At 58.2% G+C, this 56219-nt stretch carries 58 protein-coding genes and 1 tRNA gene (2 of these 59 cut by a window edge); 10 read left to right on the forward strand and 49 right to left on the reverse strand.

Annotated elements, in window-relative coordinates; translation table 11 throughout:
* Positions 1–40, reverse strand: partial view of a PTS lactose transporter subunit IIBC gene (locus NBH09_RS04950; protein ID WP_250787240.1) — the 5' portion only. It extends 1655 nt beyond the left edge of the window; 40 of the gene's 1695 nt are visible here — the first part of the coding sequence; the start codon lies at positions 38–40; its stop codon lies beyond the left edge, outside the window.
* A 356-nt stretch (positions 41–396) separates the two neighbouring features.
* Between NBH09_RS04950 and NBH09_RS04955 the strand changes: the two genes are divergently transcribed.
* Positions 397–1317, forward strand: coding sequence for a DUF7916 family protein (locus NBH09_RS04955; RefSeq protein WP_250787241.1), 921 nt, complete (start codon positions 397–399; stop codon positions 1315–1317).
* A gap of 54 nt (positions 1318–1371) precedes the next feature.
* A complete protein-coding gene (locus NBH09_RS04960; RefSeq protein WP_250787243.1) occupies positions 1372–2109 on the forward strand; it encodes a GntR family transcriptional regulator in 738 nt (245 codons plus the stop codon).
* Positions 2110–2541: 432 nt separating this feature from the next.
* Here the strand turns inward: NBH09_RS04960 and NBH09_RS04965 are convergent, their stop codons facing one another.
* The gene (locus tag NBH09_RS04965) at positions 2542–3306 is read right to left on the reverse strand and encodes a DeoR/GlpR family DNA-binding transcription regulator (protein WP_250787244.1); all 765 of its coding nucleotides are present in this window, start codon (positions 3304–3306) and stop codon (positions 2542–2544) included.
* A gap of 205 nt (positions 3307–3511) precedes the next feature.
* Between NBH09_RS04965 and NBH09_RS04970 the strand changes: the two genes are divergently transcribed.
* Complete coding sequence (locus NBH09_RS04970) at positions 3512–4564, forward strand: aldose epimerase family protein (RefSeq protein WP_250787245.1); 1053 nt, start codon at positions 3512–3514, stop codon at positions 4562–4564.
* A gap of 83 nt (positions 4565–4647) precedes the next feature.
* On the opposite strand, the gene NBH09_RS04975 is transcribed toward NBH09_RS04970, so the two are convergent.
* A complete protein-coding gene (locus NBH09_RS04975) occupies positions 4648–5127 on the reverse strand; it encodes a PTS sugar transporter subunit IIB (protein ID WP_250787246.1) in 480 nt (159 codons plus the stop codon).
* Positions 5128–5334: 207 nt separating this feature from the next.
* On the opposite strand from NBH09_RS04975, the gene NBH09_RS04980 reads away from it, so the two are divergent.
* Positions 5335–5410: transfer RNA gene (locus NBH09_RS04980), tRNA-Thr, on the forward strand.
* A gap of 271 nt (positions 5411–5681) precedes the next feature.
* On the opposite strand, the gene NBH09_RS04985 is transcribed toward NBH09_RS04980, so the two are convergent.
* Both NBH09_RS04985 and NBH09_RS04990 read right to left on the reverse strand, forming a co-directional pair.
* A complete protein-coding gene (locus NBH09_RS04985; protein WP_250787247.1) occupies positions 5682–6209 on the reverse strand; it encodes a hypothetical protein in 528 nt (175 codons plus the stop codon).
* 24 nt (positions 6210–6233) lie between these two features.
* Positions 6234–6641, reverse strand: a complete 408-nt coding sequence (locus NBH09_RS04990) for a hypothetical protein (protein ID WP_250787248.1) — start codon at positions 6639–6641, stop codon at positions 6234–6236.
* A 296-nt stretch (positions 6642–6937) separates the two neighbouring features.
* On the opposite strand from NBH09_RS04990, the gene NBH09_RS04995 reads away from it, so the two are divergent.
* Positions 6938–7186: a hypothetical protein gene (locus tag NBH09_RS04995; protein ID WP_250787249.1), complete on the forward strand. Its 249-nt coding sequence runs from the start codon at positions 6938–6940 to the stop codon at positions 7184–7186.
* A gap of 36 nt (positions 7187–7222) precedes the next feature.
* On the opposite strand, the gene NBH09_RS05000 is transcribed toward NBH09_RS04995, so the two are convergent.
* From NBH09_RS05000 to NBH09_RS05020, 5 genes are all read right to left on the reverse strand, one after another.
* Positions 7223–8860: an ATP-binding cassette domain-containing protein gene (locus NBH09_RS05000; protein WP_250787250.1), complete on the reverse strand. Its 1638-nt coding sequence runs from the start codon at positions 8858–8860 to the stop codon at positions 7223–7225.
* Positions 8861–9132: 272 nt separating this feature from the next.
* Complete coding sequence (locus NBH09_RS05005) at positions 9133–9474, reverse strand: hypothetical protein (protein ID WP_217108213.1); 342 nt, start codon at positions 9472–9474, stop codon at positions 9133–9135.
* On the reverse strand, positions 9471–9674 hold the full coding sequence (locus tag NBH09_RS05010) for a hypothetical protein (protein WP_195404844.1): 204 nt from the start codon (positions 9672–9674) through the stop codon (positions 9471–9473). Before NBH09_RS05010 ends, NBH09_RS05005 begins: the two co-directional genes overlap by 4 nt.
* The gene (locus NBH09_RS05015) at positions 9675–10763 is read right to left on the reverse strand and encodes a radical SAM protein (protein ID WP_250787251.1); all 1089 of its coding nucleotides are present in this window, start codon (positions 10761–10763) and stop codon (positions 9675–9677) included.
* Between the two features lie 8 nt (positions 10764–10771).
* Positions 10772–11632: a PqqD family protein gene (locus NBH09_RS05020; RefSeq protein WP_195404846.1), complete on the reverse strand. Its 861-nt coding sequence runs from the start codon at positions 11630–11632 to the stop codon at positions 10772–10774.
* 345 nt (positions 11633–11977) lie between these two features.
* Here NBH09_RS05020 and istB point away from each other — a divergent pair, with 345 nt between their 5' ends.
* Entirely contained in the window at positions 11978–12763 is a 786-nt protein-coding gene (gene istB, locus NBH09_RS05025) for an IS21-like element helper ATPase IstB (protein ID WP_250787252.1), read from the forward strand.
* Positions 12764–13259: 496 nt separating this feature from the next.
* Here istB and NBH09_RS05030 read toward each other — a convergent pair whose 3' ends face one another.
* From NBH09_RS05030 to NBH09_RS05055, 6 genes are all read right to left on the reverse strand, one after another.
* Positions 13260–14195: a relaxase/mobilization nuclease domain-containing protein gene (locus NBH09_RS05030; RefSeq protein WP_225093920.1), complete on the reverse strand. Its 936-nt coding sequence runs from the start codon at positions 14193–14195 to the stop codon at positions 13260–13262.
* 26 nt (positions 14196–14221) lie between these two features.
* Positions 14222–16126, reverse strand: a complete 1905-nt coding sequence (locus NBH09_RS05035) for a type IV secretory system conjugative DNA transfer family protein (protein ID WP_250787253.1) — start codon at positions 16124–16126, stop codon at positions 14222–14224.
* Between the two features lie 9 nt (positions 16127–16135).
* Positions 16136–16474 carry a plasmid mobilization protein gene (locus NBH09_RS05040; protein ID WP_250787254.1) on the reverse strand — a complete coding sequence of 113 codons (339 nt, stop codon included), beginning with the start codon at positions 16472–16474 and terminating at the stop codon, positions 16136–16138.
* Between the two features lie 149 nt (positions 16475–16623).
* Positions 16624–17082 (reverse strand): IS200/IS605 family transposase, encoded by a 459-nt coding sequence (gene tnpA / locus NBH09_RS05045; protein ID WP_055287554.1) that lies wholly within the window; start codon positions 17080–17082, stop codon positions 16624–16626.
* Positions 17083–17546: 464 nt separating this feature from the next.
* Complete coding sequence (locus tag NBH09_RS05050) at positions 17547–18413, reverse strand: DnaB-like helicase C-terminal domain-containing protein (RefSeq protein ID WP_225093923.1); 867 nt, start codon at positions 18411–18413, stop codon at positions 17547–17549.
* Positions 18401–18655 (reverse strand): MerR family transcriptional regulator, encoded by a 255-nt coding sequence (locus NBH09_RS05055; RefSeq protein ID WP_225093924.1) that lies wholly within the window; start codon positions 18653–18655, stop codon positions 18401–18403. The genes NBH09_RS05050 and NBH09_RS05055 overlap by 13 nt, the downstream gene beginning before the upstream one ends.
* 292 nt (positions 18656–18947) lie before the next feature.
* On the opposite strand from NBH09_RS05055, the gene NBH09_RS05060 reads away from it, so the two are divergent.
* Positions 18948–19682: a hypothetical protein gene (locus tag NBH09_RS05060; RefSeq protein ID WP_250787255.1), complete on the forward strand. Its 735-nt coding sequence runs from the start codon at positions 18948–18950 to the stop codon at positions 19680–19682.
* Between the two features lie 37 nt (positions 19683–19719).
* Here NBH09_RS05060 and NBH09_RS05065 read toward each other — a convergent pair whose 3' ends face one another.
* From NBH09_RS05065 to NBH09_RS05080, 4 genes are all read right to left on the reverse strand, one after another.
* Positions 19720–20703, reverse strand: a complete 984-nt coding sequence (locus NBH09_RS05065; RefSeq protein WP_250787256.1) for a site-specific integrase — start codon at positions 20701–20703, stop codon at positions 19720–19722.
* A gap of 778 nt (positions 20704–21481) precedes the next feature.
* The gene (locus NBH09_RS05070) at positions 21482–21955 is read right to left on the reverse strand and encodes a NanQ anomerase/TabA/YiaL family protein (RefSeq protein WP_117629886.1); all 474 of its coding nucleotides are present in this window, start codon (positions 21953–21955) and stop codon (positions 21482–21484) included.
* Between the two features lie 197 nt (positions 21956–22152).
* The gene (locus NBH09_RS05075; protein WP_055251199.1) at positions 22153–23088 is read right to left on the reverse strand and encodes a hexose kinase; all 936 of its coding nucleotides are present in this window, start codon (positions 23086–23088) and stop codon (positions 22153–22155) included.
* Positions 23089–23147: 59 nt separating this feature from the next.
* Positions 23148–24029: an aldose 1-epimerase family protein gene (locus tag NBH09_RS05080; protein ID WP_250787257.1), complete on the reverse strand. Its 882-nt coding sequence runs from the start codon at positions 24027–24029 to the stop codon at positions 23148–23150.
* 156 nt (positions 24030–24185) lie between these two features.
* Here NBH09_RS05080 and NBH09_RS05085 point away from each other — a divergent pair, with 156 nt between their 5' ends.
* The gene (locus NBH09_RS05085; RefSeq protein WP_195246910.1) at positions 24186–24770 is read left to right on the forward strand and encodes a flavodoxin domain-containing protein; all 585 of its coding nucleotides are present in this window, start codon (positions 24186–24188) and stop codon (positions 24768–24770) included.
* Positions 24771–24845: 75 nt separating this feature from the next.
* Here the strand turns inward: NBH09_RS05085 and nagA are convergent, their stop codons facing one another.
* The 21 genes from nagA to tmk form a co-directional block, all read right to left on the reverse strand.
* Positions 24846–26015, reverse strand: a complete 1170-nt coding sequence (gene nagA, locus NBH09_RS05090; RefSeq protein ID WP_022094606.1) for an N-acetylglucosamine-6-phosphate deacetylase — start codon at positions 26013–26015, stop codon at positions 24846–24848.
* Positions 26016–26133: 118 nt separating this feature from the next.
* Positions 26134–27300 (reverse strand): AgaS family sugar isomerase, encoded by a 1167-nt coding sequence (locus NBH09_RS05095; protein ID WP_250787258.1) that lies wholly within the window; start codon positions 27298–27300, stop codon positions 26134–26136.
* 114 nt (positions 27301–27414) lie between these two features.
* Positions 27415–28146 (reverse strand): GntR family transcriptional regulator, encoded by a 732-nt coding sequence (locus NBH09_RS05100; protein ID WP_022094608.1) that lies wholly within the window; start codon positions 28144–28146, stop codon positions 27415–27417.
* A gap of 185 nt (positions 28147–28331) precedes the next feature.
* Positions 28332–29414, reverse strand: a complete 1083-nt coding sequence (locus NBH09_RS05105; RefSeq protein WP_055251210.1) for a PTS system mannose/fructose/sorbose family transporter subunit IID — start codon at positions 29412–29414, stop codon at positions 28332–28334.
* Complete coding sequence (locus tag NBH09_RS05110; protein WP_022094610.1) at positions 29404–30204, reverse strand: PTS mannose/fructose/sorbose/N-acetylgalactosamine transporter subunit IIC; 801 nt, start codon at positions 30202–30204, stop codon at positions 29404–29406. The genes NBH09_RS05105 and NBH09_RS05110 overlap by 11 nt, the downstream gene beginning before the upstream one ends.
* A gap of 90 nt (positions 30205–30294) precedes the next feature.
* Entirely contained in the window at positions 30295–30777 is a 483-nt protein-coding gene (agaV, locus tag NBH09_RS05115; RefSeq protein WP_022094611.1) for a PTS N-acetylgalactosamine transporter subunit IIB, read from the reverse strand.
* Positions 30778–30813: 36 nt separating this feature from the next.
* Positions 30814–31095, reverse strand: coding sequence for a preprotein translocase subunit YajC (yajC, locus tag NBH09_RS05120; RefSeq protein ID WP_250787259.1), 282 nt, complete (start codon positions 31093–31095; stop codon positions 30814–30816).
* Positions 31095–31538: a PTS sugar transporter subunit IIA gene (locus NBH09_RS05125; protein ID WP_035137680.1), complete on the reverse strand. Its 444-nt coding sequence runs from the start codon at positions 31536–31538 to the stop codon at positions 31095–31097. The genes yajC and NBH09_RS05125 overlap by 1 nt, the downstream gene beginning before the upstream one ends.
* Before the next feature lie 630 nt (positions 31539–32168).
* The gene (locus NBH09_RS05130) at positions 32169–33254 is read right to left on the reverse strand and encodes a hypothetical protein (RefSeq protein ID WP_250787260.1); all 1086 of its coding nucleotides are present in this window, start codon (positions 33252–33254) and stop codon (positions 32169–32171) included.
* Between the two features lie 126 nt (positions 33255–33380).
* Positions 33381–34466: an isocitrate/isopropylmalate dehydrogenase family protein gene (locus tag NBH09_RS05135; protein WP_250787261.1), complete on the reverse strand. Its 1086-nt coding sequence runs from the start codon at positions 34464–34466 to the stop codon at positions 33381–33383.
* Between the two features lie 6 nt (positions 34467–34472).
* Positions 34473–35171: a HEAT repeat domain-containing protein gene (locus NBH09_RS05140; protein WP_250787262.1), complete on the reverse strand. Its 699-nt coding sequence runs from the start codon at positions 35169–35171 to the stop codon at positions 34473–34475.
* A gap of 15 nt (positions 35172–35186) precedes the next feature.
* Positions 35187–35615: a hypothetical protein gene (locus NBH09_RS05145; RefSeq protein ID WP_055310425.1), complete on the reverse strand. Its 429-nt coding sequence runs from the start codon at positions 35613–35615 to the stop codon at positions 35187–35189.
* A 5-nt stretch (positions 35616–35620) separates the two neighbouring features.
* Positions 35621–36700, reverse strand: coding sequence for an NAD(P)-dependent oxidoreductase (locus tag NBH09_RS05150; protein WP_138340216.1), 1080 nt, complete (start codon positions 36698–36700; stop codon positions 35621–35623).
* A gap of 98 nt (positions 36701–36798) precedes the next feature.
* Positions 36799–37752: a DegV family protein gene (locus tag NBH09_RS05155; protein WP_250787263.1), complete on the reverse strand. Its 954-nt coding sequence runs from the start codon at positions 37750–37752 to the stop codon at positions 36799–36801.
* Between the two features lie 79 nt (positions 37753–37831).
* The gene (gene hpf / locus NBH09_RS05160; RefSeq protein ID WP_055310422.1) at positions 37832–38416 is read right to left on the reverse strand and encodes a ribosome hibernation-promoting factor, HPF/YfiA family; all 585 of its coding nucleotides are present in this window, start codon (positions 38414–38416) and stop codon (positions 37832–37834) included.
* Positions 38417–38733: 317 nt separating this feature from the next.
* On the reverse strand, positions 38734–39744 hold the full coding sequence (locus NBH09_RS05165; RefSeq protein ID WP_250787277.1) for a substrate-binding periplasmic protein: 1011 nt from the start codon (positions 39742–39744) through the stop codon (positions 38734–38736).
* A gap of 732 nt (positions 39745–40476) precedes the next feature.
* Positions 40477–41589: a hypothetical protein gene (locus NBH09_RS05170; RefSeq protein ID WP_250787264.1), complete on the reverse strand. Its 1113-nt coding sequence runs from the start codon at positions 41587–41589 to the stop codon at positions 40477–40479.
* Between the two features lie 11 nt (positions 41590–41600).
* A complete protein-coding gene (locus tag NBH09_RS05175) occupies positions 41601–42407 on the reverse strand; it encodes a ComFC family protein (protein WP_250787265.1) in 807 nt (268 codons plus the stop codon).
* Between the two features lie 101 nt (positions 42408–42508).
* Positions 42509–44203, reverse strand: a complete 1695-nt coding sequence (locus NBH09_RS05180) for a PSP1 domain-containing protein (RefSeq protein WP_250787266.1) — start codon at positions 44201–44203, stop codon at positions 42509–42511.
* A complete protein-coding gene (locus NBH09_RS05185) occupies positions 44194–45321 on the reverse strand; it encodes a DNA polymerase III subunit (protein WP_250787267.1) in 1128 nt (375 codons plus the stop codon). The genes NBH09_RS05180 and NBH09_RS05185 overlap by 10 nt, the downstream gene beginning before the upstream one ends.
* 1 nt (position 45322) lies before the next feature.
* Complete coding sequence (gene tmk, locus NBH09_RS05190; protein WP_055310417.1) at positions 45323–46006, reverse strand: dTMP kinase; 684 nt, start codon at positions 46004–46006, stop codon at positions 45323–45325.
* Positions 46007–46245: 239 nt separating this feature from the next.
* On the opposite strand from tmk, the gene NBH09_RS05195 reads away from it, so the two are divergent.
* The gene (locus NBH09_RS05195) at positions 46246–47229 is read left to right on the forward strand and encodes a zinc-ribbon domain-containing protein (RefSeq protein ID WP_250787268.1); all 984 of its coding nucleotides are present in this window, start codon (positions 46246–46248) and stop codon (positions 47227–47229) included.
* 151 nt (positions 47230–47380) lie between these two features.
* On the opposite strand, the gene NBH09_RS05200 is transcribed toward NBH09_RS05195, so the two are convergent.
* The 7 genes from NBH09_RS05200 to NBH09_RS05230 all read right to left on the reverse strand — a co-directional run bounded on the left by NBH09_RS05200 (position 47381) and on the right by NBH09_RS05230 (position 54346).
* Positions 47381–49972: a DNA topoisomerase I gene (locus NBH09_RS05200; protein WP_250787269.1), complete on the reverse strand. Its 2592-nt coding sequence runs from the start codon at positions 49970–49972 to the stop codon at positions 47381–47383.
* Between the two features lie 54 nt (positions 49973–50026).
* Positions 50027–50710 carry a hydrogenase nickel incorporation protein HypB gene (gene hypB, locus NBH09_RS05205; protein ID WP_250787270.1) on the reverse strand — a complete coding sequence of 228 codons (684 nt, stop codon included), beginning with the start codon at positions 50708–50710 and terminating at the stop codon, positions 50027–50029.
* Positions 50711–50765: 55 nt separating this feature from the next.
* The gene (gene hypA, locus NBH09_RS05210; RefSeq protein WP_022093859.1) at positions 50766–51122 is read right to left on the reverse strand and encodes a hydrogenase maturation nickel metallochaperone HypA; all 357 of its coding nucleotides are present in this window, start codon (positions 51120–51122) and stop codon (positions 50766–50768) included.
* 6 nt (positions 51123–51128) lie between these two features.
* Entirely contained in the window at positions 51129–51923 is a 795-nt protein-coding gene (gene tatC / locus NBH09_RS05215) for a twin-arginine translocase subunit TatC (RefSeq protein ID WP_250787271.1), read from the reverse strand.
* Positions 51923–52522 carry a twin-arginine translocase TatA/TatE family subunit gene (locus NBH09_RS05220; RefSeq protein WP_250787272.1) on the reverse strand — a complete coding sequence of 200 codons (600 nt, stop codon included), beginning with the start codon at positions 52520–52522 and terminating at the stop codon, positions 51923–51925. The genes tatC and NBH09_RS05220 overlap by 1 nt, the downstream gene beginning before the upstream one ends.
* Before the next feature lie 153 nt (positions 52523–52675).
* Positions 52676–52990: an STAS domain-containing protein gene (locus NBH09_RS05225; RefSeq protein WP_055285529.1), complete on the reverse strand. Its 315-nt coding sequence runs from the start codon at positions 52988–52990 to the stop codon at positions 52676–52678.
* 51 nt (positions 52991–53041) lie between these two features.
* Positions 53042–54346 carry an aspartate aminotransferase type Ic gene (locus NBH09_RS05230; protein ID WP_250787273.1) on the reverse strand — a complete coding sequence of 435 codons (1305 nt, stop codon included), beginning with the start codon at positions 54344–54346 and terminating at the stop codon, positions 53042–53044.
* Positions 54347–54495: 149 nt separating this feature from the next.
* Between NBH09_RS05230 and NBH09_RS05235 the strand changes: the two genes are divergently transcribed.
* The gene (locus NBH09_RS05235; RefSeq protein ID WP_022093864.1) at positions 54496–54750 is read left to right on the forward strand and encodes a hypothetical protein; all 255 of its coding nucleotides are present in this window, start codon (positions 54496–54498) and stop codon (positions 54748–54750) included.
* A 527-nt stretch (positions 54751–55277) separates the two neighbouring features.
* Here NBH09_RS05235 and nhaA read toward each other — a convergent pair.
* Positions 55278–56219, reverse strand: partial view of a Na+/H+ antiporter NhaA gene (nhaA, locus tag NBH09_RS05240; protein ID WP_250787274.1) — the 3' portion only. The gene runs 417 nt beyond the window's last position; 942 of the gene's 1359 nt are visible here — the last part of the coding sequence; the start codon falls outside the window, past its right edge; it ends in the stop codon at positions 55278–55280.

Raw genomic sequence — 56219 nt, forward strand, 5'->3', positions numbered from 1 at the left:
GGGGCTGGTGTTTTTCAAGGAATTTGACGATAGCGTCCATAACACATCCTTTCATGATTCCCGGGCACGTAACGATTTATCCGGACTCAACCGTCGTCGTCCCCGTTTGTATCCACTTATGTAAGTGAATACGTTCTTGTGCGAAATGTAATATCATTTGCGCGATTTGTCATAACCAATTCTTTTTCCGCTTTGTCGATATGTCAAGAATTCAAATACTTATTCGGTGAACGGTAGCTGATTACTATAAGGTTTTCCCAGCTAAAGAGTATTTTCCCTGAGCAGTACTATAAGTTTGCAACCGTTCACCGATTGGATATAACATATTGAATATATTGTTGTAACAATATTAGAGACAATGTCACAAGTCTGTCGTTCTAGTCAAAGGAAGTAACAATGCCCAAACGATTACTGAACATGTCCGCATCCGATTTTGCCGCCACGTCACCCATGGATCTGAAACAGGCAATTCTGGCTTCTGAGGGACGTACCATCATGGCGGAAAACGTACCCTCTTCCCAATTTCTCGGCGGCGTTACTAATGCAGAAATCGAACGTGCCGCAGGTGCCGACCTGCTTCTGTTTAACGCGCTCGATGTGTTCGATCCAGTTATTGCCGGTATTCCAGATGATCTCAATGAAAACCCGGTCACTTGGGTGAAGCGAGCATGCGGAAGGCCCATTGGCGTCAATCTGGAGCCAGTTGATAACGAGGCAGAGATGTCTGAAACCCGAACGGAAATCCCCATGGGTCGTCGCGTCTCTCCCAAGACCTTAGAAAAGGCTAACGAACTCGGATTTGATTTTATCTGCCTGACGGGCAACCCTGGAACCGGCGTCTCCAACGATGCAATCGCCCATTCGATTAAACTCTCCAAAGAGCATTTCAATGGCCTGGTCATAGCCGGAAAAATGCATGGAGCGGGCGTTGCGGAACCTGTCATGACGCTCGAAATTGCGCGCAAGTTTGTTGACCTCGGCGTCGATATCCTTCTCGTGCCAGCCCCCTACACCGTCCCTTGCTTCCAAGAAGCAGACCTGCGCGCCATCGTAGACTTTGTACGATCCCACAACGTAGGCAAGTCAATTGAAGAGAAGGTTCTCGTCATGGCGGCGAACGGGACGAGTCAAGACTCCTGCGACAGCGAGACCATTAAGAAAATAGGCCTTGCAGCAAAAGCAGCCGGCGCTGACCTCCAACATATCGGGGACTCCATGAACGGTATTTGCCTGCCCCAGAATATCTTCACGCTCGGACAAGCCCTTCGTGGATACAGGCATCAGATCGTCATGCTGAGCCGCTCTGTGATACGTTAAGGTTACCTTGCCCACGTTACATCCCGACTGAGGCAATCATCAGGTATAACCAACATGCAAACTGAGGCTCTAATGCTCGATACACACGAAAAACGGCCACTCTATTTACAGCTCACCGACGCGCTGCTCAAGCAGATCGTCGATGAATATCAAGCAGACGATAAACTTCCAACAGAAATGGAACTCTGCGACGAATACGCCGTAAGCAGAACAACCGTCCGACTTGCCATGAGTGAGCTGGAGCGTCGTGGAAGTATCTATCGAATCCAAGGTAAGGGATCGTTTGTTGCACCGAAACGCGTTAGCGAGCTCAATTCACTTTTAGACTTTGACTTTGCAAGCCATTGCGATGGCGTTGATCCGGATGCCATCACCAAACATTTCGGCGGCCTCACATCAGGTCGTCCAATTTCCGTAATGATGCTCCAACAATTTGGATGTCAAAGTCGCGATGAAATTCAGCGTCTTGAATTGACCTACGAACTTGAAGGCAGCTTCATAGGCGCTGATACGTTCTTCATTTCAAAGTCGCGCGTTCCGAATAACCAGTTAGATTTTCAGGCATTTAGCAGAATCATGGACGACTTGTCCAAGTCTATCCAATCTGTTAGGGAAAGCTATAGAGCACGTCAGCTTAGCGATTCCGAAGCCAGTAATTATGGTGTTGCAAAACTTCCGGTCATCGAACTGACTCATTATGCTTACGACTCCGGAGGCAAACTAATCTCAATTGTCTGCCGCACCGTCTTAACTGGGCGGGTCCCTTATCAAAACTTTATTTTCAAGTCCTAATGTTCTTTTTCTTTTGTCTCGATCTGTAACACGTAGCCGAGTTTTTAAGTCCTAACCGTTACAGATCGAGACAAACAAGGTAGACCCCGCCGAATTGTCTCAATCTGTAACACTAAGACCGGTTTTGGACGTCTAGATGTTACAGATTGAGATGAATGCACAGGTCAATCCTCTCAATCTCAATCTGTAACAACTAGCTGAATTTTTCGGTCCTAGCTGTTACAGATCGAGACAAACGGAATAGGCCGAGCCAAAAATCTCGATCTGTAACATTTGACTCGCTTTTGGCCGCCTAGATATCACAGGTTGAGACGATTTGATAGTGGAGTCCTCATTTGCGCGTCATATCGCGTAGCTCTGACGCGCTGGTTTCCACAATGACAGGAGGTAAAAGTCCTCCCGCATCGCCTGTTGGGAATCCCGTAGCGTTAGCTAGCAAATGACCTGCGTATGCTCCTCGATGGCGGCACGATCTTCGGCGGCGATGCCCGGCTCGCACACCACGGCGTCCAGGCTGTCCAAGCGGCAGAAGGTGTAGAAGTCGCGCTTGCCGATCTTGCTGGAGTCGGCGATCAGATAGCGCGAGTCGGCCTTGCTAAAGGCGAGCTGCTGGATGCGGCCCTCTTCCATGTTGGATGTGGACACGTCGCCGTCCAGAATGCCGTTTGCGCCGATAAAGGCTGCGTCGATCCCCAGTGCGCGCAAGGTGTCCTCGGCCGTAGGGCCCACAAAGGCGGCGGTGCGGCGGCGGTACACGCCGCCCACCAGGCACAGTTCGCAGTCTTCGCGCGCCTCGAGCAGGTTAAACACCGAAAGCGAATTGGTCACAATGCGCAGGCGAAACGCCGGCAGCATCGAGGCCATCTGCTCAACCGTGGTGCCCGTGCCCAAAAAGATGGTCGAGCCTTCCTCGATAAGCTCCACAGAACGGCGCGCAATCTGCAACTTTTCCTCGGCATGCTTCGTGCGCTTTTCGCTGTGCGAATACTCATGGCGCAGCATAGCGTGTGGACGGCCCTGCGCACTGCGGGCTCCGCCGTGCACGCGCTCGATCTCGCCCAGGCTCGCAAGCTCCTCAAGATCACGGCGGATCGTCATATCCGAGACACCTAACGCATCCGAAATCTCCTTGACCGAGACCGTTCCCTGTTCCTCGAGCAGCTGCCGAACCTTATCCTGTCGCTCCGCTTTAATCACGATGAGTCCTCGCTGTTCCACGCTCACGTCAATTCAAACAATAACGAACAAATTGTATCAGACTCGCGCGCGTCAGAAATGAACGCCCGCACAGCTCCAATCATCACTTTTTTGAGAAAAATACCCCCTGCTTTAGTGGGGTGTAGTGATAATCTCACCTGTTCGCGCTACAGTTTGTACGAAATACCTCGATGTTAGGAACCAAATGATCACTTCCGAGCTTTTCGGCACCGCGCCGTGCGGCACCTCCGTTCATCGTTATACCCTCAACGGGCCCGAGATCTGCGTTCGCATTATGGACTATGGCGCCACCGTGCTGGGTATCGATGTGCCCGATATTCCCGGCAACGTGCGCGATGTGGTGCTGGGCTTCGATAAGCTCGAGGATTACTTTGACAACCCCGCCTGCTTTGGCGCGACCATCGGCCCCGTGGCAAACCGCACCGCGGGCGCCACGATCACCATCGACGGCACGGACTGGCACATGCCGGCCAACGAAGGCGTCAACAACCTGCACAGCGATCTTGAGCATGGTCTGCACAAGCGCGTATGGGACGTTGAGCTCGACGAGACTCACAACGCCGTGCGCATGACCACCTCGCTTGAGGACGGTGAGCTGGGCCTGCCCGGCAACCGCACCTTTACGGCCGTGTTTACCGTGACGCGCACCGGCCGCTTCCGTATCGAATATGGCTGCGAGAGCGACCGCGCCACCTACGTGTCCATGACCAACCACACGTACTTTAACCTTGCCGGCCATAACGCCGGCATGGACTGCGAGCACTTCTTTGTTGCCAACGCTGCCCACTACCTGCCCATTAACGAGCAGAATATCCCCACCGGTGAAATCGTTCCGGTCGAGGGTACGCCGTTTGACTTCCGTGAGCTGCGCCCCGTCGCGCCTGGCATGGAGGCCGACGATCCCCAGATTAAGCAGGCACGCGGCTACGACCACTGCCTGTGCATCGATGGCTATCAGTACGGCCGTAATCTGCGCCGCGCCCTGCACGTCGAGGAGATGTGGACCGGTCGTGAGCTGGACTACTACACCACCGCCCCGGGCGTGCAGCTCTACACCGGCAACTGGCTGGGCGACGAGCACGCCAAGGACGATGCCAACTATGGCTGGGGCGCCGGCTTTGCCCTCGAGGCAGAGATGTTCCCCGACACGCCGCACCAGCCGCTGTTCCCGCAGGGCATCGTGGGCCCGGATCACCCCTACAGCAATGTGATCGAGTACCACTTTATGAGGCACTAAGCCCACAACGCAACATATCGCACAGCAGCGCCCGCCGGCACACCGCCGACGGGCGTTTTGCTACCTAGTCATTGGGGACGTTCTTAAATGACTAGTTGGATGGGGTCGGGATTGGAGCTAGGGAGATAGCGGATTTCCAGCTCTACTCCGAGCTTTTGTAGCTCTCTGAGAGCAGCGACGTCCGCATCGTCTATGGCGACCGCGGGCGTTACAGAGCGTTTGCCCTCCCCTGCCTGCATATGGCCGATGCTGATCTTGGTTATTGGCACGCGGCCCTTAACCAGCACGAGTGCATCGGCGGGTGAGGCCACCATGATCAGAATCAATTGGCGCGGCGTTGCGGTATGAACGATGTCGACGGTCCTTTGCACCGAGAAAAAGCGCGTCCAAACGCCTTCTGGCGTCGCCACCCTCATAGGGGCCCACTTGTGAGCGTCCGCCGCGATCTCATCGTTGACGATTAAGACAAGGTTGGAACCCACGGCTTCGTTCCACAGCTCAACGTCTTGCCCGTAAATGAAACGGTCATCGATACGCGTGAGAAGGATCTTGGGCTGAGCCATGGCTGCCCCATTCTGTTTGAGACCCATACGAACAGGACGACGGCAGCCAACTCGACAGCAGGTCAAGCGCTAAATGGACGCCGCAGACATCACGTCTCCAATCTTAGTGCATTTAAAGTGAGAAAAGCCGTCAGAACACTTGCGCGGATTTGCGATGTCCCGTATCATAGACAGCCGTTGACGCCTCAGTTGCGTCATCACATGGTCGCCAGCGTAGCTCAGTTGGTAGAGCACCGCTCTCGTAAAGCGGGGGTCACCGGTTCGAGCCCGGTCGCTGGCTCCATTGCATTAGTGCAGCTCAGAAGCGTAATTGCTTCTGAGCTTTTTTGTTTGCGCGTCTCTTTCCTCCTTCTCCGAGGAGTGAAAAAGGGGTGAAAAACTTTTTTAACTGTTTTCCATAAATAGTTAGCATCATCCAACGTTCACATTAGATCGAACAACAATCCTGTTACGCATAGCCTAATTCCGCTGAGTATCAGAGAAGAACGTCCGGATTATATGCATCCAGCTTCGCTTCTCCAGTCGCCAGTGACTCCTCCAGCCGGTCAGCATATTCAACAATAGAGCCGTAGAATATGGGAGTAAAATCCGAACTTTTCGATAAAGAGGGGTTCCGCTACGTCAATCCTCTTCTTGGCAACCGCGGCCTCATCCTTTTCATAGTACCCAGTGCCAGGAATCCGCTCGTTTGCCTGCGGCAAGCACTTAAGCTGCCTACACAAGCGCGCCGACCCCTTTGAAAGACCCATAAAGGTGATAGCACCAGAGATTACGCCACCGACGCCCACAACAACCTTGCCAGCGGCATCCCCCACCGTCTGCTTTGTTATCTTGATACCCATGAAGCTCAAGAGCTTCTTCAGGATCGGATACCAACTGGTCTTGGTTAGCGACTGGCGAGCGACCTTTTTCGCGACCGCCTCTTGGGCGTTTTTGGCGATTACGGTTAGCATCGAATTCGCGCTGCCTACACCCATCATCACACCGAGCAACACTGCCATTTCGTAGAGAGTCTCATCATCAACGTCGTCACATTCTTCAAAAATGGTCTGCCAGCCATACAGGTATGCCAGTTTCTGCATAATCCTGAATGCGTGCACGTAGTATTACGTAATATCGGCAGGAATGGTGCCCACCATCGCGACACCTCCGGGAAGACCCGCTGCAAAGGAAAAGGCGGTTGACTTCTTTGCCTCATAATCAATTACTTCTCTAGCAATTCTATCGATCAGGCCCACATCGATTCCGGCGGTAACGGGGGTCGTTTCCACGGCAAACTCGCCGACATCTTTATGGACACCCTTCCTCCTCAGCTCCGAGCGGAGGAAATGGGGCCGATCAATTCTCACTCCCTTTAGCCGAGCAACTTTTTTCATAAAGTCAATCAAAAATCTCTGGGCCTCCGCCAACTGCTCATCGCTCTTGTCTTTTAACTCTGCAAAAGCCGAATCAACGAGAACAGCGACCCCAAGGCCCTCGCCCTCGTTTTTCTTTCCAAGCAGCCTGACGTCCATACAGCCTTCCAATCAATGCGCCGCGCGGGCTATCGCGTTCTGCGACAGGCCGGACGCACGGAGCCTGAGGGCCTCCCTGGCCCTTATCCTTCTCGCCATGCTGTACCTCCTTGGTCTCGGCTGCATGGACAGCCGGAACGTACCAGGGGGACGGTGCCGACGGGAATATCGGCGGTGCCGAACGGCAATATTCGGGATGTGAGCGGACGGTGTGTAAGCGCAATATCGCCGGTGTCAAAGAGGACAATTACTCAAACAGGTGAAGGAGGGCATCGAGGAGGATAAGGAGATTTACGGTGGCAATTAAGAAGCCAACTCGCCGCGTCATGCCCGTTGGAGAGGCGAGCATGACCCTCATGGGTAATCAAGACACACGAAACAAAGGGGATTCGACAAGTCGCAAGAAAGGGGAGTGCATCACCTTTTGGGTTACGGAAGAGCAGAAGCAAGAGATGAGCACCTACGCGGCGGAACACAACACCACGGTATCAAGGATCATCATCAAAGGCCTTGAGATACGCATGGGTAAAGGGCAATCATTATAGCTTAGCCTTCTGCAATTGCTGCGACTCGATGCGGTCCTATCGATTTGCGCAACGGTGTGACGCGTTATCTAGACTGACGATCGTTTCCGCTGCATTTGCCAGCTCATTATCATGTGAAACAATGATAATGAGCTGTTTCAATTTGTTGTTTCTGACATACGAAGCGAGTTCGGCTCGGCTTGTTTCATCCAATCCAGTTGTAGGCTCATCGAGCACCAAGACTGATGGATTACGGGAAATTGCCGACCACAAGTATACACGGCGCAGCTCACCACCCGAAAGTTCAGGACAACGTTTCTCAAGCAAGCCCTCTATGCTGGTTGTCAACGACGGTAGCTCATTCATATGCTGGTGCTTTGTAAAAAATGGGGTGTTGAAATAATCCAACAGGTCCCGAACCGTCTCATCTGGAGCGAAGCACGGTTGGGGGCAGCACGATATCGTGTCTGAACGTATGTAATCCAAATTGCATTTTTCAATCGGCATGTCGTTGTATGTTACTTTGCCTGCCGATGGATACAGCCCAAGGAGCAGGTAAAGGAGCGACGTTTTTCCTCTTCCATTTTCTCCGGTTATGCAGTATGTTCCAGGGCCGGAGAAATCGAAGGAAAATCCGTCAAGAACCTTTCGGGGAGATCCGTCTGGAAGGGGTACCGTAAAATCCAACTTGGAAACAGAAATGCGATTTATTGTGTCAATCTTGACTAAACCTGTCTGATCTTGCTCTGGTTCCGGTCCTACCTTTCCCATGGCGCTCATCCTGTCCCACGAAGCCTTGGCATCCTGATAGGACTTGAACAGGTTCATCGTGTTTTTCAAGGTTTTAAATAGGACGGCAAAATATGCACCGACGATGGTGTATTCGCCTATCGTCATGGTTCCATTGATGATTCGCACTCCGGATACGATGAGTATTATCGCTTGAAACACGGCAGCAAAAAGGCTGTCAATCGATGTTAGTGAGAATGAGAGCTTTCCCGAGTGCAAGACCTTTGGAAAATACTTTTCAAATCCGGTGTCAAGTGCTAGCTCGCTTTTATTGTATGAAGACGTTAACTGAATGTTGAGAATCTGATTCAACTGCGATGCTATTACGGCATAGAAAGCGCTATCTGCCTCCTTCTTCTCGTACATGACTTTATATAGAAGCTTTCGCAATCCGGTAATAACGAAGAGATATGCCACAAGAAGGAGGATGGAGAATAGTGCGAGGAGTGGATCAACCGACCATATGACGAGCAACACGAAAGGAATGGCGACAACAGACAGGGGAGCGCTGATAAAGTTTGTTAGAACGAAAGAAGAAACAACACCTGAGTCAGTGAAAATCCTTTGCGTCGTATAGGCTGAGTCGGTTGTTCGGTTCGTCAGAAAATTAACTCGCTCAAAGCGCAAGACGGTTTCCCTGAGTAGGTCAAAAGAAAGCTTTGTGGATATACGGATAGATAACGTTCCTGCAAAATATGAAAATAAGGCAGAAAAGACCCCTATTGAAGCTACGAAGAGCGCAAAAAGCACAGCATCCTTCTCGCTGCGATTGGCAAGAAGGAAATCTAAGAACTTTCCGTTCACATATGGTGCGGCATAGGAAAGGGCGATTCCAATCGTCGTGATGGCAATGAACGTGAAAGCACCCTTTGTTTTACTAAACTTCGATAAGACGTACCGAATCAAGAATGGCCCCAATCTATCAGGTATGAAATACCAACTGATGACACCTTACACCGCGGTTCGGTGGAAACGAAGCGGCGACTAATCGGCACGAGCGCTTCCATAGAGAGTCTTTGCGAGCTGGATCCTCATAGAAACGGGAATTTTATGTTCGATCAATAGGCCGCGCACGGCAGTCGGACGGCTGAAAAATAAAACAGCCGTCCGACTAAAGCTGTAAATTTTTTCATTGTTTGTTGGGCATGCGCCTGAAGTTTCATGCAATAGGAAATCCATTATGACCATGGTCGAAATGTGAACACTACGATCGTTAGCAAGGAGACGCCAAGACCGGCAAAGATTATGATGAGCGGCAGAATGAAAGCCGCCGATGCCGATAATGGGATTTGGGACGCAAAGGCAATGATGCCCGCGAGAACGAGACCGGCTCCCGTCAACGCTATTCCGAGTCCGACCAATCTGGCAACAAGAGGAATCTTCTCGCTTGGAATATGAGCGATATGGTAACTGTGAATCAGGCCGGGATTGCCGGTCTTTACCATTAACACCCCGACAACGAGAAAGCAGATTCCTCCTACCATGCCGCCAATGGATGATCTTAGCGCTTCAGGACTCATTGCTCGTCTTGGCCACCTTGCTCGCTGAGGGGAAGTGCTGCGGCAAAAGTGATGAGGACCAGTTCATAGGCTCCAACTGCGGTGACTCCGACCGCCACATTTGCTCCCCACACGATGTAATACATGTCGAACCAAGTTTCCGTTCCAAGAGTCGATGCTCTGGTCGGATTCATGTTGTCTACTACGGGCTTCTCGTACATTTAACCCAACATCTCCTTCAACGATGAGTTCAACAGTTCATCCGCGGTATCATCAATCAGGTCAACGTGTAGATCACCTCCCATATCTATATCGCAAATTGTGTCGGACATACGCTCCATGTCGTCAATGGTCCACATGTGGTTACAGAGGTCTTGAACCAGTTTTGTGGACCAAATTGAGCTAAGTCCGTTGTTCCAGTAATCCTCAAGAGGGTGGTTTCTGATGTTGCCAACCACTAACGGGATATACGGAGAAACGACGATGTCGCCGTTTGCGTGCACTGAAACCTGATCTAATAGATATCGGTTATCAGAGAAGCGAATTAGATGGTCGACGGGGTCGCCCCATTGCGGTCGGACATTCGGGTGCTTCCGAAGGAAGTCGTCCTCTTGAATGGCGTGAATCAACGTACGGTATTGGGAATAGTCCGGTCTAATAAATGTGTTCTTTCGCGCACGGCCCAAAACCATGAGGGGTTGGACACGTAGTTCGATAAAGTCACCCGGCGTCCTCTTCGGCCTGTTAGATTTGGTGAAAATCTCATCTAATAGTGAGATGACATCGGGAAACTGTTCGGTGTTGAACGACGTGGGCGTAAATGCGATAGCAAGGTGCAAATCGGAATGGTTGAGTACGGTGGCAACTGCTTCTTCGACGATTTCGAAGGCTCCCTCATGTCCCCTCAGCCTATCGTGAGCTGACCCAATGCCGTCTAGGCTAAATTGGATGCTTTTGAGTCCGGAATCTTCTAAATCTCGGAGAAGGGATTCCGTGAGGAGAAGCCCGTTGGTTACCAGGCTCGCTGCAACATTCCCATCTCGCAATATGGGAAGGCAGCGCAAGATATCTTTACTGCGCAACAAGGTTTCTCCTCCACAGAAACACATGCTGTAAAGCGACATGTCTGCCATTTCCCTTGCGAAAACAAAAAGTTCATCTGAGGTCAACTCGTCGTGCATGACCTCATTCTCGCCGCTGCTGTTATAGCAGTGCAGACATCTCAAGTTGCACTTGTTTGTTATGTCAAGGGCGACGTGATGTGGCGCTCTGAGAACGTTGGTGTACTTGTTTTCCGAAACTCGTCCCATGGTTCCTCTTAACAGACTTCTGAAAAACAGTATACATTCATGCAGTCGCCGTCGCTGCACTCACCTGGAAAAGTGCCAGCGCAAGTGAATTCTGGCTCATTGATAAGATTTCGAATTCCTTCGTTTGATGCAATTTCCTTGCTGGTTAGGTTCAGGTGGAAAAAATTGGGAACATCGCAAAATTCTTGACGATAGAAGCTGGCCGCAGCGGCAATACATTGAACGGCGATGCTTGCGGGGCACAAAAGAAGACAGATGTCTGCGTATCTGAGTAAGGGATTGCTGGAGGGGGCGAGGCCGAGTAGACCGGTTGGTCTCCCTGACTCATATACAATGAAAAATTCCTTGCTCAGATTGAACAATCCGTTTCGCACCTCTAGCGGTCGTTCATACTGCTCGACGGAAAGAGGCCAACCGTAGACAATTGTGGGACTTTCTGGTTCTGATGAGCTCGCCTGGCTTGCCAGGGAGCAAATCAGGCGAATATCGTTTTCTTGGGCAAGCCGTATATGGGTCCCATTGTCCACGCAAATCTCATCGGCAATGGGTGTGCCATTTTCGGTCGGAGTTTTGACCCATCCTATTAGTCTCGATACGCTGAAACCTCTCATTGCCGAGGCTAAGTCAGATTTGAGCATGTCCGGATTGGCGTCTGGAAACTTGTCGCACATCCGATTAAGGATTGTTTCGACGGTGTTTTTACCATCGCACAGAGAGACGATGTAGCTCCCGCTTCCGTTCAACATGATATAGTTCAGCTCATCGCGTCCGGTTAGAACAGAGCGGTACCCGTTCTTTTCCTCTCTTGAGTATGGGAGAGAAATCGATTTCGGGATAAATCCCCTTATTTCGTCAAAGCTCCATTCCATAATTAATCCCTCCTTGTGTCTGTTTGAATATGAGCCGATTTTAGGCTCTTCGGTAGTTTCTGTGGGCGAGACATCAATTTTTCCGCAGGTGGATGCAAAAAAGTTCCGCATATAAGGGAAACGGCCCCGAGAGGGGGCCGTTTCCGCGCCGGGCAGGGTAGGATTTCGCTTGCTACATCAACCTACCGGAAAGGCCCTGACGCATGAACAGGATACTAAGCCGCGCGCTCGCGCTGGTCCACACCGTGATCGAGTACGCCAGCATCGACGGCGGCAGGATAATCGTCGGCGTCAGGCCGTGGACGAGTTTCGGGCTGCGGTGCCCCGTCTGCGGGAGGGCAGCGAATGCTACGACAGGTCGCCAAGGCCGCGGCTGTGGCGCGCGATGGACCTGGCGAGGTCGACCTCTCCGCGCTCGGGCTGCACGAGATGGCGGCGTCCCTGCCCGACTACGTGAGGATGGTCGCCGCGGGCGAGCGGGGCTTCGCCTCCGCCCTCGAGGAGATGACGCGCGTCGAGGTCGCCGCCCGGGAGGTCAGGATCACCAACCAGCGCATTCGGTCGTCGGGGTTCCCCTACGTCAAGGGGCTGGCGGACTTCGACTGGGACTTCCAGCCGTCGGTCCCGCGCGCAGAGATCGAGGAGCTCGCGACCCTCAGGTTCGTCGAGCGGGCCGAGAACGTCCTGCTCGTGGGGAGCCCCGGCGTGGGCAAGACGCACCTCGCCGTCGCGCTGGGCATCGAGGCCGTCAGGGCGGGGCGCGAGGTCAGGTTCGTGGACTGCGCCCGGCTCGTCGAGGACCTGGAGGACGCCTCGTCGCGCGGCATCCTCAAGAAGAGGCTCAAGTACTACGCCCACTCGAGGCTGCTGATCATCGACGAGCTCGGCTACCTCGACGTCGGCAGCGCGGGCGCGGACCTGCTGTTCCAGCTGATATCGACGCGCTACGAGCAGCGCTCGACGATCATCACCGCCGACGTGGGGATCGGCGGCTGGGGCAGGGTGTTCGGGGACGACGTGGCGGCGAGCGCGATCGCGGACAGGGTGTGCCACCACTGCCACCTGGTCAAGATAGCCGGCAGGTCCTACAGGCTGAAGGACCTGCCGAGGGACGGCCCCGTCAAGCCGTGACCGGAATCGGTGAAAATACGTTAGCGCAACCGGTGAAGCCGCCTTTGCGCGAACGGCGCGTTTGATTAGTGAAACTGGTGAAAATTAGATTGACGCTAACAGGGGCGTGCCCGTCGCGGCGTTTCACGGGGATGTCTCGCGCCATCCCCGGACCCCTTCGCGCCAAAGGGACGAGTCCCCTTGGAACCCCGGGCCGCCGCCGGCGGGCCGTGAACGGCGGGACAATCACTCGGCTTCAACTCGCGATCGCCCCGCCGGCTCTCGCTCCGGCTCCGTTCGATGGCTCCCCTGGGTCGCCATCACTGCGCCTCCGCTCACCTGTCCCGTTGCACTCCGGTCGATTCGGCCTACGCTTCTCGGGGCATGCAAGATATGTATTCCGTGCAACGGAATATCTTGCCCGGCCGAAGCCGGGATGTGCGAACCGCTCCAAAGTCGCTCCCGCAGAACCGTGCAACAGGCTTACCGGCTGTTGCACGGACCTCAGATATGAAAGTCAGTCCCGGCCTCTTTCGTCATCCACACCCTCGCGAGCCAGCTCCCACGCGGCCCGTATGGCAAGGTCGATTCCCCTTGCCGTGAACCTCATAATCCGCCCGGTCGAGCGGTTGACGGCGTAGCCGAGCCTCGCGCCGTTGATCTTCCTCGTCTTGCCGAGGGACTCCGAGTGATAGCGGTATTGCAGCGCCCCCCGCTTGGATCGGGCGATCTCGATCCCATCCGATTCCAACCGCCTTGCAAACTCTCCGAAGCGGTCGGGGCAGCTCTTGAGCCTCCCGACCTCCTCTGCCCTCTGGGCGACAATCGCTCGGACCCTTGCGTTCTCGGATTTGTCGGATCTACCCTTCTTTGCCATCTCGCGCTCCTCGCGACCGGGCTGGCGCGCGTGCACCTTCGAGTTCGAGAGGCCCCTTTCGAGCTGGCTCAGGCCGTACTTCGTATCGAGCTCCTTCACCGTTCTCACGCGGGATTTCGCCGCCGCCCTCGCCGGCCCGTCGTTCAGACGCCGCCCAGTCTCGAGGTCCGTCCTATTGATGGCGAGGTGAGCGGCGAATCGGGCCGATCCATCCGACCTGCACCTCTCCTCATGCAGCACAATCACGATCTCCTGGTTGGGATAGCGCTTGGCGATGTAGTCCCTCGCGTACTCCATGCAACGCGAGGGCGTCATCGGCCCGCCGTTGCAGGAGCACTCGTCCGGGTTGAAGCCGATCACCTGATGCTGCATGTACGTGCACCTTGCGCCCTGCTTCCCGGGCCGGTTGTGCCCGGCCGCCTCCCGGGTGGCGTCCATTTCCTCGAACCATCGATCCTCATCGATGATGTGCTGGGTATCGTGGTCCAGGACTTTCTCCCTGTCCCAATCGAAATACCGCTTGAGGTTTTGGAGGTGCTCCCCGCTCATGACGCTCGCCTGCTTGATTGCGGTCATTTTCCAACTCCCTTCAAAAACCGCCGTCAGTCGACGAAGAGGCCGGACCATCCGTCGGCAACAGGCGGCTCCGCGGCCTCTTCCTCGAATTCGGGAGTCCAGAGATCGACGCCGTCCTCACGACCCATTTGCCTTGATATCAGCCTGGCCTGGTATTCCATCCTCTTGGCCGCCTCGTGCTCGCGCGTCCCCAGATCGAAGTGCTCCTTCGTCGGCATCCGCGTGCAATCGCAGACAGGGGCCCGGAAGCACCCCGCATGTTCCCTGCCCACGCCGTTCTCCGCGGTCTTCACCACGATGACGCCGTCCTTGTCGGGGGACATCTCCGTCCACTCCCAAGGATGAATCAGGTCGTCGGCGTGCTCGCTGTAGGATGTCGACCCCGTACCGCCCGAAGGCCCCCTGCTCGAGCTGGTTCCCATGGTGTGCCGCGTCGTCTTCCCGACTAGCTCGGTGAAATACTGGCGGTCCTCGGCCTCGCCCAGTTTCATGGCGACCTTGACGCCGCAGTTTGCCAGGATCTTCTTCCGTCCGTCGCGCTCGCCGTACTTGTTCAGCTGAGAGATGTTCTGGACTGCGCCCATCCAGAACAGGTCGTACGAGCGCCCAAGGCTGAGAAGGCTAGGCAGGCACTCGACCTTCGGCAGGTTCCCCCATTCGTCGCCGAGGATGGACACCGGCCGCGGCAGCTTTCCACCAGCTGCGTCCGCGATGGAATACACGGCAGCGTAGAGCTGCTCGAACAGGACCGCCGCGATCGCGTTGTAGGGGGAGCCCTCGTCCATCACGTGGAGGAACAGCGCGGTCTTCTCGCTCAGGATTCTACTCGGATCGATATCATCGCCCGAGACCATTCGCGCAATCGGCGCCGAAGCGTAGATCCTCAGGTTGACCTTTAGCGTGGAAACGATGCTCCTCAGCTCGTTGCCGCCGCTCGAGATGAACTGTGAGGCACGCGAGCGGGCCGGATGCCCCTGCGGCAGGGAACGGAACAGGCCCTTCAGCGGCTCACACGGATCCTCGCCGGCCCCCTCCGTCCCCAGGCACATGATGTGGTAGACCGTCGCGAGGTGCTTGCAGCCCCGCGGGCAGCCCTCGTCCAGCACGACCAGAAGGATCGTCGCGGCGAGCAGCGACCGCGCGGATTCCGTCCAGTGGCTCGCCTTCGCATCGCCCTCCCCGGCGATGAGCGTACGGGCGACGGTATCCGCGGCCTGCTCAGCCCCCGGCAGATTCCCCCCGTTCGCGAGCCTATCGACCATTTCCAGTGGATTGAACGTGTCGCTCTTCTCGGGATGCTGGGCGTCCAGCAGAAGCACCCGGTACCCGCGACGCTCCAGCTCGTCGCCCGTCAACTCGATGAGCTCACTCTTCACATCGGACACGATAATGGTCTGCGGCCTCGATTCCCCGTCATCCGCCCCATACGTCAGCAGATCAATTGTCGGGATCAGCAGCGATCTTGATTTTCCGGCACCCGTTGAGCCGTCGAGGAACATGTGCCGCCTCGGTTCGAACAGATACTTGGAGCCGAACAGCGTCTTCTCAAACCCGTACACGAATCCTCTGCTTTTCGGCTGTCCGTGCCCGTCCCAAATCTCCGAGCCCCGGATGGTCTCCGGCCCCGTTTTCACCCGCGCCTCCCCAAGTACACCTCCGTCGGCGGCTCGCTCCTTCGAGGAAGCCGATAGCTGCATGAGCACGAATACCGACAGGAACAGCGCGAACGAGGCGAGACAGCCAGGGACGCAATGAGGCCCCACGTTAATCCACCACCAAATGGTGTTATCCACGCTCAGGGTGAATCCGATCGAGCTCAGCTCGATTGGAAATCCGAGGATCATGCAATCGAGGGGAATGGCGATAAGTGGCGCAAACCCCGCGGTAAGCAGCGCTGCGAAAACCAGCGCCATGACCACCTTCTCCTTCACGAGAACCACCTACTCTCTCGCACGGGCGAGTAGGTCGTTGACCCAGCCCACCGCCGTCGAGACGATTGATGTCGCCCGGTTGAGATTATTGAGGACGACCGGATCGGACCCGTAGGTGTTGAGGGCGCGGACCGCCTGGTTGAGGTTCGTGCCGATCTTCTTCAACTCAGTCCTGATACCGGCAAGTTCCCCCGCGTCGGCGACCCTGACCGGCTTCTCGCCGCAGAGCAGGGCGGCATCGCGCATGAAGGAGGACGCCGGCATGTTCATGGCCGCCGCCTTCTCCTCGATAGCCTTACGCTGCGACTCACTCATCCGTACGTTGATATGCGTATTCATGGAAGTCATAACCATCCAATCAGAACCACCCTTAAAAAGGGTGGTTTGCTCTTAGGGTATAACCCACGGGCCCCGGGCTCGCGTCTAAAGGCGCGGGCCCGGACTTCGTCCAGGCCTAGTGCATCTTGACCCGTGGCGCGCCGGTCGAACCGGCAGCATCACCCCCTCTTGAAGGGGTCCTCGTACTCCTTCACGCTCAGCTTGTCCAGCGCGATGTCGTGGGACTCCTGCTCCCTGATGTACTTGGCGATCGTCGCCTCGTTCAGGCCGACGGTGGACACGTAGTAGCCCTCCGCCCAGAACTTCCTGTTGCCGAACTTGTACTTGAGGTTGGCGTGCCTGTCGAATATCATCAGCGAGCTCTTCCCCTTCAGGTAGCCCATGACGCTCGCGACGCTGTACTTCGGCGGGATCGCCAGCAGCACGTGCACGTGGTCGGGCATCAGGTGCCCCTCGATTATCTCGATCCCCTTGTACTCGCACAGCTTCCTGAGGATCTCCCCTATGTCGCTCCTGATTTGGTTGTAGATCACTTTGCGCCTATACTTCGGCGTGAACACGATGTGGTACTTGCACATCCACTTCGTGTGGGAAAGGCTGTAGGCCTTCTGGGCCATGGCGACCACCCCTTCGACTCGAATTCTTGACGGCCTGAACAATCGTCAATATCGGTCGGAGGGGTGGCTTTGTAAAGCCGTTTGTCTCCACCCGCGTAGCGGGTGGTTTAAAGCTGGCCGCTGCGCGGCCAGCGGACTAAAGTCTTGAATCCGAGCGGGGCCGACGCATCGGCCCCGCCCCTTTTATTAAGTTGAAATTGTTTGGAGCATCTGACCGATGCGCCCAATCCTCACCCTCGCCCAGACATCGAAGGGGACTCCCGGCAAGCTGCCGAGATATATACGGTATGGTCGCCATTGTTCTCTATAGATATCGAGAGCATCGAGCAGGCGCTTCCATTCCCAAATGAGCTCATCGGCCGAGAGCAGAGGAAGATCCCTGTTCTCGGCGCGCGCGAGCTCATCGGACGACAAGCATGGATTGGGAGCCCGGTATCCACCAATGTAGGGTCCGGGCTCCATAATTAGCCGATTTCGGTAAACATCGCTGCTGGTGCGTTGAACTCAAACTCGACAATACCGCAGGAACCGTAACGGTTCTTTGTGATTGAAGCAATGACGGGCCGTTTTTTAAGCAACATATTGGCATTACGCTCTTCGGGCTTATCGCCCTTAATAGAAAGCGACATAACGAGATCTGCCGAATACTCGAACATGTTGCACCCGCCTATCGCCTGAAGCCCGGTGGTCTGCTTGTCGTAATTAACGCGGTTAATTGATGAGATAGCGAAGAGCGGACAATGGGCCTCATCCACGATTCGGCGGAGCTCGGAAGCGACGAGCTTGAGACCGATACGCTCGTCGGCAATGCGCAGTTCCTGCGGCAAAGAGACGATTTGCGCGTAATCAACAATAACCAGTGGCGGTTCGCCATGTTTATCGGCAACCTCTTCGATTGCCTTTCGCATCCCGGCATATTTAATTTCACCAGGAATGATATACATTCGCTCGGCGATGCTGCGGGCGTAAATGTCGAGAACCTTCTCGAAGAGCCCGCGTTTGTCCTCAGACATGCCATCGCCGTTCATATCATCGTGCGTGAGCTCGCCGCCCGAGATGCGGGTGAGGCTCTTCGCGAGCATGCTGTCTCGCCCGAGCTCGCCCTCAAAGATGACCACCGGATGGCCAGCAATGGCCCATCCGTCGGCGATTTGCTGCATAAACGTTGTTTTACCCGTACCGGGTCCGCCGGGGACGATGCACAGGTATTGACGAAGACCTCCGAGGATAGTATCCAGCGCACCGTGTTCGATATGCCCAAGCGGCCTATTCTTTAAGATACGCAAGGCGGTCTCGTCGAGGCCGACGCTCATGGGATTTAAAGCCGGCACGGTTCGCTCGCCTCCAATTCATGGAGGTATGCAAAGAAGCTCGATTCAAGGATGTAAATGCGGCGGTGCAACGCAATCGCGCGCCCGCTCTCCTTCATCATCTTCGAGGCCGTAACCGGACTCAAGCCGGTTATCTTGCACACTTCAGCGATGCCAAGAAGGCGCTCGTGGCCCAAGTTGGAATCAGAAGAAACCGCAGTTGATGCTTGTACGGCAGCGTACGGTTCAGGCTCTACAATCATGGTAGAATCCTTTCAGGCTAGCTCGCCCCTCCCCCTTCGTCGCCAAACTTAGATAGGGAAGGGCGGGCGGCTTTTTAATCAATGACCGAAAATAAAATAACTCCTTTCAAACAAGCTGGTCAGGCGCTTACTGTTTATATTGTAACACTGTCTGTTGCACAATCATATCTAGTTACAGTTCTAATTTCTAATTCACTTTCTGACTGTATAGACTTTATTGTCTGACTGATTTAATATATATACAACGATGATTGGAGTGGTTATGGGACGTTTACCATTATCCGGAAGTAAGATGCGGAAAATTAAGTTCGGAACAACTGTTCAGGCGACGACCCCGGAGAAAATCGAAGAGCTACGCCTCAAGAACCCCGAATCAGTCAGAAGCACCGGCGAGGCTATCGACTATCTATGCAACCTGCTCACGGGGTTGCAGCCGAGGGTCGCCAGGGCCCTCGATGAGGCGTGCCTCAGGGAAGCTCGGCAAATCACCAATGAAATGAAGGCCCTTCCCGTTGACGGATCAGAAGAAATGAGTTTTAGTCAATTGGAACTTTATCGAGAGCAATTCCAGAGGCTCCACGACCATTTCTCTTTATATTGCGAGAAAGAGGAGAGGCCCCAGGGAATGAGACGGGTCGATCTCCTCGGCGGCGATTACGCTGTCCTCCCCTCCTCTTGGACTTTATTGGAAACAGAGGAATGCGCGAAGTCTTGCAGCCAGGTCGGAATTATCGAAATTCGCGGCGGCGCAAAATACGATGCGCCTCATTTTGCCTTCTTCCATAACGGAGAGTACAGTCAAAAGGACAAATTGCAGCGCGCAACCAAACTCTGGCCCCGCATGACCGACGTGATGCGCGACGAGGTCAAACTGGTCACAGATGATGATGGACATTACCTAAATATGGACGAGCACCTAGCCGCCCCCATCATTTGTTATTTCAACCTTCTAGATGCCAGCTACTATCAGTCTATGGAGCTGGAGCCGCCATATGGCGCAATGATCTACCGAAACAATGTCGCTTAAAAAAGAGGCCCCAAAGGGGCCTCTTTTTTAGCCCTTTTTAGCCCTTCAGCAGATCATCCAGCACTGATGCTGCCTTCTGGTCATTTGCCTCGATAAAGTGGCTATAGATAGACAGCGTCGTCGATGGGCTAGCATGGCCCAAACGCGCCTGGATCGTCTTAATGTCCGCATTGGCACCAACGAGCAAAGTCGCTTGCGTATGTCTAAGCTCATGAGGCTTCAGCCCGCTATAACCCGTATAGCGGGTACGTTTGACGCCGTCACTCCCAATGACTTCCCTGCTCTCCTTAAAAGTACCGAAGCCGTTTTTCGCCGCAAACAGCCTAAACGCCCTTGAATAGTTATGTCCATCCATCCGGGTCACAAGAGCCCGTTTGCCGTTGGCGGCGTCAACGATCCCAATGGAATGGACAATGGGCGTTTCTCCAGTCTGCCCCACTGCAAAGGAATCGAACTCACTCCGCTGAATGGCTTTCCACCTGTCCAGATAGTCGGCAAGTTCATTTCCAACCGAAATCTTACGCCTGCTCATCTTTGATTTAGGCGGCCTCAATGTCCTGTCGTTCGTATATTGCTTTACTATCCTCAGAGTCTTGGCGTCGGGGTCATAATCCTCCCATGAGAGACCAAGGGCCTCCCCCTTCCTCAAACCGCAGAGAAGTAGAAGCATTGTGCATGTGATAAAGGAAGATGGCTTCTCCTCCAAAAGGACCGCAAGAAGCCTTGCCGCCTCATCGGCGCTCAGCGCCTTACGAGCCTCGACATTCTGCTTGGGCAGTTTCACTCCCCTACAAGGGTTTTTGCCCACGAGGTCGTTATCGACGGCATCCTCCATTACCTGTTTGAGCTTGATGTGGATGCGGCGAATTTCACTTTCGCTGAATCGGCCTTCTTTTCTAGCCTTGGCATAAGCAGTGCGAACGTCATCCGATTTAAGCCGAGTGAGATCGGGATTGCCGAACAGCTCGCGTATGTGACGAATGTCCAAACCTTCACGCTCATAAGCAAGAGGTGATCCCATGGTCGACTCCCTGTTCGCGTGAAACCTGTCCGCATAATCTGATAGGCCCAGAGGACCATTGCCACGGTTGGAAGCGCCCTCAAGTTCAGCTCTATAGGCCTCCAGCGCCTTGGCGACTTCACTCGGCCAGTTTTTCGGGTTCTTGCTTCTGCAGTGAACCCTGCGTGACGGACTACGGCGGTACCGTCCTGTCTCCGGATCTTTTCCCAGGGAAAAATAAATCCGATAGACGCCTTTGCTCTTATCGATGCATTCCGATGTGCCGCGAGCGGTCTTTTTTATCAATCCCTGCAATCATATCCCTCGTTAGATTTTCGATTAGGCTTGCTGGCAAAGCCTTTAAAGCTTTGCCAGCAAGCCTAATCGAAACTTTTCACACTTTTAAGTCTCTCTAAGTGTGAAAATAGTGGGAAATATGATTCTAATAGCTAGCTCAATAATTGTTAATTACCTATTTCTACCTGCGCTTCCTTTTAATTCAGTGAAATTGGCCTCATCTCGTCAAATGCCGAATTCACGTACTCGTAAAGCGGGGGTCACCGGTTCGAGCCCGGTCGCTGGCTCCATTACACAAGACAGCCGCCTTCGGGCGGCTTTTTTGTTGCCGATTTCGGGCGCACATCCGCCAATCCAGGCACAACGCCGCCGGAAACTCCCCTACTCAACAAAAAGCCCCGCCAACCGTGATTCCCCTAGGGAAAACACGGTTGGCGGGGTCGCAGCGTGATTCCCCTAGGGAAATCACGCCAGCGCACGAACAGCTCAGCCGAGCAGCGCGTTACTCCTCCCAGTAAGCGTCTGCAAGCAGCTTAAAGCAGATCTTCTTGACCGGCTGCGCGCCATCGCCCGGGAACTCGAGCGTGGGCATGTGAGGCTCGCCGGCAACAAACAGCGCAAACTTGTCGTCAGCAAGATCGCCGGCGATCGAGGCGTCGGAATCGACCAGATCGTAGTCGTCCTTCTCGTCAAACTCCTGAACCAGCGTCAGGCTGCCCGTGGCAACCTTAAAGGCCTCGCGACCCTCGACGTCGATCTGCAGGTCGTGATAGCGCTGATGCGTCTCATAGTGAGCCTCGGCTTCGGGACGCGTCGTGGGAGCCATGACGTTCGCAAAGACCTTGTCGCCCAGAATCGGATGGCTGCCGACCTCGAGCTTCGCCGGATCGTTCTCCTCGAGCCAATCGATCAGCACGTCGAGGCCCTTGAGCATTCCACGGTACTCCTCGATATCGCCCAATGCACCGTAAATCATCTAAATCCCCTCTCGGATCGTTTCTTTGGCGGCTACTCGGCAAACGCATTACCGACGCTGTTGCCACCCACATGCGTCTCGACCAGGGTAAGGTCGGGATTGAACACGACAGTGTCGGCGTCGCGCCCCGGCATAATGCTACTGCACCTGTCGGCGACATGAGCTAGCAACCGATGCCGGGGCCGCAGCACAAGCTCCTACAGCTCGGTCACGACAACGCCGTTGTAAACCTCGTCCCAACGATCCATAACCAAGTGGCCAGTCATGGGATCCATGGCATTGAGCTTGCCGCAGGTGTTGGCGGTACGCAGCACCGTCTCGTCGTCGGCGCCGGCAGCAATCGCATGTGCGAAGCCGGCAATGGTCGAATCGCCAGAGCCCGTAGCGTTAACGGCGGGGATATCGGGGGTCTTGGCGCGGAACGCACGGCCATTGTGGAAGCCAACTGAGCCGGCAGCACCCATGGATACGACGACCCAGGGGATATCGGAGAAGCGGGCGTCAGAGGCGAGCGCGGAACGGAGCTCGTCCACATCGTCGGTGGTAAAGCTCGTGCCCAGAAGGCCGTTAATTTCGGTCAGGTTAGGCTTAACCAGCTCAGGCTTGACCTCGGACTTGAGCGCAGCCTCAAGCGAGGCACCCGAGGTATCGAGCAGCACCTTGGCGCCGGCGTTCTCGGCAATGCCCGTGATCTTGGCATAGTAGTCCGCCTCGACGCCGCGGGGCAGCGAACCCGAGATGGTAACGACATCGGCCTTGCTCGCAAGCTCGGCGAACTTGGCGGTAAAGGCATCGAGTTCCTCGGGGGCAATCGTCGGGCCGCTCTCGAGCAACTCGGTCTGGTTGCCAGCATGAAGGATATTGAGACAGATGCGAGTCTCGCCCTTGATGGGCACAAAATCATTCTTAATGCCGTTGGCATCCATGAGCTCGGCCATATAGGCGCCCATATGACCACCAAGCAAGCCGGTTGCCACAACGTCGTCGCCCAGCTGGCCCAGGACGCGGGCCACGTTGAGGCCCTTGCCACCGGCGGTCTTTTCGGGCGTCACGCGGTTGACGTCGTCGATAATGAGCTCATCGAGCTGATAGCGCGTATCGACGGACGGGTTCATCGTAACGGTGAGGATCATTTCTAGCTCCTTATCTCGCAGGCTCCTTATGCCTTGCAAAACGAATTGGCTACATGCGACTACAGAATCTCGATTGTGAACGAGCGCACGATGGTTTCTTTGGGCTTGGCGATAAGGCAACCGCGCTTGTGCTCAAGCACGTCATCCTCATCGGAACAGGTCGAGAGGCCGCCCCAGGGCTCAACTGCCACAAAATCACCCTCGGGCTTGCTCCACACAATGAGGTACGGGAAGCCCTCAAAGCTCAGGCGAATGCCCTTGTCCTCGCCCTTTTTGGAAAGCGTGACCTGACGGCTCTCGAGCACGTCAAAGATGGTCTCCGCAAAATCGAAGAGCTCATGTGACAGAGGCAGCGTCTTTCCCACCATGGGGTTCTTGGAGCGGTTGGTCACGTCAATCAATCCGGTCGAGGGAACGGCGGTGCAGAGCTCCGCAGCCTCGTCTTTCTCAAAACGCAACTCGTAGTCCGTATAGGCCTCGCCCTCGTCGAGCGGACACCTAAAGCCGGGGTGTCCACCGATAAAGAACGGCATGTCCTCGGTGCCCTCGTTGGTAACCTCATAGGAGACACGCACGGCGGCGTCCTCGAGCGTATAGCGGGCGACAAGCTTAAACGGATACGGATAATCGCTCAGCAGCGCGGCGTTATCCTCCGAAGCCAGGCACATCGCCAGCTCGTTCTCGCTCTGGCTCAACAGCTTCCACTCCTGCTTGCGCGCAAAGCCGTGGCGGGCGAGCTTCACATGATGTCCGGCAAACGTCATGGCGCTGTTATCGCGCAAACCTCCGCAAATCGGGAAGCAAATCGGTGCCTGGCCGGACCACACGGCGGGATCGCCCTGCCACAGATACTCGCGACCTCCGGCCTCGATCGAGGTAAACGAACCACCAGCCGTGGACACCTTAATAGAAATCGAATCGTTGGAGAGAGCGTATTCCATTGCCCATCCTTTCGAACAACTGCTTTTTGCTCGCAAGTACCCGTCTCGGCCCTGACCAAAGGACAAACCCGCACGTTCATCGATGCGTCCGGTATCCCAGCCATGTAACGGGGTACCATACAGACATTGATGCAATTACAGCTGAAAGGCCTTCTTATGCGAACCATCATCCTCTACGCCTCGCGCCATCACGGCAATACGAAAAAGCTCGTGGACGCCATCGTCGAGGCGCACCCCGAGATCGATACCCTCGACGTGAAGTCACTCGGCAAAAACGAGTACCCCAACCTGCACGAATATCATCTAATCGGCGTCGCCACGGGCATCTATTACTCCGAGATCGACAAGGATATGGCACGTGTACTGACCAACGTGCTGCAGCCGCAGGACAAGGTGTTTGGCCTTATGACCTACGGTGGCAAAAACAAGTGGTACGGCAAGGATATCGATGGCATCTGCCGCATGAGGCAGGCCATCTTTATGGGTGTCTACGGCTGCCCCGGCTTTGATACGTGGGGGCCGTTCAAACTCGCCGGCGGTGTCCAAAAGGGACACCCGACCGCTGAGGAAATTAAGGGCGCCGTCGACTTCTTCGACAAGATCGAAGATGAGTACGGCGATATCATCGTCGAAGAGTACGCCAAACGTGAGAAGCGTCTAGCATACGAGAAGGAGCATCCTGCAGGAGGCCTGGTGGCCGGCGTTAAGCGCACGGCAAAGAAGATCGCTAACAAGCTGTAACTGTGAAGGTGCTTTTGAGCGTTTAACCCATACGGCGGGTCCGAGCAGATTCGGGCCCGCCGTCTTTTTCTATCGTTACTCGGTAAAGGCGTTGCCGACGCTCTGGCCGCCAACATACGTCTCGACGAGGGTAAGCTCATGGTCGAACACGACAAAGTCGGCGTCGCGACCCGGCATGATGCTGCCGCACTTATCCTCGATGTGCGCGGAGCGTGCCGGCACCTCGGTTGCCATGCGAATGGCGATATCGGCGCTGGCGATGCCCCAGTCAACGATGTTCTTGACGCCCTGGGCAAGCGTGAGCACCGAGCCGGCAATGCTCTTGCCGTCGGCGAGCCAGCACAGGTTGTCCTTCATGATGACGTCCATGCCACCACTGGTGTAGCTGCCCTCGGGCATGCCGCCGCAGCCCAGGCAGTCAGTGATGAGCACCGTGTGTTGCCAGCCCTTTGCCTGCAGCAGCGCCTTGATGGCGGCAGGGTTAACGTGCTTGCCGTCACAGATGATCTCGGCGTAGGTCTCGGGCGTGGACATGGCAGCGCCCACGACACCGGGCTCACGGTGATGCAGCCCGCGCTGACCGTTATAGGTATGCGTAAAGCAGCTGGCACCGGCGTTGATGGCGGCGATGCACTCATCGTAGGTGGCGTCGGAGTGACCGATGCTGGTCACCACACCCTTGGCATTCAGAGCAGCCGCATAAGCAGCGGCACCGTCGCGCTCGGCCGCCATGGCGCTCTTGACGATGCGACCGCCCGCAGCCTCCTGCCACTGATCGAAGACCTCCTCGGAGGGATCGATAAGATAAGCGGGGTTCTGCGCGCCCACGTGCTTCATGGTAAAGAAGGGGCCCTCCAGATAGATGCCCTGAATGCGAGCACCGCAGAAGTCGGGACCGCGACCCTCGTCAGCCTGGGCGATGGCGGCGCAGGCATCCTTGATCTGCTCGACGCCATCGGTGAACGTCGTGGGCAGCCAGCTGGTGGTACCGCGACGGGCGAGCTCGGTCGAGCTGATATCAATGCCCTCGGGATCGTTATCGGTAGTCGAGTGGTTATAGAAGCCATGGATGTGGGTATCGACCATACCCGGTGCGATCCACGATCCCGTGTAGTCCTTAATCTCGCAAGAGGGCTCGTCGGCCTGCCAGGCGCCAAAAACGCCATCCTCGACCATAAGATAGCCGCCCAGTTGCGGGCCTGCCGGCAAGAAGAACTTGTCAGCCTTAATTGCGTACGTGCTCATATGCACTCCTTGCTTCTAAAGCAGTTGACTGTGGTAATGCTTATACCCGGTCCATGTAAAAACAAAAAGCGCCCGCCCGCCGTTATGAGCGGACGGGCGCCCTTACAGGGGGACGCGATTAAGCGGTGAAGGGGTGAATCGTCACGCCCTTAACCACGCGGTTGACCGTGCCGGTGGGGCTCGGCGTATCGGGCGTGTTGCCCACGCGCACGGAGTTGAGCAGGCTGATAGCCTGGGCAAACATCACGAACGGCAGGGCAAGGTAGCCCTCGGGAAGCGCCTCGTAGCCCTTAAAGGTGAAGGACTCGCCCTCGTAGACGGTAGCGCCATCCTGCTGAACGGCAACGGTGTGCTGAGCGATCTTGTCGCCACCGATCTCGTTGAGGATGTCGATGTCGTACTGACGGGTGTAGGCGTCGTTGTTGACGAACACGAAGACGAGCGTCTTATCGTCGACGAAGGACTTAGGTCCGTGACGATAGCCCATGGAGGTGTCGTAGGAAGTAGCGACCAGACCGTGAGCGAGCTCGAGGATCTTGAGCTGGCTCTCCTGGGCAAGGCCACCGAAGGAGCCAGAACCCAAGTAGGTCACGCGGTTGAAGTCGCCAGCCAGGTAATCGGCGATCTCAGGCTCACGGGAGATGACCTCCTCGCCCATCTTGGCAATCGTCTCGACCCACTCGGCCTTCTGCTCGTCAGAGGCAGTGTCGAAAATAAGGGTGGAGAGCAGGGTCATGCAGGAATAAGAACCGGTCATGGCGAAGCCCTTGTCGTTGGCGCGCGGAATGAGCAGCGTCAGCGCGTTGGGATCATCGGCAGACTCGACGGCGAGCTTGCCCTCGGGAGCGCAGGTGATGTTGAGGAACTTGACGTTGTGGACGAGCTCCTTGGCAACGGCAACGGCGGCAAGGCTCTCGGGGCTGTTGCCAGAGCGGGCAAAGGAAACCACGAGCGTGGGATCCTCGGCGCGCAGGAAGTCGCGCGGGGCGCTCACGATGTCGGTCGTGGCGATGGGCTTAAAGTCGTAGAGATCAGTGTTGCCAGCGTGACGCAGGTACGGGGCGCAGGTATCGCCAACGTAGTCGGACGTACCGGCACCGGTGAAGACAACGGACAGACGACCCTCGCCCATAGCGCGAGCCTCGGCCAGGAAGGCCTCGATGGCCTCCTTGTTCTCGCGATAGATGTTGAGCGTATCACGCCAAAGCTCGGGCTGCTGAGCAATCTCGGCCGTGGTGATCTGGGCGCCGAGCTCGGTGAGCTCCTCGACACTCTTCTCGAACATTTCTAATACCTCTCTCTAGAAGTAATCCTCTGACGTGCAATTATACACTTCGGTTGGTTATCTGGTAGTAACCAGTTAAATGCAAAGAATCACCATATGGAAACAATGCGAGCACTAGTTGCTGCGCTGGTGGTAAACCTTGTATTTAAACTGATCGGCACGAGCAACCGAGAGTGTGTACTCCACTACCTCGTTTGACTCGTTATACGTAGTCCTGACCAAATCGAGCACAGGCGAGCCCTCGACAATTCCCAAAAGGTGGGCATCGGTGGGACGGGCTATGCTCGCATAGAACTCCTCTTCGGCCACGCGAATCTTTTGCTGAAAGTCCTGCTCAATCACATCGTAAAGCGGCTTACGCTCCAGCAGCGGTCGCTTTAGGGACAGAAATTGACGAACCGGGAGATAGCTGCGTTCGACCATCATGGGCATGTTGTCGGCAGAACGAAGGCGCTTGAGCTTAAAAATGCGATCACCGATGCGCAATCCCATATGCTCGGCCAGATTCTTATCGGCCTCCATCTCGCAAAACTCGAGAATCGTGGTCTCGGGTTCTCGACCCATCGCGCGCATCTGCTCGGTAAAGCTGTAGGACTGCATAAGATTGGTTGCTTTTGCCGAACGGTCGGTCACAAAGGTACCGCGACCGTGCTGCCGAACCACCAGTCCTAAACGCTCCAGTTCCTGCAGAGCCAGGCGTACCGTAGTGCGCGAGAGACCATAGCGCTCCGAAAGTTCGCGCTCGGAAGGAATCATGTCACCGGCGCGATATTCATGGTCAATCTTTTCGGTCAGAATATCGACCAGCTGATCGTACAGCGGTTGCTTACGCGCTCCGATCGCCATTCTATCCTCCCTTTTGCTCGAATTCGGCTAACTACCTAGGGTGTTATGCATTATCTGTCTGCCACACCCGAATCATTAAGAAAACAAAAGCCGCGCGCTCTTTCGAGCACGCGGCTTTTAACATACACATGGCTTAAGGGGTCGGGGTGTGAGCCGCGTAGGGACACACCCCTCAAGCTAGAGCCTTACCAGATGCTCGGCCAGAGACCAAGCGGGCCAGCGCCCAGGATGCCAAGGACGAAGAGCAGGAGAATGCCCTTGGTCGGGGTCCAGCTGTGCTTAGCGAACATGTAGTAAAGCAGCAGCGTAAGCATAAGCGGGACGAGCTTCGGGACGATGGTGTTGAGGGTGTCGGCAACAGAGAAGTTGACCGGATCCTCGGTAACGGTGCCGTAGGTCACGGACTCCATGCCGTTACCCAGATCGGTGACGCCGCACTCGACAGCGTTGCCGTCGGCATCGGAAGCGGTAAGGGCGTTGCCGTCCTTATCGGTCATGGCGATGGTACCGGCCTCAGCGGTCTCGGTATCGATGCCCTCCATACCGGTGAAGTTCTCGGCCTCCTTCTCGGAGACGATCACGGTAGTAGCGGAGAGGCCACGGGTGGTGCCGTTGGGGATCTGGAGGTTGATCTGGGTGCCACCCATGGTAACGACCAGGCAACCGACGACGAAGACGCCCATGATGGAAGCGGCACGCGTAAAGGCCTGCATGTTGGCAGTCAGAGCGTCAATAGCGCTGGTGCCAAGCTTGTAGGACCAGTTCATGAGCCAGAAGCGCAGAGCGAACTGGACGACGTTGAAGATCACCAGGAAGATGATCGGCGCAGCGGCGTTGCCGTTGATGGCCATGTTGGAGGTGATGCCGGCCGTGATAGGCACGAGCGTCAGCCAGAACAGGGCGTCACCGATACCACCGAGCGGGCCCATTGCGGCGACGCGGACGGCGCGGATCGTGGGGATGTCAACCTTGTTCTGCTCGAGCGAAAGCACGATGCCCATAACAAAGGTGACGAGGAACGGGTGGGTGTTGAAGAACTCCAGGTTGTGGCTCATGGAAGCCGCGAGGTCGTTCTTGTTGGTGTGGATCTTCTCCAGACCGGGGATGATGGAGTAAAGCCAGCCAGCGGCCTGCATGCGCTCGTAGTTGAACGATGCCTGCAGGAAGCAGGAGCGCCAAGCCATCTTGTTGAGGGTCTTCTGGTCGAGCTGCGGAGCAGGAGTGAGATCCTCGTAGTGCTCCGGAATCACATACTCATTAGATGCCATCTTCGAAGTCACCTCCGTCAGAAACAGCTGCACCCTTCAGCTCGGTCTGCTGCTGGAAGTCCCAGAAAGCGATGCCGAAGCCGATGAGAGCGAGGATGAGCAGAGCAGGGGTTGCCAGCGAATCGTTGGCAACGGTGATGAGCGCGAGGCCAAAGCCCATGAGGAAGAAGCCCCACATATCGCGGTTCATCATAACCTTGAGCAGGACGGCGAAGCCGACGAAGCGCATCATGCCGCCTGCAGCGGACAGACCGGTCTGCAGCCAAGTCGGGATGGCAGAAGCGATGGTCTGACCGATGGTAGCGCCAGCGATGAAGAACAGGGTGACGACGACAGCGAAAATCAGGCCGAGCAGAGCCATGGCGAAGTAGTTCAGGCGCTCGATGCCCTTGGTGTCCGCGTTGTGAGCCATGTTATCGGCCGTGGACATAAGCGGGGACATAAGCGTGAAGACCAGGGTAACGCCAAGCTGGCCAAGCAGAGCGAACGGAATGGCGAGGCCGACTGCCGCGTTGGGCTCGAGGCCCGTGGCGATAGCGAGAATGGCTGCCATGATGCCGCCGATGACGGCGTTAGGCGGCTGAGCGCCTCCGATCGGCATGTTGCCGATCGTCATGAGCTGATAGGTACCACCCACGAGAAGACCGGTGTTGAGGTCGCCAAGGATAAGACCGATGACGGCGCCGGTGACGATGGGCTGATAGAGAGACTCGAGGAAGTCAAACTGGTCGATTGCCGCGATGAACGTAACAACGAAGACCAGAGCGATCTGGATGATCGAGTATTCCATCTTGCTCCTCCTTTCAAAATGTATGTACGCACTTTGGATATCACGTACAGAACGTCAGGGTTTCACTCCTGACAACGTGGATCACGAGGATTACGAGAAGAGCTTGCTCGTGTCCTCAACAGGCGTGCTCGGAACGCGCCTGATCTCCAACTCCACCCCCAATTCCTGCAGCTCTTTAAACGCAGCGACATCCTCGTCGTTAACTGCGACGGAGGTGGCGACTTGGCGCTTTCCTTCCGACATGTGCATGTTGCCGATGTTTACCTTCTTTATAGGCACACCGCCCTTGACGAGCGTAAGCACGTCTTCCGGTGTTTCGGCCACGATGAAGATCTTCTGGCGCGGGCTCGCCTTGCCAATGACGTCGATGGTCTTCTGCAGGGAGAAGAAACGCGTAGCGACGCCGGCGGGAGCGGCCATCTTCATGAGGTTCTGGCGCATGGTGTTGGACGCCACGTCGTCGTTGGCGACGAGGATGAGGTTGGAGCCCAGAGTGGAGTTCCACTGGGTGGCAACCTGACCATGAACCAGTCGGTTATCGATGCGGGTAAGAAGAATGTTGGGTTCTGCCATGTTGATCAGCTTCCTTTCGATATTTGCTGACGACAGTTACTTGATCTCCTGAATCGCGTAACGCGAAACATCTACGACGGCTCCGGATCGGACTTTGATCTGGACCTTCTCGCCTTCGAAGCCTTTGACGGTTCCGTAGATACCGCCGGCGAAAAGAACCTCCTGACCCGGCTTGAGCTCGGTGTGCAGCTCCTTGAAGTACTTCTGCTTCTTCTTCATGTTGATTTGCGACCAGATGGTGTAAATCAAGCCCATGATGACAAGCAGGCCTAAAAGGGCGACCGAGGAGCTCAGGACGTTGGCTCCGAAATCGGCCATTAAATGCCGTCCTCGTCGCCGAAGATATCCTCTTCCTCGGAGCCGGCAACGGATGCGACCGTCTGGGCGGTGACGCCCGTCTGGCCAACGGTCACGGCCTGCTCGCCAAGCTCGGCGAGCGTGGCATTGCCGCGGAGGAACAGAAGCTCAATAACCATGGGAAGGTTGGTGCCAGTCAGAACCTCGACGTTGTCGACATCCTGGGCAATCATCATCGACTGGTTGAACGGGGTGCCGCCAAGCAGGTCGGTAAAGACAAGCACGCCATCGCACTCCTCGCGCATGGCGGTAATAGCGGCGCGGAGATCCTCACCGTAGGATGCGGCCTGGTCGCCCTCAAAAGGAACGACGGTAAAAGCAGGCTGGTCGCCGGCAACCATAGCGATAGCGCTTGCAAGACCGGGTGCGAACTGTCCATGACCGGTAAGAATAAAGCCAACCATTCAAATTTCCCTTCCGAAGGTGTGTACGATCTGAGTCCGATGATTTTCGGAAGCCAGCGGGCGCTCGCCCTTAAAGCTTCTTAGAAAGCGTTCTTTGAAGACCAGTGGTTTCTAAACTGGTAGTAACCACGTGACGTGTTGTTGTCACTATATCACCCCAGAAGAGGTCGCTTTCGTTGATTCATACGGTAAAGCGTTTTTGCACCGCTCACGGTGATAAATCGACCGTTTACCGGTCGTTAACACTTCTACCTGCGGTTTTGAAACCGTTTCGAAATGCTTTGGCAAAAAATCTGATCTTTTCCTGTGTCTAAACAACGTAGGGCGGCTAAAAATAGCGTGTAGAAAAATTGCAGGTCATTGTAAAGATATGTGAATTGGTCTTTTTGACTTAATACCAGTTAGAACCAGTTTTGAGATTATCGGTGAACGGTAGTTTTCGACCGTTCACCGGTCACTTGCAATCGTTTGCAGTTGTTTTCCCAGATGAATTAGGGAAACGCGATGGAACGCTTGCGCGGGCGCGAGGCCTATCCTATTGATTTCGGCAACAAAAAGCCCGCTAGAACGTTGTCCGTTCTAGCGGGCTTAATCAGGTGATCGGTTAGCGCGCAGTAGTGCAGGCAAACCTTACGCAAACAGGCCGTAGATGCTGATGTTGGCCTTGGCGTAGAGGCCGTTTGCATACTCGGTCCACTTGGAGCTGGCGCTCGAAGCCTGCGAGGAATACTGCTGATAAGCAGTGTAGTAGGCGGTCATGGCCTGCTTATAGGTAGCGCTATCGGCCGTAAAGGCATCGTCGGCAAAGGCCTTAGCGTAAGTGCTGTCGGCATCCTTCCAAGTGCCCTTTGAGCTATCCCACTCGTCGCCGGCAAGTTTGATGATGTAGTCGGCGTAGTCCTTGCTCGCGGTCTCCTCGTTGCCGTCAGCAGGCTCGGTCGGGGCGGTCGGCATGCTTGCGGAGCTATCGCCCACCTTCTTCTTGTAGAGCTTCTGCAGCGTCGCGGACTGACGGACGATCTGCTTGGCCTGGTCCTTGGACACGCCATACTGCGTGGCCATGGTTTTGTAGTCGGAGGTGCCGATGGAATCCTCGGCATACTGCTTCATTTCCTTGGAAGAGACGGTAATGCCCTCGTCCTCGGCAGCGTCCAGCAGAATCTGGTTGCGCACGTAGGACAGGATTACGTCGGCAGACGGAGCGGTGTAGTTGCCGTCGTTGTCCTTGACGGTGTCGAGGCTGTACTGGCTCTCGATGGCCTCGCGCGCGGTGATGTCGCTCTTCTTGCCGTTGTAGCTATAGCTTGCCACGGTCGAATCGAGCTGGTCCTCGGTCAGGGTCGCCGAGCCGACTCCCTTGCCGCCAAAGCCGCCATTGCCGATAAAGAAGCCGACCACAGCGGCAATCACGACGGCGACCACAAAGGCGGCAATCATCGTCTTCTTGTGCTTGCAAGCGTGGTCGTCCACATCGGAGTCGTCGTCCTCGTCCTGCTCCTCGGGCATGAGGTTCTCGTCGGCGGCGTCCGCGGCGATCTTTGCCTCCAGGCGAGCGTCCTCCTCCTCGGCGGTCGTACCAGCAGCAATGTGCTCGGCAGACGTACCGGAGACCAGGTCGATCTTCTCGGCCTCGTCACCGTCGGGACCTTCGCCGCGCTCGATGATCTGGATGCCGTCGATCTCGTCCTTCTCGTCCTTCTTTTGAATCAGACCCATAGTCAGCTACTCCTTATTGGGAACACAATCCCTCATAGAATACGCCCGACGAGGCGCCGGGCGTATTGATTCTTAGGTTATACGCAAACACTTAAGTACTATTTAGGCATTTGCAGTCTGCATGTCTTAGGCCAGGTGCTCAATAACGGCATCGGCGAAGGCTTGCGTACCCACCGCACCCTCGACGGAGCCGGTCTGGACACGACGTACGTCGCCGGTAACCTGCTTACCCTCGTCGAGCGTGGCGGACACGGCAGCGCGGATACGATTGGCCGCATCGTTCTCGCCCAGATGATCGAGCATCATAGCCGCAGACAGAATCTCGGCCGTGGGGTTGGCGATATCCTGGCCCGCGATATCGGGCGCGGAGCCGTGCGTTGCCTCAAAGATGGCGCAATCGGCACCGATGTTGGAACCCGGAGCCATACCCAGGCCACCCACCAGGCCAGCGCACAGGTCGCTGACGATATCGCCGTACAAGTTGGGCAGCACCAGGACATCGAAGTCATTGGGGTTTTGGACCAGACCCATGCAGGTGGCGTCGACGATCCTGTCGTTGAACTCGATATCGGGATAGTTGGCGGCCACCTCGCGCGCCACGCGCAGGAACAGGCCGTCGGTCGCCTTCATGATGTTGGCCTTATGCACGGCCGTCACCTTTTTGCGGCCGCAGCGGCGGGCGTACTCAAAAGCGTACTCCACAATGCGGCGGCTCTTGGCGATGGAAATCGGCTTAATTGAGATGGCGGAATCCGCGGCGAAGGTCTTCTGGCCCGAGCGCTCGACGAGCTGCGAGAGCTCCTCGACCTCGGCAGCGCCCTCATCGAACTCGATGCCGGCGTAGAGGTCCTCGGTGTTCTCGCGCACGATAACCAGGTCGACACCGCGGAAACGAGAGCCGTCGCCCGGCTGCGACAGGCAAGGGCGCACGCAGGCGTACAGGTCAAAGTGCTTGCGCAGGGCCACGTTGACGCTGCGGAAACCCGTGCCGACCGGCGTGGTGATGGGGCCCTTGATGGCAACCTTGGTCTCGGCGACCGCATCGAGCACGTGCTGGGGCAGCGGCGTGCCAAACTCGTCCATGACGCCGGCACCGGCCTCCTGGACGTTCCAATTGATCTGGACACCGGCAGCCTCGACCACGCGGCGCATGGCCTGCGTAATCTCGGGACCGATACCGTCACCGGGAATCAGGACTACATCGTGCGCCATAATCTGTTACTCCTCGTCTTCGGCGTCATCAGATTTTTTAACGCTAGCACGCTTCTTCTTTTTGGAGAGATCCAGGCCAAAACGTTTAACAAGCATTTCGCAAATCTCGCTCGAACGGGCCTTGAGATAGCTGCCCTTACCGTTCTCGGCATCGAACTTAAGGCGCAGCGCGAGCTTCTCGGCAACCTCGGCGTCGATCTCGCCCTGGCAAAACTCGTACAGGCAACCGAGCATGTCGCGATACTCGAGGTCGCCGTGGTAGCACTGGATGGCCTCGTCCAGGATGGGCCAAGCCTCGCGCGAACGCTCGACGCTCGTGGCGCCCCACACGCACAGCAGGCGGAAGGCAGCATAGCGCAGCGTGGAGGAGATCTCGTCGAACAGTGCGGTCTCGGCACCCTCAAAGGCATCGCCCAGCTGCTCGGGGCAGGTGGTGACGAGCGCCGCCAGGGCGTCGAGGGCCTCCCAGCGGGTCTGAGCCTCGGGGCGGTCGAGCGCCTCAATCAGCGCGGGCACGCAGGGCACGACGCGCTGCGGATCGCGCTCGGCCAGCAGATGCAGCACGCGGGCGGCAAACTGGCGGATGCGGCGCGTGGGGCAGCCGAGCTCCTTGACCAGGCGGTCGACGGCGTTCTCGTTCTCCTCTGCCAGCTGAAGCTGTGCCAGCTCCTCGTCGGTAAGCTGTTCGTCTTTGTTTTCTGCCATAGTTACCTCTTCTTACTATTTCTTAGCGTGCTTGCCAGCACCCTTGCTGTCATCGGTGACCGAGATGAGCTGTCGGTCGGCCGCGCCATTGCGACGTGCGCGGCGGCGCTCCTCAGCGTCGCCCGCGTCGGCGGCGGCGCGATGAGCCTTGTTGACGTTAAAGACCTCGTCGTGCTTGCGCCACGGACCGACGGACTCGCCAAAGCTCATCTTAAGACCGGCGATAAAGCCGCCGAGCCAGCCGATCGGCGCAAACTGCACCAGCGGGAACAGCGAAAACACCCAAGTCAGCAGGACGACTGCCGCCGCGCCTGCAAAATTGGCGATCCAGTAGTCGCGCTTGGTGATCACGCGCTTTTCGCAGGCCCACTGGCCGCACAAAAAGCCAATGTAGATCGCAAAGAGAAAGAGCACCAGCGCTAGTACCACGAACGTCCAGCTCATGGGCGCTACTCCCCGTGATGGTGGCCGCAGCAGCACTCATGGCCGTCGTCATGGCCGTGGCCGCCGCAGCACTCGTGGTCCTCGCCGTGATGGTGACCGCAACCGCACTCATGGTCGTCGCCGTGCTCGCCGCAACCGCAGCCGTCCTCGTGAGCGCCATGCTCCTCGGGACGATACTGCGACCAGTCCAGACCGGCGGCGATGGCGTCGGCCTCCTCCTTATAGAGGACCGTGATGGCCTGGGTGCCCAGCTTGGCACCACCGATGGCGTCGAGCATGTCGTAGAGCGTAAAGGCCACGTCGGCGCCGGGCAGCGCAAGCTCGCGGTCGTCGGCATAGGCGAGCGCCAAGCGCAGGTCCTTGATGAAGTGCTCGACCATAAAGCCGGGCTTGTAGTCGCCGTCGAGCGCCTTGGGAGCCAGGCTCTCCATGGCGCCGGACTTGCCGGTGCCGCCCAGGATCATCTGGCGGGTCTTCTCCAGGTCAAGGCCGCTCAACTCGGCAAATGCCATGGCGTCTGCCATGCCGACCATGCAGGCGCCCAGCGACACCTGGTTGGCGAGCTTGGCAGCCTGGCCCTTGCCGGCGCCGTCGAAGCAGCAGATGTTGGCCGCAAAGGTGGCAAGGATGTCGCGGACCGGCGCGATGTCGTTCTCGGTAGCGCCCACGATAGCCGTGAGCGTACCGGCGATAGCGCCCGACTCGCCGCCGGTGACGGGGCAGTCAAACGCCATGCGACCAGAAACCTGGGCGGCCTCGGCAATGTCGCGGGCAAGCTCGGGCGAGCTCGTGGTGAGGTCGATCAAGACAGCACCCGGCTTGGTGCACGCGAGCAGGCCGTCGCCCGCCAGGTAGAGTTCCTCGACCTCGGAGGGATAGCCCACCATGGTAAAGACGACATCGGCGTTCGCCGCGGCATCGGCCGGCGTATCTGCCCAGACGGCGCCGCGCTCGATAAGCGCCGCCGCCTTGGACTTGGTGCGGTTGTTGACCGTGACGGGATAGCCGGCGTCCAGAATGTGGCCGGCGATGGGGGCACCCATGATTCCGGTGCCAATGAATGCGACGGAGAGCTTGTTTGCCATGAAACCTTTCCTTTTGGGTTGGGTGTTGTTACCAGGTTGAATACTCGGTGCCAGCGTTTGGGCTGTGAGTCGAGGGCGATTACGGACGCAGCGCTTGCCTACTGACCGCGCACGCGGCGGGCGATACGGTCGGAAAGCGACGCCTTGTCGGCGCGGTTCTTACCCCAAAACGCGCAGCCCACCATGCCGGGGCCCACGTGCGAGCCGATGGTGGGACCCACGGAGCCGCGAATGATCGTGACGTCGGCGCAACCCTCCTCCTTGCGGATGGCGGCTTCGAGCCAGTCACCATCCTTTTCGGCATCGGCCGTCATGATGGCGATGGGCATGGTGCGATCGGGCACGTAGTTCTCGCGGAACGACTTGAGGATGGACTTGAGCGCCTTCTTGCGGCCGCGGTTGACGCCGATCAGCGACAGCGAGCCGGCCAGGTCGTAGGAGAGCTCGGGCTTGACGTCGAGCTTTGCCGTGAGCTGCGCCGCCGCGGGAGGAATGCGGCCGCCGGTAGCCAGTGCGTCGAAGCTCTCGAGCGTAAAGTAGCCGTGCACGTAGGTTTTTGCCTCGTTTGCCCAATCGACCAGCTGTTTGGCGGTCAGTCCCGCCGAACGCTGGCGCACGGCCTCGAGCGCCAAGAGCGCGCCGGTCGCGCAGGGCAGAGCGTTGTCGACCACGTAGAGCTCGAAGTTGGGATACTCGGCGCGCACGGCATCTGCCGCCTGGCACGCGGAGTTGTAGCTCGACGACAGCGCCGAGGTAAAGCACAGGTAGACCGTGGGTGTGCCCTCTTTGGCGCACTCGGTAAAGAACTCGATATAGCGACCGAGCGACACAGCCGAGGTGGACACGCGGGCACCGGCGCGCATGCGGTCGTAGAACTCCTTAGGGCTCATGCTCGACCAGATATCGTCCGTGCGCTCCTCGCCATCGATGATAAAGGGGAAGCCCAAGATATCGACATCGAGGTTCGCGGCGACCTCGGGGCTAAAGTCGCAGCAGGTATCGACGACGATGCGGCAGCGGTCAGAATGGCCGGTAGATGCAGCCTTGTCCATCAAAGCGACTCCTTACGTAAAAAGGCGGCCACCCGCATGGGATGGCCGCCAGCCGTTAACTCATGCAAGTTAACGTATTTTACTCGTCAAGTGTTTCGATGCGGGGCTTGATGATGCCATATCCACCATTCTTACGGTGATACACCACATTGATGAGGCCAGTCGTCGCGTTCTCGAACACGTAGAAGTCGTGGCCGAGCAGATCGGTCTGCACCAGCGCCTGCTCCTCAGTCATCGGGGTGACATCGATGACCTTCTCGCGGACGAGCAGGTCGTCCTCCTCCTCGGGCAGCAGCAGGTCGGCCAGATCCTCGACGCGCTCGACCGGTGCGACATCCGCTGCGCTGGCACCGCCCTGGCGGTTGTCCACGACCTTGGTCTTGAACTTGCGCAGCTGGCGAGTGACCTTATCGGCGGAGAGGTCGATGGCGGCGTACATATCTGCACCGTGCTCGGCAACGCGAATCACCGAACCGCGGACACGAACCGTAACCTCGACGATTGCCGGGTTGGGGTTCGAGGGGTTCTTCTCATAGCGAAGTACAACGTCGACCGTCATGGGCTCGATATCGAAAACCTTGAGCGCCTCGCCGATCTTCTCATCCACATGCGCACGCAGAGCATCGGTTACCGTCGTCTTGCGTCCAGAAACCTTGATATCCATACGTGGCTCCAATCTGCCTCGGGGACTTACTGTACTGGCTATGTACCCATTGCCGTGCATTTAATCACGCGGATTCCCAAAGACCCGAATAACGATTGCTTGATACCGCATACCGAAGTCTCGCACTTTTCTGTAGCAAAGTGCGCTATAGGAAGGCGTCGGCAAAGCTAGTTTTTCTCCTGGAAATCAGCTTTTACCTGCTGTTTTTACCAAAATAGAAAAGCCGGGCTCCCCTATTGGGGAGACCCGACTATGCGTGTTGAAACCATGAAGAAGCGCCTCGTTCAATGTATGGCAGACGCCACCCCTACCAATAACTAGCTATTGAGCTTGTTGATGTCATCGTCGGTGATGGTGCCTTCCTGGCTGGACGACGGGCTGTCGCCGTTGTTATCGGAGGCGTCGTCATCGGAGGACTCGGTCTCGTTGGACGTGGAGTCGGATGCCTGTGCATTGGCCCCCGAAACGGTCTTGGCGGTAAGGTCATAGGGCATTTGGCCGTACCAGACGCAGTGGACCGCCTCGAGCGTACCGTCGACCGTGATGCCGTCGAGGGCATCACTCACGGCACGGCACAGCTCACCGTTAGAGCTAAGGCCTGCGACGCCAAGCGTCGAGGGCGTCTCGAGCGTGCCGACATAGGAGATCTGGCTCATCAGGCGCGCGAGGTAACCACCGGCCGTGGAATCACAGATCACGTAATCGACCTCGCCCGACTCGAGTGCCTCGAAGCACTCGTTGATATTGGAGAAGGTCTTTTGGTTGGCGGTGATGCTCTGCTTGGCGAGCGCTTCCTGCGAGGCCGAGGAGGTCTGAACGCCCAGGGTAGCAGTGTTGAGCGTGTCGGTGGAGACACTCGGGGACTCTCCGTCACTGCTCTTGCCGAATACGGCGGGGGCGTCGTACAGACAGGTGCCAAGCGAGCTGATATCGCCGTCCGTAGACCTGACGTCGCCAATAAAGATATCGGCCTTTTTATCGCTGAGCGCGGAATCGGCCGAGGACGCATCGACAAAGGCAACCTTGAGACCCATGCGGCATGCGAGGGCACGAGCGGCATCGACCGCATAACCCGTGAGGTTTCCGTCGGCATCCTGCATGGCTTGCGGGGCATCGGACGTATCGAGAGCGACCGTCAGGGTTCCCGGCGTGACCAGGGCGTCGTCCGACACCGTGGGGGTAACGGTCTCGCGCTCGATCTGGTCGATCGTGGGCGTCGTGAACGTGGACAGTGGATTGAACGCGCATCCGCTCAGGCCCAAAACGGCAATGACCGCCGCGGCCCCAGCACCTAACCGAGCCGCGTGCATCAAGCTGCCCCTCACCATGTCCAATACCCTGCCTTCTGTGTCGTATGCGATCCGTGCCCTGCACGGGATATCGGGTTGTTCCCACCAGCTGACCTGGTATTTGACCCCACACTTGCGCACCGGGACGTTTGCTCGGGAGGCCGCAGCCACCTTCACGACTGGCCCGCTCGCCCGCGAGGCGGTATTGCCCCAAAGAAAGTAGAACGGACGGTGCGGCTTACATCTAGGACGCGCCATGATCGCGCCGCGCGCACGCGGTCGCTTACGTGGATCCCTTTGACCGCGTCTGTCTTGGACTAGGATGGACATTTCGTCCGTCCGCAACCACAGCCTGGCAGGAACGTAGCGCATTATAGCTAAGTTCAAGCTATAGTTTAAGGTTAGGGACGTTATTCGCATCGCGAGCACAGATTTCGCAGGTCGGAGCGGACCATTCGTGCCCCCATGAAGCCCGGAGCTCCCCCACGGGGAGCTCCGGGGCACCCGTCTCAGGGTGCCGTGTGCAAAAAGCGGCAAATATGAGTACTGCTACCAATTTAGTAGCAGCGTATTTCCGCCCCACGAGCCCTTTTTGAGTTCCGCACAGCCTGCTTGACGCCAAGATATTCCACATTCGTTTATTATCTCTTCGCTGAATCCAGATTATTGCCCAAGTTTCTTTGTTTTTGCTGTCACTATTCTAGTAACAGTACTCATATTTGCCGCTTTTTGCACAGGTCATATAAACAGACCCCCTATAAAGCCATAGTTTTACGCCGGCTTGAGCCCAAAGCACGCTCGGAGCGTATTCAGCAGAGCATCTTGCCTCTTTCGACGAGCCTCTACGCGATTCTGATATCGCTTACCCATACGCTGGTGGATGCGCCATGCGAGCGCTTCCATCGCTTCCACGTCGCGGAGCATTTCGTTGTTGACCGTCGCGACCTCGATTCCCATAGTAATCAAGCCCGTGTTGCGTTTTTCGTCATGGATACGTCCCCTCCGGGAGGAATGGCCCAGCTCACCGTTGTATTCCAGGTCAAACCGGGCCGTCTCCTGATACGCATCGCAAACTGCATGCGGCATCCCCGAGATTGCCTGTGCGCGGTCATCGAACTCGATCTTGCAGTCGGTCTTAAAGGGACCGCAGGCAAATCCGCCATAGGAAAACGGAAGCGAAAACAGAGCGAGCATGATGCATTCCATGGGCGAGCGCAGGTTTTCCGACAGATAGGGGCACAGACGCCGCAGCCGTTTGGCCGTGCTTCCTTTGCACGCCGCGAGGTAATCTGCCAGGCGATCGGGTGTCAGCACGGGCTCGACCTCAAAGTAACCGACATCTGGCGGCTGGTCTTTGTCCTTTGCCAATCTGTTTACGACAGGCGATGTGTAGGGAGGTAGATACTGCCCGCGATCGCTCAGCGAAATCTTGGAGCACAGTTCCTGGGCCAGGGCAAATGCCTGGATACAGCCGACTTCGCGCGCAACGGCTACGCAGAGGGCCTCGGGAGACAAGCTGTACACCCCCGGCTCCACCTCCAGAATCGAACCAACCGGCAGTCCTGCAGAACAAACGGACCAGCTTGCACCAGGCATGCGGCGACGCTGCTTTGCAGACCCCACCAGTAGACACAGGTCTTCTTGGACCTCGCCGCTCACGGCCCCGATCCTCACCAAATCGGGAAGATAGATGTCCTCGGCCGAGGGCGACGATGCGTGCAGCACACGGCGCTCTTCATCGGGATCGAGGTCCCTCCAGCTGATGTAACCCATTTGTCGGCGCTCGGCGCGCATCATGCGCAGCGCCGAGGTGCCGGTCAGGATTACGGAGGAAGCCAGTTGCTCGCTTGTCGGCTCGTCACGCCGCGCTATCTTCACTGCCACAAAACCACCCCCTACCAAACGCGTGCGATAGCGAGGCCATCAACGGCCGCGGCACCGGCACGCTTGAGCTCCGCCGAGGCCGCTGCCATGGTCGCGCCCGTGGTAATGACATCATCGATGAGCAGCAGACGGCGGCCGCGCACATCCTCGATCGTCTCGTACATGCCCCGGGCATGCTCCCGGCGCTCATCGCGACCGAGCTCTCGCTGGTCACCATGACCGTATTTGACCAGGGCGTCCAGCAACGGGACACCCGAAAGATCGCAAAACGAGCGCGCGATTGCTTCCATATGGTCGAATCCACGCCGCCGAAACGCTGCCGCAGTCGCGGGCACAAATACCACCGCGTCGGCGCCGGACAGCACACTGCCGTAGCGATCGGAGGCTGCCACCTGGGCATGCAAGGCGGTGTCGTAGAGTAGCTCCGCCAGATACGGTGCCAGACGGCGCTCGCCCGCATCCTTGTACGCCTTGATGATGCGCGGCAGCGGATGTGCATAGACGGCACACGCCAGGCAGCGATCGAGCGCCTCGGCCATTGCCGAAGACGTGCCCTCGACCGAGCACTCGGTGCACAGCAAATCCCCAAACGGGGCGCCGCATCGGATGCAGCTATGGCACGGATCGATGAGCACGAGCAACGCCAGACAATCCTGGCAGATCAACGCACCGGAACGCTCGCAGCCAGCGCATCGCGTGGGCGACAACGCCTCAAGCGCCTCGTACGCCGCGCGCTCGGCAAGCGGTAGCAATTCATCCGCAAACGGTAGGACACCTGCACCCTGCAAGCGAGTCAGCACGTTCAAATGCCTCTTCATGACACAACCCTCCCTACGCGAAGGCGAAGGGAGGGTTGCCGGTGTAGAGCCATGATACCCAGAGGTGCTGGGGTCAGACAGGTTGCATCCGTTTACGGGCGCTATTCGCCGGTAGGCGGTTGCGGTGCGGACGAGGTGTGGGTCGAGCCTTCGCCACCGTCCTGGCGCGGCTTGCGGGAGCGACGGCGGCGGCGACGCTTTTGACCCTGGTCGGTCGAGCCCTCGCCACCGCGATTCTCACGCGGTTCGCACTCGTCGCGAGTGCCGCCGTGCGAAGCCTTGGCGGCAGCTCCTCCGCCATCGCCGGGGCGACGGCGCGTGACCTTGACTTCGCCATCCGAAACCTGATCGGCCACAGAAGGAACCGAGGGCTTCTGCTGCGTGCCCGAGGAATGGCGACGACGCGGACGTGACGCGCGCTCCTCCTCGCCACGCGGCTTGCCAGCCTTGTCGGCAGGCGCGTCGGAACCCGAGCCACCCTTGGGAGCGGCACCGGCCTCGCGAGCGGCTGCGGCGCGGAAGGCGTCCTCGCGCTCCTCGCTCGACAGGTGACGGCGACGACGGCGCGTGGGGTTCATGCCACCGCCGCGGTTTTGCTGCTGGGGCTGCTGAGCCTCGCGCTCGCGGGAAGCGTTCTTACCCGCGGCCTCGCCATTGTCGACGGACGCCGCGCGCTTGCGGCGGCGACGGCCACCAGCTGCCTCCTCGGCCTCGGGTGCCTCGGCCTTGCCGCGGCCCTTTCCACGGCCACGGCCCTCGCCCTGGCCCTGAGCAGCGCGAGCATCGGATTCGGCATCGCGACGACGGCGCTTGGGCATCGATGTGCCGGCCAGACGATCGGCACTCGACAGGCCATCGCCCACGTCAACGCCGTTCTCGCGATCGAGTTCCATGAGCGCCAGGCGCATCTCGGGCGACTCGATGCGCTCGAGCACATCGCGCGTCACACAGTCGGGGCGGCAGTTGCAGCCCTGTTCGGCGGCCTTCTTTTTGCAGCCCTCCGAGCACGTCATATCGGCCAGGTTGACCTTAAAGACCTTGCCGTTCTCCAGGCGCAGCACCAGCTGCTCACGCGGCGTGTCATATTCCTGGATACGCGCCTTGCCAAGCGGCGTATCGATGAGCGTCTTCTTTTTGGGCGCACGGCTCTTAAAGTCCTTGTACGCCTCGAACTCATAGCGCAGGCAGCACATCAGGCGGCCGCAAACGCCACTGATCTTGGACGAGTTGAGCGGCAGGTCCTGCTCTTTTGCCATGCGAATCGAGACGGGCTCAAACTGTCCGCCAAAGCGCGTGCAGCAGAGCTCCTGTCCGCATTGGGCATAGCCGCCCACAAGGCGGGTCTCATCGCGCACGCCGATCTGACGCATGTCGACGCGAATGTGCAGCGTCGAGGACAGGTCCTTGACGAGCTGACGAAAATCGACGCGCTCCTCGGCCGCAAAGTAGAACACGGCCTTCTCGCCGCCAAACAGGTACTCGACGCCGACCGGCTTCATCTCGAGGTCGAGCTCTTTGACGAGACGGCGGAAATCAACCATCGCCTCGTCGCCCTGGATGGCTAGGTCGTCGGCAAGCTGCAGGTCGATGTCGCTCGCCACGCGCAGCACGGGCTTGAGCGGCTGGCCGATCTCATCTTGCGGCACCTCAAAGGGATCGGCCGTGACCAGGCCGATCTCGGTTCCGCGCTCGGTGGAGCAAATGGCATAATCGGCCTCGAGGATATCCAGATCCTGCGGGTCAAACCACAGGTCGCGCGAGGCGTAGGTAAACTTAACGGGTACGACTAACGGCATTTCAGTGCCTTCCTGATATCGAACAGCATGACCTCGATGGCCAGCTGGGGAGTAACGTTTCTGGCGATGTTGCGCTCGGCGGTCGCGACCGCCTCGAGCGCCCGGGTGGCACCCGCAACATTCGTCGCGGCGGCAAGCCGACCGATCGTGTCGCGCACGTCTTCGTTCACGACGTCGGCCGCCTCGTCCTGAAGTGTCAGCAGCACGTCGCGCATGAGCGTCCGTGCGCTCGCCAGCGCTTCCATGATACCCGAACGCTCGCGCGCGTTGAGTTCGCGCTTGTTACGGTCCTCAAGCTGCTTCAATGCTCCACGCGACAGGTAGTCGGCGTTTTGCTCGAGCACCTTTTCCTGTGTTGACTTGACCTCGGCGAGCGGTGCCTTAACGGCGACGATGAGTGACTTGGCGCGACTGAGCACATCGGCCTCGTCGGCGGCGATGAGCGAATCGATGGCGCGGACCATCTGGCGGCGAGCATCCTGGCGCTCGGCGCTCTTAAGGAACTCGATGCCGCGTGTGGGGCTTCCCGCCACGGCGACCGCCATGCGGCAACGCGCGAGGTCCTGACCCGTCGCGCGGCTCACGGCACGCGCGGCCACGGCGGGCGACACCAGGCGAAACGGCACGCACTGGCAGCGGCTCACGATGGTGGGCAGCATCACGTCTGCCGAGGTGCCCAGCAAGATGAACATAACGCCATCGGGCGGCTCCTCGAGTGTCTTGAGCAGTGCGTTGGCGGTGTTGGCGCGCAGCTGCTCGGCACGGTCGATGATGTAGACCTTGGCCTTGGCGCGGATGGGCGCCAGCGGCACGTCATCGAGCAGCTCGCGGGTCTGGGCAATGAGGTAGCCCGTGGCGCTCTCGGGCGTGTAATAGTGCACGTCGGGATGCGTGTGCCGAGCAACGCGTACGCAGCTGTCGCATGCGCCACAGCCGTCCTGCTCGCACAGGAAGGCCTGGGCGAGCGCCCATGCGGCATCGAGCTTGCCGGCACCGGGAGCGCCCAAAAACAGGTAGGCGTGCGATGCGCGGCCGCTGGCGACGGCGTTGGTCAAAAAATCGCGCACGCGCTCTTGGGTGTCGAGCTTGGCCAGCAGGCTTGTCTGCGCGGGGGCCATGTTACTCAGCCTCCTGGGCAAGCGCAGCGGCGACGGCATCCTGGGGGATGTCGAGACCGTACGCACGAACCAGCTCGACCGTCTGCGCGAAGACGTCTGCGATCGACGCAGTGGCGTCGATGAGCTTCACGCGGTCTGGCTCCTCGGCAGCAATGGAACAAAATCCCTGATAAACGCGCTCCTGGAAGGCCATGCCCTTTGCCTCCATGCGATCCGCCGCACCGCGGGCCGCCATGCGCAGCGCCGCCTGCTCGGGCGTGATGTGATAGACGAGCGTGAGCGCCGGATGCGTACCGGTGACAGCCAGGTTGTTGGCATCGCGCACCATCTGACGGTCGAGGCCATCGGCAAACGCCTGGTAGCAGGTCGTGGAATCGTAGAAACGGTCGCACAGGACCACCTTGCCGGCAGCGAGGGCGGGAGCTATGACCTCATGCACCAACTGAGCGCGTGCCGCCTCGTAGAGCAGCAGCTCGCAGGTGTCGCCCATCGCCGTATTGGCAGGGTCGAGCAGCAGGGCGCGGATCTTTTCGCTGATGGCGGTACCGCCCGGCTCGCGCAGGCTCACAACCTGGTAGCCAGCGAGCTCGAGCGCACGGGCAAGTAGGCGCGCCTGCGTGGACTTGCCGGCGCCGTCGACGCCCTCGAGCGTGATAAAGCTATGTTGAGCGGGCTCAAAAGCCATGGGCGCAGCCCCTTCCTACAAGGCGCGTAAATGCAGATATATCAACCAAGCCATGATACCCCAGCGTCCGGCGCGTCCCCAATGGCTAATGGTGCCTTTCCGAAGTTGCGGTGAAATAGGGACTGATTGAAGCTCTGAGACCGCCAAACAGTCCCTATTTCACCGCAACTTATGATGGGGAATTTTGGACGCTGGGTATAATCGTCGTATTGCATTGAAATGTGGCGAAAGGAGTGGCAATGTCTCGGTATTGCGCCTCGTGCGGCAAACTTCTTGCAGATGATGCCAAGTTCTGCACCTCATGCGGTGCACCCGTTGAGCAGACAACCGCAAGCAATGGCCAACCCGCGTTTGAGCAGACCGGCTTCCTCGATACGCCGCAAGCTAAGCCGGACGACCCCCTCGCCTATCGCCCCGACCCCGCCGCCAGCCCCGCAGCGGTCGAAACGACGCAGCGCATACCCGTCGCGGACACCCCGCCCCAACAGCAACCGGCATCTACGTACGCGCCTGATTCACCGCAGGCCCCCGCCGCCAAAAAGAGCAGCACCAAGGCGCTTATCGCCGTTATCGTTGTGCTCGTGGCAATTATCATCGCCTTGGTCATCTTTTTTGTGATCAAGCCTTTCGACAACGCCGCCACGCAAACGACTGCCGAGATTACTAAGCTGCACCATGATGTTGACGATGATGACCTCAAGCCTCTCGACGACCCCAATAGCCTTTTTGACGATGACGACGATGATGACGAGGATGGCAGCCAGGCGACCCTCTCCGAGCAAAACCTCTACCGTCACCTGAGCGAATACTACGATCAGCTCGAAGATCTCGATAGCCAGGTCCGCGCCTGCGCACAGGCCTTCAATGGCAGCTATCTGGAAGAAGATCGCACCGCCCGTCAAAATCTCGCCGACGTCGCCGAGCGCACGGAAGACACCATCGAGCAGTACTACGATATCGTCGAGGACCTGGACGTCCCCATGAGCTCTAAGAATTACAGCTCCTGGAAAGACATCGTTGCCTTGTATGACGACCTGGACAACCGCATCGGCGCGATCTGCGATGCCTGGGAGATTAGCCTAAAGTACGTAAAGCCCGCGGACCATAAGGACGAAATCGTGGCGCCGCTGGCACGCGACAACGAGCCGGGGACCAACAGCAACAAGTACCGTCAGGACTTTGAGGACCGCTATCCCGGCGCCAAGCCTGTCGAAGTGAAGTAATCCCAACAACTGATCAAAACTTGCGGTGAAATAGGGATTAATTAGGCCTTTTGCCAGCAAAAACAGTCCCTATTTCACCGCAACTTAGAAGTGGGGCCGGGCGCGCATTTGCATTTGCGCGCCCGGCCCCACCGTGTCTATATGTGCTCGGTTACTTGTCGGCGGCCGACTTCTTGGTGGTCGTCTTTTTCGCGGCAGTCTTCCTGGCGGTCGTCTTCTTGGCAGCAGTTTTCTTTGTCGCCGTGGTCTTCTTCGCCGTGCTCGCCTTGGTCGCAGTCTTGCGGCCACGGGCGGGCTTCTTCTCCTTGGTCGGGCAGTCCATGTTGACGCAGATACGCCACGGACCGCGCGCCGTGTTGACCACCACGATGGGGGCGCCGCACTCGGAACAGGTCTCACCCGTCGCCTCGAGTTTGCCACGCGCCGGCAGCGGATAGCTCACGCCGCAATCGTCATAGTTGGTGCAGCGGATAAAGCGCTTGCCGCTCTTCTCGCTCTTGTGCGCAATCAGATCGCCATGGCGTCCGGCCTCGGCACACACCTTGCACTCGCCCACCTTAAGGTCGGGCTCGTAGTTAGTGGGGCATGTGGGGTTCACGCAGATCTCGAAAGCCTTCTGGCGGAACGGCTGGCACTTAATGCGCGGTGCGCCGCATTCGGGGCACACGGCAGCCTCGCCCTCGAGCGGGCTTACCTTGACGCCGCTCGGCACCGGATAGGTCACATCGCAGTCGGGCCAGCCCATGCAGCCGATAAAGCTACCGCGGGTCTTGGCGCTCGTCTTCATAACCAGGTCCTTGCCGCACTTGGGGCAGGCGCCCACGCGCGCATCGGCCGTGACGGCATCGCTGATGGCGTCGCCCAGCTCCTGCGTGTGCTTGAGCAGCTCGTCGAGCACGCCGGCCAGCAACGCGCGCGAGTGCGTCACGACATGCTCTTCGGTATCCTCGCCGCGCTCCACGCGGGTCATGTCGCCGTCGAGCTCACTGGTCATATCGGGACTCGTGATGCGCGGGGCAAACTGCGACAGTGCATCGATGATGGCGATACCCAGCTGGCTCGGCTCCACGGGATCGTTTTTGAGGTAGCGCACGGCGTACAGGCGCTCGATGATGCTCGCGCGCGTGGACTTGGTACCCAGGCCGCGCTTCTCCATCTCCTGCACGAGCTTGCCCTGGCTGTAGCGCGCGGGCGGCTCGGTCTGCTTGGCCTCGAGCTTAATGTCGAACACATCGACCGTGTCGCCCTGCTCCAGCGGCGGCATCTGCTCGTCGCGCTTGAGTCCGTACGGGTACGCCTCGCGGAAACCCGGGGTCACGAGCACATCGCCCGAAGCCACGAACGGCTCGCCGTTCACGTCGAGCTCGAGCTTAGTGTTTTCGATGGTCGCGGGACCCATAAGCGTCGCTAGGAAGCGGCGGGCGATGAGGTCGTAGAGCTTGCGCTGGCCGCCGTCGAGCGTGGACGGATCGCCCTCGCCCGTAGGATAGATAGGCGGGTGGTCGGTGGTCTCGACCTTGCCGCGCGTGGGCTTCATGGGGCCGGCGAGCACCTTTTTGCATACGGGCGCCAGCGCCGGGCTGATCTTTGCCAGGTCGCTCACCACGGCGCCCAGATCGAGCGTCGCAGGGTACACGGTATTGTCGACACGCGGGTAGCTGATGAGACCGGCCATGTAGAGGGACTCGGCGATGCGCATGGTACGCGCAGGTGAGATGCCCTCGGCTGCGGCGGCAGCCTGCAGCGAGGTGGTCGCAAACGGCGTGGGCGGCTGCTGCTTGCGCGAACGCTTGGTCACCGCGGCGACGGTTGCCGTCGCAACGCCGTCGACATGGCCGTACGCCGCCTCAGCAGCATCCTTGTCGGTAAAGCGCGCCGTCTTGTGCGCAATCTTAAAGCGGTCGTCCTCGGCAGCACCCTGTGCGGCGCCCATGCCGCGGATCTGCCAATAGTCCTCGGGCACAAACGCCATGCGCTCGCGCTCGCGCTCGACCACCAGGGCAAGCGTCGGCGTCTGCACACGGCCGGCAGAGCGCACGTTACCAAAGCCGCCAAACTTGGCGAGCGTCAGGTAGCGCGTGAGCACCGCACCCCAAATGAGGTCGATGTGCTGGCGGCTCTCGCCGGCGTCGGCCAGATTCTGGTCGAGCGAGACGAGATTATCGAAGGCCTGCGTGATCTCGGCCTTGGTAAACGAAGAGTACTGGGCGCGGGCAACCGGCAAGTCCGGCGCCACCTCGCGCACCTTGTTAAGGGCGTCCGAACCGATTAGCTCGCCCTCGCGATCGAAGTCCGTGGCGATAATGACGCTATCAGACTTTTTAGCGAGGTTCTTGAGCGAACGAATGAGTTCCTTCTCGGCCGGTAGCTTAATGACGGGCGCCCAGGTGAGGTAAGGCAGGCTCTCGAGTTTCCAGCCCTTGATTGAGATGCCATCGGCAAGAAACGGCTTGCGCTTGGTGTCGTAGGGCGGACGCGCCAGGCCATCGGGTATGTCGGCCGGCAGCATCTCGCCGTCCTCGGTGACCGAATACCAGCCCAGCTTTTTATCGAACAGCACGCTGTCGCAAAAATCGGGCGCTAGGATGTGACCGGCAAGGCCGATGGTCACGCACTCCTCGCCCTTCCACTCAAAACGGTAGATGGCGGTGTTGTACACCTTGTCCTTTTTGGGCTTGCCCGTGGACAGACGCTCGGCGATCTGACGCGCGGCGTCGTTTTTCTCGGCGATGATGAGCTTCAAAAGAGGCTCCTATCTCGTATCTCTGCGGCTACGCCCGCCCGTATGGCGGCCGACTTACGCCCTTGCTTGCTCAATCTGCCCGATGAGCCAATCGCACCAGGCATCCATGCCCTCGCCCTTGCGCGCGCTCACGGCAAACCGCGGCGCCTGCGGATTGAGGTCATCGAGTGTCTTAGTATACCTATCCATGTCAAAATCGAAAGCCGGAGCCACGTCGACCTTGTTGAGCAGCTGCGCGCCAGCGTGCTGGAAGATGCCCGGGTACTTGATGGGCTTGTCGTCGCCCTCGGGCACCGAGAGGATCATGATGGACAGGTTCTCACCCAGGTCAAAGTCGACTGGGCAGACCAGGTTACCCACGTTTTCGATAAAGATGACATCGATGTTATCGAGCCCAACGGCCTGGTCGAACGCGTCAACGGCCTCCATGATCATATTGCCCTCAAGGTGGCACAGGCCGCCCGTGTTGATCTGGATGGCGGGCATGCCGGCTTCCTTCATGGTAATGGCATCGACATCCGAGGCGATGTCGCCCTCGATGACGGCGCAGCGCAAGCCGGCCTTGTCGCGCAGGCGCTCGTTGGTGCCCAGAATCGTAGTGGTCTTGCCCGAGCCAGGGCTCGACAACACATTGATCACATAGGTGCCTGTCTCATCAAATCGCTGACGTAGCTGATCTGCCAGGCGCTCGTTGCGCGACAGGATCGGCGACGCGATATCAATCGTTTTCTCAGCCATACTTAGCGCTCCTTAATTTGGCCCCTTTATACCCCATCACCAGATGGCTAGCGGGCTAATCGTCGGGGGTTTCGATTTCGATACTTGCGATGTCGAGCTCGCGGCCGTGCAGCAGGCGCACGTTGGCGCCGCCACATTGGGGGCAGCGGCAATGGAAACGGTCGTGATCGAAGACCTCTCCGCAGTCCAGGCACTCGCTTTGTGGATGGACTTCCTCCACGGCAAGCTCGCAGCCGCGCGTGAGCGGGTCCTCGTCGCGAAACGTCTCCCACGCAAAGTCGAGCGCCTCGCGCACGACCTCGGTCATATCCCCGATACGCAGCGTTACCAAAACGGCGCGCGAGGCCCCCGCCCCACGCGCCGCGCGAATCACTGTATCGAGTATGCCGTTGACAATGCCAACCTCGTGCATACCGATTTACTCCTCGCTGTCCTCTTCGTCGTCCGAGAACAGGTCCAGACGACTCACGAACAAGCCCTCCTTGCCCTCGCGCGCGGTAATGACCACGCGAGCGATGGCGAGCGAAATCTCGTAGAGCGAGAGCAGGGCGCCATACATGAGGCCCAGCGTAACGGGCGAGCCGTCGGGCGTAATCACAGCCGAGCCCACAAGCAGACCAACGTATACGTAACGCCAGGCACTGCGGAAGGCCGCATAGGACACGATATGGAAGACGGACAGATAAAAGATAATGAGCGGCAGCTCAAACGCCACACCAAAGCCGATCATAAAGAGCAGCTCCATGTTGACGTAGTTCTCCAGATCGGGCAGCGCCGTGGCGACGGCCGAGGTCTCGCCGATGAGCCACTCAAAGCCTGCAGGGATGATGATGAAGTAGCAAAAGATTGCGCCCAGGAAGAACAGCACCGTCGAGGCGAGCACCGTAGGCACGACCCACTTGCGCTCGTTAGGGCGAAGCGCCGGCAGGAAAAATGCCAGAATCTGCCAGATGATCATGGGCGTGCACATGACCACGGCCATCTTGATGGCCAGCGAGAAGCGCAGGCCAAAGCCGCCGAGCGTGGTGGTGATGTAGAACTTACCGTCCGGCACAAAGGAGCGGATGGGGTCTTCCAGGATGTCGAGCACCACGGGCGTGGCGAAATACAGCACGATGGCGGCGGCAAACACCGACACGACCACGATGGTCAGGCGGCGACGGAGCTCGCCCAGGTGATCGAAGAGCGGCATGCGCGCAGGTCCGATAGGCATTACTCATCGCCTCCCTTCGGGGCATCGGCGGTGGCAGCCTCGGCAACGGCCTCGTCCTCGGCCTCGAGCTCGCGAGCGAGCTGGTCGACGACGGCCTTGCGCTTGCGGGGACGACGGGCGTAGAGGTCAGCCGTCGTGGGCTCTGCCGGCTCGGGCTCGGACTCCGGCTCTGCAGCAGGCTCGGGCTCGACGACAGACTCGGCGGCAGCGGCAGGCTCGGCGCCCTCGGCCTCGGACTCCTCAGCAGCACCCTCGACCTCGGCGGCAGCCTCGCTCGCGGCCTTCTCGGCGGCAAGGCGGGCACGGCGCTCGGCAAAGGTCTCCTTCTTTGCGGGCGCAGCCGTCTCGACGGCATCCTCGTCTGCATCGGAATCGTCATCGACGGCAGTCTTCTTGGGCTTGACCGGTGCCGAAGCGGCCTCACTTACCGGATCGATAATCTCGGACTGAACAACGGCCGTCATCTTTTCCTGCGTCTCGCGGAACTGACGGATGGCACGGCCGATCGTGCGGCCCATCTGTGGGAGCTTATCCGGGCCAAACAGCAAAAAGCCGAAGACCACGATGATCGCGAGCTCACCCTCTCCAATACCAAACACACATACCTCCAAGGCTCGATGTGAGTCGAGCCCGCACCGCGCCATTCGGCCGGAACTCGTCTATTCATTCGGTCAAGTATAGCGCCCGGACGCCAAAACGTCCGAGCGCATCACAAACATATGCCAAACGGCACGCCCTTTTGGGGGCAAAGATTATGCAGCGGTGATCGAAATCTCCTGGTCGACACCCAACAGCTGGACCACGCGCATCACGGGGGGCTGCACATTGGTGCAGCTAAAGCGCTTGCTGTGGTCGGCCGCGTGGTGCGCGGCGCCCACGAGCACGCCAATGCCCGTCGAATCGATGTAGCTCACCTGGGCAAAATCGAGCTCAACGGCCTCGGTGGGCTGCTCGAGCGCCAGGTCGATGGCATTGCGCAGGCTATCGGCGTTAGAGATATCGATCTCGCCGGTTACCTTAATGGTGTAGAGCTCTGGCGTGGGGTTGGTGGAAATACCCAAATCCATGTATACGCTCCTTTACGTATCGAAAGTGCGGATAGTACGGGAAGCCGCGCGTTAGGCGCGCTCGGAACGCGCAAGCTCGGCAGCGACGAGCTTGACGGCCAGCACCAGCACATCGAGCGCGGCCTCCAGGTCCTCGACCGTGGGATAGCTCGGCGCGATGCGGATGTTGGTGTCGCGCGGGTCCTTGCCATAGGGCCAGGTAGCACCGGCCGGCGTGAGCTTGACGCCTAGGTCGGCGCAAAGCGCGGCGACCTTCTGGGCCGATCCCTCGGGACCATCGAAGCTTACAAAGTAGCCGCCGCGGGGATGCGTCCAGGTGGCGCAGCCCGTGCCGCCCAGGCCCTCGGTGAGCTTGCGCTCAACGGCCTCAAAGCGCGGGCGCAAGAACTCGGCATGCTTTTTCATGTGCTCCTTGACCGCCTCGATGGTGGGAAGGAAACGCACGTGGCGCAGTTGGTTGAGCTTATCGGCGCTGATGAGGCCGGCCTTCAGGCGCTTGGAGAACTCCGCGATAACCGCGGGGCTCGCACCGATAAAGCCGATACCGGCACCCGGGAAAGTGATCTTGGACGTCGAGGCGAATGCCACCACGCGGTCCTCGGTGCCCGCCGTGCGGGCAATATCGAAGATGTTGGCGAGCTCGTCGGTCTCGTCGTACAGGTCGTGCACGCAGTAGGCGTTGTCCCAGAAGATGCGGAAATCGGGTGCGGCCGTAGGCATCTCAATCAGGCGGCGCACAGTGTCCTCGCTAAAGGTGATGCCCGTGGGGTTGGAATACTTGGGCACGCACCAGATGCCCTTGATGGAATCGTCGGCGGCGACGAGGCGCTCGACCTCGTCCATGTCGGGGCCGTTGTCGGTCATCGCGACGGGAACGTTCTCGATACCCAGATCGGCGGTGATGCCAAAGTGGCGGTCGTAGCCGGGAACCGGGCACAGGAACTTGACCTTCTTGCCGTCGTGCGCTGCCTCGTAAGCCTCCCAAGGATCGCTACCACACGAGCCGCAACGCCAGAACATACCGGCGATATCGTGCTCGATCAGCAAGCTCGACGAGCCCAGCACGAGCGTCTGCTCGGCGGGGCAACCCAGGAACTCCCCCGCTAGCTTGCGTGCCGAGGGAATGCCCTCAAAGCAGCCGTAGTTGGAGCAGTCGACGTTGCCATCGTGCAGATCGGCGTCGGCGTTGAGGATATCGAGCATGGGGCGCGAGATGTCCACCTGGGCGGGCGACGGCTTGCCGCGGGCCATGTCGAGCGCCAGGCCCTTGGCCTTGACCTCGGCGACCTCGGCTTTGAGCGCCTCGATGGCGGCATCGAGTTCGGTGGTTTCCATCTTCTGGTAGATCGTCTGCATGGGTGCGACCTTTCACGAAGCGGTACGTTGCAATTCTTCTAAGTATAGACCGCCACCGTCGCAACGTTATGAAGCCGTGATAGATTAAGTCCATCGCAATAAATTACGAATCGCCGCGCATGCCGGCGTGGGGCGCCCAAGGAGGCACTATGGAGTACGGATCGTTCCAAGCCGAGGAATTCGGCGACCTGCAGCGCCTGGTCGACGGACTGTTTTACGACCGCCACGCCATCGACCGCCTAGATTTGATCGTACAGGCCGAGATCTTGGACCTGGCGCCCGATCTCATGGAAATCGTCAACTTGCTGCCGCCCGGCTACTACGACCGACAGTCACTTTGCGACCAGCTCAACTCTGCCCTAGCCGCCCACGGCTGGGGCGCCGTCTACGGAACGGTGGAATAGCCCTAGTCATTGCGGACGTTCTTAAACGACTAGGTTAACGCCGATGTTTTGGCAGCGTCAGCGAAAACGACCCTAAGCGAGCAAGGTGACGTGAAATGAAAGGGCGCTGACCTTCTGGTCGCGCCCTTGAAATTAAACGTCAGATTGCCGCTTAGGGTCGCTTGCAGCGTCGAGCAGTTGCGCGGTTTGGTAAAACCGCGCAACAAAAGGGCCTGTGGTCAAAAAAGAGCAAAAATGAGTACTGTTACCTTTTTAGTAGCAGCGATTTTTGGTCAAAATCGACAACCTCGAGCCCGAAACTCCTTATTCACCGTCAACCGGCGCTAAATTGAAAGCCGATGACCGCTTATTAACGTACAGTATTTACGGTTTTGTCCATTATTTTTTGCTCGCAAAATGAAACGCCGTTTGTGACAGTACTCACAAACGGCGTTTTTTGACCACAGGGGTATTCAACGAATGGCAGACATTGCTCTAAGCCACATTTTGCACGCGCTCGAGACATTACCAACCAAGCTTTAGCGCCCCTACTCGTCCTTGGGCGCGGGATGTTTGCAGACCACGCTCATGTAGATCATGCCGAGCACGGCGGCAGTGACCGAACCGGCGAGAATAGCGGCCTTGGCGGCCAGGACCTCAAACTCAGCCGTCGGGAAGGCAAGGCCGCTGATGAGAATCGACATGGTAAAGCCGATGCCGCCCAGAATGCCCACACCGGCAATCATGTGCCAGTTGACATTGCGCGGCAGCTCGCAAGCCTTAAGCTTGACTAGGGCAAACGTCATGCCAAAGATGCCGATCGGCTTGCCCAGCAACATGCCAAAGTACACGCCGAGCGTCACCGGGTCGGTGAGTAGCGTGCTCATGTCCACGCCCACCAGGCGAACCTGCGCGTTCACGAACGCAAAGATCGGCAGAATCACAAAGTTGACCGGCGTGGAGATCAGACGCTCCATGCGAATGAGCGGCGGGGTCACGCGGTGCATGACACGCTCGACCTTGGTGGTCGAGACGGTAAAGTCATGCTGGCCCAGGATGTGTGCCTCGTCATCGTAGCGGTCATCGAGCAGCGGCAGGCACTCGCCCAACCAATCGGTGAGGCTATCGAGCTTGACGCCGCACTTGGCCGGGATGGTAAAGGCCAAGATGACGCCGGCGAGCGTAGCGTGCACGCCGCTCTTGAACATGCAGAACCACAGCAGCAGGCCCAGCACCGAGTACGGGGCAAGGCGGTAATGCTGCGTCTTGTTGAGCCACACGAGCGCGCAGGTCACAAGCGCGGCGGCGCCCAACCAAAACGGATTGGGGCTCTGACCGTAGAAGATGGCGATGGCGGCGATGGAAATGAGGTCGTCGGCGATGGCGAGCGTCGAGAAGAACACGCGCACGCCGTTGGGCACGCGATTGCCCAAAAGCGACAGCACGCCCAGCGCAAAGGCAATATCGGTTGCCATGGGAATGGCCCAGCC

This window comes from Collinsella sp. BG-O-102 (genome assembly GCF_023656745.1).
Classification (GTDB): domain Bacteria; phylum Actinomycetota; class Coriobacteriia; order Coriobacteriales; family Coriobacteriaceae; genus Collinsella.

Bases quoted from the DNA above. Each gene is read 5' to 3' on its own strand.
- NBH09_RS05060 (WP_250787255.1), top strand. From the start codon at position 18,948: ATGCGGAAAATTAAGTTCGGAACAACTGTTCAGGCGACGACCCCGGAG.
- NBH09_RS05185 (WP_250787267.1), bottom strand. From the start codon at position 45,321: ATGGCCCCCGCGCAGACAAGCCTGCTGGCCAAGCTCGACACCCAAGAG.
- hpf (WP_055310422.1), bottom strand. From the start codon at position 38,416: ATGGATATCAAGGTTTCTGGACGCAAGACGACGGTAACCGATGCTCTG.
- NBH09_RS04985 (WP_250787247.1), bottom strand. From the start codon at position 6,209: ATGCAGAAACTGGCATACCTGTATGGCTGGCAGACCATTTTTGAAGAA.
- NBH09_RS04955 (WP_250787241.1), top strand. From the start codon at position 397: ATGCCCAAACGATTACTGAACATGTCCGCATCCGATTTTGCCGCCACG.
- NBH09_RS05010 (WP_195404844.1), bottom strand. From the start codon at position 9,674: ATGTACGAGAAGCCCGTAGTAGACAACATGAATCCGACCAGAGCATCG.
- NBH09_RS05020 (WP_195404846.1), bottom strand. From the start codon at position 11,632: ATGGAATGGAGCTTTGACGAAATAAGGGGATTTATCCCGAAATCGATT.
- NBH09_RS04960 (WP_250787243.1), top strand. From the start codon at position 1,372: ATGCAAACTGAGGCTCTAATGCTCGATACACACGAAAAACGGCCACTC.
- NBH09_RS05055 (WP_225093924.1), bottom strand. From the start codon at position 18,655: ATGATTGTAGAGCCTGAACCGTACGCTGCCGTACAAGCATCAACTGCG.
- NBH09_RS05105 (WP_055251210.1), bottom strand. From the start codon at position 29,414: ATGGCATCTAATGAGTATGTGATTCCGGAGCACTACGAGGATCTCACT.
- tmk (WP_055310417.1), bottom strand. From the start codon at position 46,006: ATGGCTTTTGAGCCCGCTCAACATAGCTTTATCACGCTCGAGGGCGTC.
- NBH09_RS05070 (WP_117629886.1), bottom strand. From the start codon at position 21,955: ATGATTTACGGTGCATTGGGCGATATCGAGGAGTACCGTGGAATGCTC.
- NBH09_RS05195 (WP_250787268.1), top strand. From the start codon at position 46,246: ATGTCTCGGTATTGCGCCTCGTGCGGCAAACTTCTTGCAGATGATGCC.
- NBH09_RS05085 (WP_195246910.1), top strand. From the start codon at position 24,186: ATGCGAACCATCATCCTCTACGCCTCGCGCCATCACGGCAATACGAAA.
- nagA (WP_022094606.1), bottom strand. From the start codon at position 26,015: ATGAGCACGTACGCAATTAAGGCTGACAAGTTCTTCTTGCCGGCAGGC.
- NBH09_RS04990 (WP_250787248.1), bottom strand. From the start codon at position 6,641: ATGGACGTCAGGCTGCTTGGAAAGAAAAACGAGGGCGAGGGCCTTGGG.
- NBH09_RS05230 (WP_250787273.1), bottom strand. From the start codon at position 54,346: ATGCAGACGATCTACCAGAAGATGGAAACCACCGAACTCGATGCCGCC.
- NBH09_RS05125 (WP_035137680.1), bottom strand. From the start codon at position 31,538: ATGGTTGGCTTTATTCTTACCGGTCATGGACAGTTCGCACCCGGTCTT.
- NBH09_RS04970 (WP_250787245.1), top strand. From the start codon at position 3,512: ATGATCACTTCCGAGCTTTTCGGCACCGCGCCGTGCGGCACCTCCGTT.
- NBH09_RS05005 (WP_217108213.1), bottom strand. From the start codon at position 9,474: ATGAGTCCTGAAGCGCTAAGATCATCCATTGGCGGCATGGTAGGAGGA.
- NBH09_RS05095 (WP_250787258.1), bottom strand. From the start codon at position 27,300: ATGTTCGAGAAGAGTGTCGAGGAGCTCACCGAGCTCGGCGCCCAGATC.
- NBH09_RS05225 (WP_055285529.1), bottom strand. From the start codon at position 52,990: ATGGATTTGGGTATTTCCACCAACCCCACGCCAGAGCTCTACACCATT.
- hypA (WP_022093859.1), bottom strand. From the start codon at position 51,122: ATGCACGAGGTTGGCATTGTCAACGGCATACTCGATACAGTGATTCGC.
- NBH09_RS05135 (WP_250787261.1), bottom strand. From the start codon at position 34,466: ATGGCGCACGATGTAGTCCTGATTCCCGGTGACGGTATCGGTCCCGAG.
- hypB (WP_250787270.1), bottom strand. From the start codon at position 50,710: ATGGCTGAGAAAACGATTGATATCGCGTCGCCGATCCTGTCGCGCAAC.
- NBH09_RS05150 (WP_138340216.1), bottom strand. From the start codon at position 36,700: ATGGCAAACAAGCTCTCCGTCGCATTCATTGGCACCGGAATCATGGGT.
- istB (WP_250787252.1), top strand. From the start codon at position 11,978: ATGCTACGACAGGTCGCCAAGGCCGCGGCTGTGGCGCGCGATGGACCT.
- NBH09_RS04975 (WP_250787246.1), bottom strand. From the start codon at position 5,127: ATGGCTCAGCCCAAGATCCTTCTCACGCGTATCGATGACCGTTTCATT.
- NBH09_RS05080 (WP_250787257.1), bottom strand. From the start codon at position 24,029: ATGGAATACGCTCTCTCCAACGATTCGATTTCTATTAAGGTGTCCACG.
- NBH09_RS05040 (WP_250787254.1), bottom strand. From the start codon at position 16,474: ATGACTTCCATGAATACGCATATCAACGTACGGATGAGTGAGTCGCAG.
- NBH09_RS05180 (WP_250787266.1), bottom strand. From the start codon at position 44,203: ATGCCGTTAGTCGTACCCGTTAAGTTTACCTACGCCTCGCGCGACCTG.
- NBH09_RS05165 (WP_250787277.1), bottom strand. From the start codon at position 39,744: ATGGTGAGGGGCAGCTTGATGCACGCGGCTCGGTTAGGTGCTGGGGCC.
- NBH09_RS05235 (WP_022093864.1), top strand. From the start codon at position 54,496: ATGGAGTACGGATCGTTCCAAGCCGAGGAATTCGGCGACCTGCAGCGC.
- NBH09_RS05130 (WP_250787260.1), bottom strand. From the start codon at position 33,254: ATGGGTCTGATTCAAAAGAAGGACGAGAAGGACGAGATCGACGGCATC.
- NBH09_RS05175 (WP_250787265.1), bottom strand. From the start codon at position 42,407: ATGAAGAGGCATTTGAACGTGCTGACTCGCTTGCAGGGTGCAGGTGTC.
- tatC (WP_250787271.1), bottom strand. From the start codon at position 51,923: ATGCCTATCGGACCTGCGCGCATGCCGCTCTTCGATCACCTGGGCGAG.
- NBH09_RS05155 (WP_250787263.1), bottom strand. From the start codon at position 37,752: ATGGACAAGGCTGCATCTACCGGCCATTCTGACCGCTGCCGCATCGTC.
- NBH09_RS05030 (WP_225093920.1), bottom strand. From the start codon at position 14,195: ATGACCGCAATCAAGCAGGCGAGCGTCATGAGCGGGGAGCACCTCCAA.
- NBH09_RS05100 (WP_022094608.1), bottom strand. From the start codon at position 28,146: ATGGCGATCGGAGCGCGTAAGCAACCGCTGTACGATCAGCTGGTCGAT.
- NBH09_RS05065 (WP_250787256.1), bottom strand. From the start codon at position 20,703: ATGGGATCACCTCTTGCTTATGAGCGTGAAGGTTTGGACATTCGTCAC.
- NBH09_RS05140 (WP_250787262.1), bottom strand. From the start codon at position 35,171: ATGGCAGAAAACAAAGACGAACAGCTTACCGACGAGGAGCTGGCACAG.
- NBH09_RS05075 (WP_055251199.1), bottom strand. From the start codon at position 23,088: ATGATCCTCACCGTTACGATGAACCCGTCCGTCGATACGCGCTATCAG.
- yajC (WP_250787259.1), bottom strand. From the start codon at position 31,095: ATGGCCGATTTCGGAGCCAACGTCCTGAGCTCCTCGGTCGCCCTTTTA.
- agaV (WP_022094611.1), bottom strand. From the start codon at position 30,777: ATGGCAGAACCCAACATTCTTCTTACCCGCATCGATAACCGACTGGTT.
- NBH09_RS05015 (WP_250787251.1), bottom strand. From the start codon at position 10,763: ATGGGACGAGTTTCGGAAAACAAGTACACCAACGTTCTCAGAGCGCCA.
- tnpA (WP_055287554.1), bottom strand. From the start codon at position 17,082: ATGGCCCAGAAGGCCTACAGCCTTTCCCACACGAAGTGGATGTGCAAG.
- NBH09_RS05145 (WP_055310425.1), bottom strand. From the start codon at position 35,615: ATGAGCTGGACGTTCGTGGTACTAGCGCTGGTGCTCTTTCTCTTTGCG.
- NBH09_RS05110 (WP_022094610.1), bottom strand. From the start codon at position 30,204: ATGGAATACTCGATCATCCAGATCGCTCTGGTCTTCGTTGTTACGTTC.